Origin of the sequence: Pseudomonas sp. MIL9 (genome assembly GCF_016887925.1) — a bacterium.
GTDB lineage: Bacteria > Pseudomonadota > Gammaproteobacteria > Pseudomonadales > Pseudomonadaceae > Aquipseudomonas > Aquipseudomonas mohnii.
This window is the reverse complement of sequence record NZ_JAFEHE010000005.1, coordinates 112,911-170,111: the sequence shown is the minus strand read 5'-3', so window position 1 is coordinate 170,111 and position 57,201 is coordinate 112,911. Positions and strand designations below refer to the sequence as shown.

The 57,201-nt window shown below is 60.2% G+C and carries 53 protein-coding genes (2 of these 53 running past the window's edge); 32 read left to right on the top strand and 21 right to left on the bottom strand.

Annotated elements, in window-relative coordinates; all coding sequences use genetic code 11:
* The 3 genes in view from JQF37_RS07360 to JQF37_RS07350 are tightly spaced (each overlapping or abutting the next) and all read left to right on the top strand, a layout consistent with a single transcriptional unit that may run on beyond the window.
* Nucleotides 1-1,357: the 3' portion of a hypothetical protein gene (locus JQF37_RS07360; protein ID WP_076965236.1), read on the top strand. Its footprint begins 548 nt before the window's first position; the window shows 1,357 of its 1,905 coding nt (coding positions 549-1,905); the start codon falls outside the window, past its left edge; the stop codon is at nt 1,355-1,357.
* Nucleotides 1,354-3,411 carry an integrase gene (locus JQF37_RS07355; protein ID WP_081095727.1) on the top strand — a complete coding sequence of 686 codons (2,058 nt, stop codon included), beginning with the start codon at nt 1,354-1,356 and terminating at the stop codon, nt 3,409-3,411. Before JQF37_RS07360 ends, JQF37_RS07355 begins: the two co-directional genes overlap by 4 nt.
* Complete coding sequence (locus JQF37_RS07350) at nt 3,411-3,824, top strand: hypothetical protein (protein WP_307847834.1); 414 nt, start codon at nt 3,411-3,413, stop codon at nt 3,822-3,824. The genes JQF37_RS07355 and JQF37_RS07350 overlap by 1 nt, the downstream gene beginning before the upstream one ends.
* Nucleotides 3,825-4,301: 477 nt before the next feature.
* On the opposite strand, the gene ehuA is transcribed toward JQF37_RS07350, so the two are convergent.
* The 4 genes from ehuA to ehuB all read right to left on the bottom strand — a co-directional run bounded on the left by ehuA (nt 4,302) and on the right by ehuB (nt 7,416).
* Complete coding sequence (gene ehuA / locus JQF37_RS07345) at nt 4,302-5,096, bottom strand: ectoine/hydroxyectoine ABC transporter ATP-binding protein EhuA (RefSeq protein WP_060764057.1); 795 nt, start codon at nt 5,094-5,096, stop codon at nt 4,302-4,304.
* Nucleotides 5,097-5,176: 80 nt separating this feature from the next.
* A complete protein-coding gene (gene ehuD / locus JQF37_RS07340; protein WP_060764056.1) occupies nt 5,177-5,833 on the bottom strand; it encodes an ectoine/hydroxyectoine ABC transporter permease subunit EhuD in 657 nt (218 codons plus the stop codon).
* A complete protein-coding gene (gene ehuC, locus JQF37_RS07335; RefSeq protein ID WP_060764055.1) occupies nt 5,830-6,489 on the bottom strand; it encodes an ectoine/hydroxyectoine ABC transporter permease subunit EhuC in 660 nt (219 codons plus the stop codon). The genes ehuD and ehuC overlap by 4 nt, the downstream gene beginning before the upstream one ends.
* Before the next feature lie 69 nt (nt 6,490-6,558).
* The gene (ehuB, locus tag JQF37_RS07330; RefSeq protein ID WP_060764054.1) at nt 6,559-7,416 is read right to left on the bottom strand and encodes an ectoine/hydroxyectoine ABC transporter substrate-binding protein EhuB; all 858 of its coding nucleotides are present in this window, start codon (nt 7,414-7,416) and stop codon (nt 6,559-6,561) included.
* Nucleotides 7,417-7,696: 280 nt separating this feature from the next.
* Between ehuB and JQF37_RS07325 the strand changes: the two genes are divergently transcribed.
* The 8 genes from JQF37_RS07325 to JQF37_RS07290 all read left to right on the top strand — a co-directional run bounded on the left by JQF37_RS07325 (nt 7,697) and on the right by JQF37_RS07290 (nt 17,067).
* Nucleotides 7,697-9,091, top strand: coding sequence for a PLP-dependent aminotransferase family protein (locus JQF37_RS07325; RefSeq protein WP_060764053.1), 1,395 nt, complete (start codon nt 7,697-7,699; stop codon nt 9,089-9,091).
* A gap of 108 nt (nt 9,092-9,199) precedes the next feature.
* Nucleotides 9,200-10,171 carry a hydroxyectoine utilization dehydratase EutB gene (gene eutB, locus JQF37_RS07320; RefSeq protein ID WP_076964526.1) on the top strand — a complete coding sequence of 324 codons (972 nt, stop codon included), beginning with the start codon at nt 9,200-9,202 and terminating at the stop codon, nt 10,169-10,171.
* Between the two features lie 36 nt (nt 10,172-10,207).
* Nucleotides 10,208-11,200, top strand: a complete 993-nt coding sequence (gene eutC, locus JQF37_RS07315) for an ectoine utilization protein EutC (RefSeq protein ID WP_060764071.1) — start codon at nt 10,208-10,210, stop codon at nt 11,198-11,200.
* A gap of 43 nt (nt 11,201-11,243) precedes the next feature.
* Nucleotides 11,244-12,434, top strand: a complete 1,191-nt coding sequence (doeA, locus tag JQF37_RS07310) for an ectoine hydrolase DoeA (RefSeq protein ID WP_060764070.1) — start codon at nt 11,244-11,246, stop codon at nt 12,432-12,434.
* Between the two features lie 3 nt (nt 12,435-12,437).
* Nucleotides 12,438-13,439 carry a N(2)-acetyl-L-2,4-diaminobutanoate deacetylase DoeB gene (gene doeB, locus JQF37_RS07305; protein WP_060764069.1) on the top strand — a complete coding sequence of 334 codons (1,002 nt, stop codon included), beginning with the start codon at nt 12,438-12,440 and terminating at the stop codon, nt 13,437-13,439.
* 133 nt (nt 13,440-13,572) lie between these two features.
* Nucleotides 13,573-14,052 (top strand): Lrp/AsnC family transcriptional regulator, encoded by a 480-nt coding sequence (locus JQF37_RS07300; RefSeq protein WP_060764068.1) that lies wholly within the window; start codon nt 13,573-13,575, stop codon nt 14,050-14,052.
* Between the two features lie 145 nt (nt 14,053-14,197).
* Nucleotides 14,198-15,670 (top strand): NAD-dependent succinate-semialdehyde dehydrogenase, encoded by a 1,473-nt coding sequence (locus tag JQF37_RS07295; protein ID WP_060764067.1) that lies wholly within the window; start codon nt 14,198-14,200, stop codon nt 15,668-15,670.
* Between the two features lie 11 nt (nt 15,671-15,681).
* Nucleotides 15,682-17,067 carry an aspartate aminotransferase family protein gene (locus JQF37_RS07290; protein WP_060764066.1) on the top strand — a complete coding sequence of 462 codons (1,386 nt, stop codon included), beginning with the start codon at nt 15,682-15,684 and terminating at the stop codon, nt 17,065-17,067.
* A gap of 641 nt (nt 17,068-17,708) precedes the next feature.
* Here the strand turns inward: JQF37_RS07290 and JQF37_RS07285 are convergent.
* Nucleotides 17,709-18,638, bottom strand: coding sequence for a LysR substrate-binding domain-containing protein (locus JQF37_RS07285; protein WP_130204679.1), 930 nt, complete (start codon nt 18,636-18,638; stop codon nt 17,709-17,711).
* A gap of 225 nt (nt 18,639-18,863) precedes the next feature.
* Between JQF37_RS07285 and JQF37_RS07280 the strand changes: the two genes are divergently transcribed.
* The 5 genes from JQF37_RS07280 (at nt 18,864) to JQF37_RS07260 (ending at nt 24,767) form a co-directional block, all read left to right on the top strand.
* Nucleotides 18,864-20,354 carry an aldehyde dehydrogenase gene (locus JQF37_RS07280; protein ID WP_130204681.1) on the top strand — a complete coding sequence of 497 codons (1,491 nt, stop codon included), beginning with the start codon at nt 18,864-18,866 and terminating at the stop codon, nt 20,352-20,354.
* 21 nt (nt 20,355-20,375) lie between these two features.
* On the top strand, nt 20,376-21,746 hold the full coding sequence (locus JQF37_RS07275) for an aspartate aminotransferase family protein (RefSeq protein WP_090325426.1): 1,371 nt from the start codon (nt 20,376-20,378) through the stop codon (nt 21,744-21,746).
* Between the two features lie 397 nt (nt 21,747-22,143).
* On the top strand, nt 22,144-23,130 hold the full coding sequence (locus tag JQF37_RS07270; RefSeq protein ID WP_047533642.1) for an ABC transporter substrate-binding protein: 987 nt from the start codon (nt 22,144-22,146) through the stop codon (nt 23,128-23,130).
* Between the two features lie 9 nt (nt 23,131-23,139).
* Entirely contained in the window at nt 23,140-23,943 is an 804-nt protein-coding gene (locus JQF37_RS07265) for an ABC transporter permease (RefSeq protein WP_047533639.1), read from the top strand.
* Nucleotides 23,931-24,767 carry an ABC transporter ATP-binding protein gene (locus JQF37_RS07260; protein ID WP_047533636.1) on the top strand — a complete coding sequence of 279 codons (837 nt, stop codon included), beginning with the start codon at nt 23,931-23,933 and terminating at the stop codon, nt 24,765-24,767. Before JQF37_RS07265 ends, JQF37_RS07260 begins: the two co-directional genes overlap by 13 nt.
* Nucleotides 24,768-24,830: 63 nt before the next feature.
* Here JQF37_RS07260 and JQF37_RS07255 read toward each other — a convergent pair whose 3' ends face one another.
* Both JQF37_RS07255 and JQF37_RS07250 read right to left on the bottom strand, forming a co-directional pair.
* Complete coding sequence (locus JQF37_RS07255; RefSeq protein WP_130204685.1) at nt 24,831-25,910, bottom strand: endonuclease/exonuclease/phosphatase family protein; 1,080 nt, start codon at nt 25,908-25,910, stop codon at nt 24,831-24,833.
* A 69-nt stretch (nt 25,911-25,979) separates the two neighbouring features.
* Nucleotides 25,980-26,654 (bottom strand): YciC family protein, encoded by a 675-nt coding sequence (locus tag JQF37_RS07250; protein ID WP_130204687.1) that lies wholly within the window; start codon nt 26,652-26,654, stop codon nt 25,980-25,982.
* 178 nt (nt 26,655-26,832) lie between these two features.
* Between JQF37_RS07250 and JQF37_RS07245 the strand changes: the two genes are divergently transcribed.
* From JQF37_RS07245 to JQF37_RS07230, 4 genes are all read left to right on the top strand, one after another.
* Complete coding sequence (locus JQF37_RS07245; protein ID WP_130204689.1) at nt 26,833-27,618, top strand: DUF2076 domain-containing protein; 786 nt, start codon at nt 26,833-26,835, stop codon at nt 27,616-27,618.
* Nucleotides 27,619-27,802: 184 nt separating this feature from the next.
* Complete coding sequence (locus tag JQF37_RS07240; RefSeq protein ID WP_047533625.1) at nt 27,803-28,282, top strand: NYN domain-containing protein; 480 nt, start codon at nt 27,803-27,805, stop codon at nt 28,280-28,282.
* Nucleotides 28,283-28,304: 22 nt separating this feature from the next.
* Nucleotides 28,305-28,916: a 3'-5' exonuclease gene (locus JQF37_RS07235; protein WP_130204691.1), complete on the top strand. Its 612-nt coding sequence runs from the start codon at nt 28,305-28,307 to the stop codon at nt 28,914-28,916.
* 450 nt (nt 28,917-29,366) lie between these two features.
* Complete coding sequence (locus JQF37_RS07230; RefSeq protein WP_130204693.1) at nt 29,367-29,861, top strand: Bro-N domain-containing protein; 495 nt, start codon at nt 29,367-29,369, stop codon at nt 29,859-29,861.
* Nucleotides 29,862-29,976: 115 nt separating this feature from the next.
* Here the strand turns inward: JQF37_RS07230 and JQF37_RS07225 are convergent, their stop codons facing one another.
* Nucleotides 29,977-30,429 (bottom strand): Lrp/AsnC family transcriptional regulator, encoded by a 453-nt coding sequence (locus tag JQF37_RS07225; protein WP_007990688.1) that lies wholly within the window; start codon nt 30,427-30,429, stop codon nt 29,977-29,979.
* A gap of 163 nt (nt 30,430-30,592) precedes the next feature.
* Here JQF37_RS07225 and yedA point away from each other — a divergent pair, with 163 nt between their 5' ends.
* Entirely contained in the window at nt 30,593-31,522 is a 930-nt protein-coding gene (yedA, locus tag JQF37_RS07220; protein ID WP_130204695.1) for a drug/metabolite exporter YedA, read from the top strand.
* Between the two features lie 79 nt (nt 31,523-31,601).
* Complete coding sequence (locus tag JQF37_RS07215; protein ID WP_130204697.1) at nt 31,602-32,939, top strand: DEAD/DEAH box helicase; 1,338 nt, start codon at nt 31,602-31,604, stop codon at nt 32,937-32,939.
* Nucleotides 32,940-33,054: 115 nt separating this feature from the next.
* Here JQF37_RS07215 and JQF37_RS07210 read toward each other — a convergent pair whose 3' ends face one another.
* Both JQF37_RS07210 and JQF37_RS07205 read right to left on the bottom strand, forming a co-directional pair.
* A complete protein-coding gene (locus tag JQF37_RS07210) occupies nt 33,055-34,296 on the bottom strand; it encodes a TIGR03862 family flavoprotein (RefSeq protein WP_130204882.1) in 1,242 nt (413 codons plus the stop codon).
* A 290-nt stretch (nt 34,297-34,586) separates the two neighbouring features.
* Nucleotides 34,587-35,507 (bottom strand): histone deacetylase, encoded by a 921-nt coding sequence (locus JQF37_RS07205; protein ID WP_130204698.1) that lies wholly within the window; start codon nt 35,505-35,507, stop codon nt 34,587-34,589.
* Nucleotides 35,508-35,582: 75 nt separating this feature from the next.
* Between JQF37_RS07205 and JQF37_RS07200 the strand changes: the two genes are divergently transcribed.
* From JQF37_RS07200 to JQF37_RS07190, 3 genes are all read left to right on the top strand, one after another.
* Nucleotides 35,583-36,152, top strand: coding sequence for a GNAT family N-acetyltransferase (locus tag JQF37_RS07200; RefSeq protein ID WP_130204699.1), 570 nt, complete (start codon nt 35,583-35,585; stop codon nt 36,150-36,152).
* A 104-nt stretch (nt 36,153-36,256) separates the two neighbouring features.
* The gene (gene tesB / locus JQF37_RS07195; RefSeq protein ID WP_130204701.1) at nt 36,257-37,126 is read left to right on the top strand and encodes an acyl-CoA thioesterase II; all 870 of its coding nucleotides are present in this window, start codon (nt 36,257-36,259) and stop codon (nt 37,124-37,126) included.
* Complete coding sequence (locus tag JQF37_RS07190) at nt 37,123-37,716, top strand: HAD family hydrolase (protein ID WP_198131626.1); 594 nt, start codon at nt 37,123-37,125, stop codon at nt 37,714-37,716. Before tesB ends, JQF37_RS07190 begins: the two co-directional genes overlap by 4 nt.
* A gap of 128 nt (nt 37,717-37,844) precedes the next feature.
* Here JQF37_RS07190 and JQF37_RS07185 read toward each other — a convergent pair whose 3' ends face one another.
* From JQF37_RS07185 to JQF37_RS07170, 4 genes are all read right to left on the bottom strand, one after another.
* Nucleotides 37,845-38,804, bottom strand: a complete 960-nt coding sequence (locus JQF37_RS07185) for an alpha/beta hydrolase (protein WP_130204705.1) — start codon at nt 38,802-38,804, stop codon at nt 37,845-37,847.
* Nucleotides 38,805-39,692 (bottom strand): neutral zinc metallopeptidase, encoded by an 888-nt coding sequence (locus JQF37_RS07180; protein WP_130204707.1) that lies wholly within the window; start codon nt 39,690-39,692, stop codon nt 38,805-38,807.
* Between the two features lie 244 nt (nt 39,693-39,936).
* Nucleotides 39,937-40,770 carry an aldo/keto reductase gene (locus tag JQF37_RS07175; protein ID WP_130204709.1) on the bottom strand — a complete coding sequence of 278 codons (834 nt, stop codon included), beginning with the start codon at nt 40,768-40,770 and terminating at the stop codon, nt 39,937-39,939.
* Nucleotides 40,754-42,502 (bottom strand): FAD-dependent oxidoreductase, encoded by a 1,749-nt coding sequence (locus JQF37_RS07170; RefSeq protein ID WP_130204711.1) that lies wholly within the window; start codon nt 42,500-42,502, stop codon nt 40,754-40,756. Before JQF37_RS07170 ends, JQF37_RS07175 begins: the two co-directional genes overlap by 17 nt.
* 175 nt (nt 42,503-42,677) lie before the next feature.
* Between JQF37_RS07170 and JQF37_RS07165 the strand changes: the two genes are divergently transcribed.
* From JQF37_RS07165 to JQF37_RS07150, 4 genes are all read left to right on the top strand, one after another.
* A complete protein-coding gene (locus tag JQF37_RS07165) occupies nt 42,678-43,454 on the top strand; it encodes an IclR family transcriptional regulator (RefSeq protein WP_130204713.1) in 777 nt (258 codons plus the stop codon).
* A gap of 237 nt (nt 43,455-43,691) precedes the next feature.
* Nucleotides 43,692-44,747, top strand: coding sequence for a Gfo/Idh/MocA family oxidoreductase (locus JQF37_RS07160; RefSeq protein WP_130204715.1), 1,056 nt, complete (start codon nt 43,692-43,694; stop codon nt 44,745-44,747).
* A gap of 2 nt (nt 44,748-44,749) precedes the next feature.
* Nucleotides 44,750-45,565, top strand: coding sequence for a sugar phosphate isomerase/epimerase (locus JQF37_RS07155; protein ID WP_130204717.1), 816 nt, complete (start codon nt 44,750-44,752; stop codon nt 45,563-45,565).
* A 116-nt stretch (nt 45,566-45,681) separates the two neighbouring features.
* Nucleotides 45,682-46,563, top strand: coding sequence for a DMT family transporter (locus JQF37_RS07150; RefSeq protein ID WP_130204719.1), 882 nt, complete (start codon nt 45,682-45,684; stop codon nt 46,561-46,563).
* A 6-nt stretch (nt 46,564-46,569) separates the two neighbouring features.
* Here JQF37_RS07150 and JQF37_RS07145 read toward each other — a convergent pair whose 3' ends face one another.
* A complete protein-coding gene (locus tag JQF37_RS07145; protein WP_130204721.1) occupies nt 46,570-48,192 on the bottom strand; it encodes a methyl-accepting chemotaxis protein in 1,623 nt (540 codons plus the stop codon).
* Nucleotides 48,193-48,290: 98 nt separating this feature from the next.
* Complete coding sequence (locus JQF37_RS07140) at nt 48,291-49,604, bottom strand: MFS transporter (RefSeq protein ID WP_223272640.1); 1,314 nt, start codon at nt 49,602-49,604, stop codon at nt 48,291-48,293.
* 541 nt (nt 49,605-50,145) lie between these two features.
* On the opposite strand from JQF37_RS07140, the gene quiC reads away from it, so the two are divergent.
* Nucleotides 50,146-52,047 carry a 3-dehydroshikimate dehydratase QuiC gene (gene quiC, locus JQF37_RS07135; RefSeq protein WP_047533568.1) on the top strand — a complete coding sequence of 634 codons (1,902 nt, stop codon included), beginning with the start codon at nt 50,146-50,148 and terminating at the stop codon, nt 52,045-52,047.
* Nucleotides 52,048-52,149: 102 nt separating this feature from the next.
* Complete coding sequence (locus JQF37_RS07130) at nt 52,150-52,827, top strand: TetR family transcriptional regulator (RefSeq protein WP_130204725.1); 678 nt, start codon at nt 52,150-52,152, stop codon at nt 52,825-52,827.
* A 37-nt stretch (nt 52,828-52,864) separates the two neighbouring features.
* Here JQF37_RS07130 and JQF37_RS07125 read toward each other — a convergent pair whose 3' ends face one another.
* The 3 genes from JQF37_RS07125 to JQF37_RS07115 form a co-directional block, all read right to left on the bottom strand.
* On the bottom strand, nt 52,865-53,719 hold the full coding sequence (locus JQF37_RS07125) for a shikimate dehydrogenase (protein WP_130204727.1): 855 nt from the start codon (nt 53,717-53,719) through the stop codon (nt 52,865-52,867).
* 5 nt (nt 53,720-53,724) lie between these two features.
* Complete coding sequence (aroQ, locus tag JQF37_RS07120) at nt 53,725-54,165, bottom strand: type II 3-dehydroquinate dehydratase (RefSeq protein ID WP_090466945.1); 441 nt, start codon at nt 54,163-54,165, stop codon at nt 53,725-53,727.
* Nucleotides 54,166-54,304: 139 nt separating this feature from the next.
* Nucleotides 54,305-55,216, bottom strand: coding sequence for a LysR family transcriptional regulator (locus JQF37_RS07115; protein WP_130204729.1), 912 nt, complete (start codon nt 55,214-55,216; stop codon nt 54,305-54,307).
* 119 nt (nt 55,217-55,335) lie between these two features.
* Here JQF37_RS07115 and JQF37_RS07110 point away from each other — a divergent pair, with 119 nt between their 5' ends.
* Nucleotides 55,336-55,542, top strand: a complete 207-nt coding sequence (locus JQF37_RS07110; protein ID WP_047533558.1) for a 4-oxalocrotonate tautomerase family protein — start codon at nt 55,336-55,338, stop codon at nt 55,540-55,542.
* Between the two features lie 55 nt (nt 55,543-55,597).
* On the opposite strand, the gene trmA is transcribed toward JQF37_RS07110, so the two are convergent.
* Entirely contained in the window at nt 55,598-56,677 is a 1,080-nt protein-coding gene (gene trmA / locus JQF37_RS07105; RefSeq protein ID WP_130204731.1) for a tRNA (uridine(54)-C5)-methyltransferase TrmA, read from the bottom strand.
* Nucleotides 56,674-57,201: the final stretch of an NCS2 family permease gene (locus JQF37_RS07100; protein ID WP_130204733.1), read on the bottom strand. It continues 768 nt past the right edge of the window; only the last 528 of its 1,296 coding nucleotides appear in the window; its start codon lies beyond the right edge, outside the window — the gene reads right to left on this strand; the stop codon is at nt 56,674-56,676. Before JQF37_RS07100 ends, trmA begins: the two co-directional genes overlap by 4 nt.

The window sequence follows — 57,201 nt, the reverse complement described above, 5'->3', positions numbered from 1 at the left end:
CCGGAAAAGCCCTGAGCCTCCGAGAGAAGATAATGTAAAAAGCTACATAAATGTCTGCATTGATGTTGCGTCTCGATTTAGTTCTTTTGTCATGAGCGGGGAGCCATTCCCCTGTCGGGTTAAATTTTCAGGTCTAGAGGCTGTAGTTTTCCCTATTTATGGCGCGACGCTAACCCCGTATTCGAATGGTAAGAGGCTTCACTGCCTTAATCTCGTGGAAGCACGGGTGGCTACGCCAGAAGAATATATGGCTAGTGGAGCACGAGTTAGTAAGCTGGATATAATTCGCCGGTCGCTTGGCGATACGCAAAAAACCATAGATGAAGCGAATACGGATCTTCGGCATGAGCAAAGGATGCGTTTGGCATCCATGTCTGCCAGTGCATATGCATGTCTTTTTATTTTGATTACAGGGGCAAATCCTAGCGAGTTTGTGCAGTTTGAATATGCAGAAGCTCTTGAAATTGAGCGGTCGGCGATAAAGAAAGAGTTGACGGCGGTGAAGTTTCGGGCGAAGGGAAGGACGACGCGCTATCCAATCGGTAGAAAGGGGCTTCAGTTGCTAAGAGCCTATTTGAAGCTAAGACAATGGATGCTTAACGGACAGAGCTGCGAGTATCTTTTCTTCAGAATGCGTAAGGATGGGGTCTATTCTGGAGAATATAGTCAGTTGAACGAGAATTTTTCTAGTGCATTTTTTAGGCGGCTTAGAGGAGTGTATTTGCCACCTGATGCGAAGAATATCCCAGCATCTGCGGTAAGAAAGTTCAAGAGTTTGGTTTTACATGAATTGAGAGTTTCGCCATCATTAGTAGCCGAGTCGCTGAATCATTCACAGCGTACGAATGCATCAAATTACTCAGAAACCACGGTGGAACGGCAAGAGCAGGAGTTCGGTATCTACTGGGAAGCTGTGCGCAAGGCTGCGGAGGTGGTTCGAGAGCGTGGTGCCAAGGAGGAGGCTGCCACTGTTGTAGGGCACTGCGAAGACTTCAATCATCCAGTGCAAACACGCGAGGAAGTGCCGATTCAACCGAATTGCGAGACGCAGTACGGGTGCCTCTATTGTGAGAACTATATGTGTCATGCGGATGAAGAGGATGTTCACAAACTCCTAAGTCTTCAGTACGTTGCTAACGCAGTGAGGAAAACTACCGCAGATTTACAGCATGCCGAAAGGCTATTCAAGGACCTTTCTATTCGCATTGAGTTTATCCTTGAAGCTGTCTCCGAGCGCTCAAAGGAGAGTTCGACCCTAGTCGCTGAAGTTAAGTACAGAGTGCAAAAATTGGGCGATCTGACGCCTTTTTGGGAGAGGCGCTTGCAACGTTATGAGAAGGTGGGGGTGGTATTTTGAGTTCTACGTTTTTTAGTGATTTGTTCTCTGGCGTGGCGGGAGTCGGCTCTGTTCCACCGGATCCTTATGATGAAGAGGACGGCGTCCCTCCTGATAGCTTTGTGATGTGTCGCGATAGAGATGGGAATGCTACAGCGGTCTATGGGGATGATGTGTGGGATTTCAATCCTTATCGCCTTAGCGCGAACAGAGTTAATTTGTTTCGGTTTGACGGCATGTTGGATGGTGAGGGCGTTGAACGGCGGCGCTTGATAAATGAAGTAAAATATATTTTTTTCTGCCTTATTTTTTATGTAAGTGCGGGGCATATTGGTCGGCTTAGCCCGTCTTCTTTGTTACAGTATTATACTGTTCTTCGCTCTGCCGTTCGGTATTGTTATGCGCAGAGGGATAGAGAAATGGTCGGGGTGTTGTCACTCCAGCAACTTTTTACTATTCCGGTATATCTTGCTGCCTTCCTCAGGGAATGTAAGATGTGTCAGAGTAAGGTCAAGAAGCTTCGTGCGCTGCTGCGGCACTTAGTTTCGGTAGGGGAGAAACGCCTTGGGTATCGAATTCAGGGTGTTTTTGATGTGGATTTCGGATTGGAAGGGTATAGGGAAGGATTGCAGCACCCTGTTATACCAACTCGTATCTATCTTGAGATAATAAATATTCTCGGTGATAGGGTTGATCAGATTTTTTCTGGTATTGATTCTCTTGAGGAGTTTATTGCCTCCTTTGAGGATAGAGTTTACGGCACAAGTATCAATTTTCAACGCTGCACTATGAAGGTTTCGAAGCGGGATGTCCGGCCTATATTTGAGGAAGCTATTGCGCAGCACCAGTTGAATAGCGTTTTTGCTGGGGATTTTATCTGTAAAGAGCGAATGGGGTTGTCGTTAGCGTTAGCTAAGGTCCAGTATATTATTAAAACTATTATCCACACCTATACAGGGATGCGCGATCAAGAGGTCGCGAGACTTCCGTATAATTGTCTTTCACAGTCTGTCGTTGTTCCTGATACGACGGATAGTCGGGGTGTTGTCCGAGATCGAGCAAGGATGGTTGATCTTATATCCACCACGACAAAATTTGAAGGGTACAGGCAAGTCGAGGCTTGGCTTGCCACTGAAGACGTAATTAAGGCGGTCAAGGTGGGGCAGGCAATCTGCCGAGGTCTTTCAAAAATTTATAAGACTGATGTCAATGATATGCCGCTTTTCCTTAATCCATCAATCATTGTGAGAAAAGGCGATATAGAGGTTGGCGTTACGATTTGGAGGGTCGAAGCAAAGCCTGAATCACTGGCAACATCAATTCTGATTGAACAGTCGGATTTGGCTGAGCTTGCGGCCACCGACCCAGGAAGAGATTTTTCTGCTGAAAACTCTTTTGCCGTTGGCATGCCTTGGAATTTAACTAGTCATCAGTTTCGACGCTCACTGGCATTTTATGGTAGCAGTAGCGGCTTTATATCACTGCCTAGCTTGAAGAAACAGTACAAACACATGACGTTACAGATGGCGCGCTACTATGCCAACAATTTTGAAAATCTCAAAACTATCTTTGGCTATTACGATTCGGAGAAGAAAGAGTTCGTTCTACCCCAGAATCACATGGCGTATGAGTTTCAGATGGGAATGCCGATGAGTGTCGCCTATGACATTCTGACGGAGGTTCTGGGAGAAAACATACCTCTCTTTGGAGGCGTTGGAAGTTACATCAATAAGCAGCGTCAGCGCCTTGAAAGCGGGGAGGCTCAAATTGCTGATGTGCGCGCTGAAACGATGAAGCGGGTCGCTAATGGTCACCTCCGATATCGCCCAACGCTGCTCGGTGGTTGCACTAAAGTTGGGGAGTGCGATTCCTATCTTCTTGGTGACTTTACGACCTGCTTGAGCTGTGAGGGCTCAATCATCAAACCTCAGAAACTAGATGAAGCTATTAAAGACGCTGAAAGAGAACTTGCGGTGTACGAGGAAGGTTCTGGCGAGTATCAGATTACAAAGGGTGATTGGGATAGACTGGTTCGATACAGACATCGTCTGATTAATGTTATGGAGGTTGAATGATGTCTGGTGGGATCACATCTGACGGCGTTAAAATATGCGAGGCGGCGTTTGAGCGCCTTAAAGCGGGGTGCCCAGTCATTTCCGCACATGTAGGTATCGACGGATCAAAGATCACGGCAGGTATTGTTAGTGTTGAGGCTGGATTCGATCGTGGTTATTTGAAAAGGTCTCGCGGCTCGCACATGCCTTTAATTGCCAGAATAGAGGCCTATCGAACAGAGTGCAGCACGACAAGCAACTCTAAGGCTTTACAGATTAAGCGCGCCCAGAATAAGGCCGGGAGGGCTGTGGTTGAGCTTGAACAAGCCCGAGAGCAACTTTACCAAGTGCTTACGCAGAATCTGCAGCTAGTTGAACGTGTAAAGGAATTGGAGAATAAATTGAAGCGCTATCAAAGTAGCTTGGATTTTTAATTTGAGGGAGTGGCGTATTCGTAAATTCATGCCTGTGCAATGGCCAAAAAATTAGTAACCAGAGGTAGCCATATCCAGTTCTTTCATCAGATATCTTGTCTCACTTTGAAGGGCCACAAGCGTCCTAAGTTGATCTTCAATTACCAAAGCGAACACACCGAAATTTGGGAGAGCAAGGTGCTTCAAATGGCCCGGGGGGATTCCGTGGAGTACGGTGATGAAGCGGGAGCCCTTGTGAAGCTCAGTCAGTGATCGACTGCACCCTAAAAGCCCTCTCAACCATGCTTTTTGCTCTAAAGGATCCTTGATTACCGCGGCGTTATACTGAATAAAATAATTCAGACCCTGGCACTTCCCCACAATGTGCGAAGAATCATGGTTGATTGAAAACCAGGTATTTGCACAGTTGTGCCAACCCTTTGCATTCGACCTGAAGGGCACTGTGCATAGCACAGCCCCTTCCAGCTGAGTTTTCGGTTAGTTGGCTTCTTTCACTGCGCTAAGGAACGCGCAAGTTCGTTCCTGTTGCGGGTGTTCAAAGATCTGCGCGGGAGTGCCCTGTTCGTGAATCTGCCCCTTATAAAAGAAGCATACGCGATCGGCGAATTCCCGGGCGAAGCCCATCTGGTGCGTGACCATCAGCATCGTCAGGTTGTGCTCGGCGCCGAGTTTGCGGATCACGTTAAGTACTTCGCCGCACAGTTCCGGGTCGAGTGCCGAGGTCACTTCGTCGAACAGCATGACTTTGGGCCGCATGGCAAGTGCCCGGGCGATCGCCACCCGCTGTTGCTGGCCGCCGGACAGCTGCGAAGGGTAATGGCCAAGCTTGCTGCCCAGCCCCACCAGTTCCAGCAAGTCTGCTGCCCGTTCGCGCGCTTCAGCGGGTTTCATGCCAAGGACTTGCACCGGCGCTTCGATGACATTTTGCAACGCAGTCATGTGCGGGAACAGGTTGAAGCTCTGGAACACCATGCCGATCTTGCCGCGCACCCGGCGGATATGCCGATCATTGGCCGGCACTAGCACACCGTTGCGATTGGGCATGTGGGTCAGCAAGTCATCCTCGATGCGGATCAACCCGTCATCGATGCCCTCGAGCGTCATCAGCACCCGTAATAATGTGGATTTACCCGAGCCGCTGGGACCGATAATCGCGACTTTCTCACCCGGCGTGACGTCTAGGTTCAAGTGGTCGAGCACGGTGAAGTTGCCGTAGCTCTTGGTGACGTCCTGAAAGCTGACGATCGGCTTGACCGATCTGGTTTCCTGCATGGCCGTGGCCTCCTGCGAATGCAGCGGGGTCGGGTTGCTGCGCCGGGAAAGGTCGCTGGGTGTCGAGAGTGGAGAAGTCATTAGCGTAGCTCCAGGCGCAGTTCGAGGCGCCGTACCAAATAAGCCAAGGCGATGCTCAGGGCGAGGAAAAACAGACCGACCATGGTGATCGGTTCCAGGTAGCGGAAGTTCTCTGAGCCGATGTTCTTGGCCTGTTGCATGATCTCCACCACAGTAATCGCCGACAGTACCGGCGTGTCCTTGAGCATCGCCACTAGGTAGTTGCCCAATGGCGGCAGGATCGGCCGCAGGGCTTGGGGCAGGATGATGTTGCGGTAGGCGCTGTACGGGGCGATGTTCAGCGCCGTGACCGCCTCCCATTGCGCACGCGGCACGGCGTCGAGGCCGCCGCGATACACCTCGGCGATGTAGCAGGCGTAATGCAGGCCTATGCCGAGAATCCCCACTTGCATCGCGGTCATGCTGACGCCGTAATTAGGCAGCACGTAGTAAAGAAAATACACCTGGATCAGCAGCGGTGTGCTGCGAATGAACTCGATCACCCCGGTGGCTGGCCACGATAGCCAGACTCTGCGGCTGCGTCGACCAATTGCCAGGAACAGACCTAGCACAATGGCGATCAGGAAACCGATCAGGGTAATCCCTACGGTGTTAAGCGAAGCGCGCAGTAAATCGGGGAGGATTTGCCAGGCATAGGTCCAATCAAACAGTGTCATGACAGACCTCCCCGCATCCGCCCGCGAGCCAGATGGAGCTCAATGCGACGCATGCCGATATTGATGGCTTGCGCCAGGATGAAGTACATCACCAGCGCAAGGCTGAAAATTTCCAGGGTCTGGAAAGTCGCCTGATCCAGTTGACGCGCCCGGAAGCTCAGATCGGATAAAGTGATCAATGACACCAGCGAAGTATTTTTCAGCAATTCAATCAGCAGATTGGTGCCCGGCGGAATAGCGGCCAGCAACGCCTGCGGAAGAATAATGCGGCGAAAGCGCTTGTAGCCGCTGAAGTTCAGTGCTGTGGACGCTTCATACTGACCCTTCGCGACAGAGCTGATCGCGCCGCGCATCACCTCTGCGCCGTAAGCACCAATGTGCAAGCCAAGGCCGACGATGGCCACGCTATAGGGGCTCAGTTCAAGGTTGAACGGTGGCAGCGGTAGCACGAAAAACAGCCAGAACAATTGCACCAGCAACGACGTGCCGCGAAACACTTCAATGTAAGCAACGGAAAACCAACGCAATGGCCGCCATGGCGACATACGCCCCAGGGCCGCGAGAATCGCCGCGACAATCGCCAGCAGCGAACCGAAGATCGTCACCTGGAGCGTCACCCAGGCGCCTTGTATCAATAGCGGAAGTAATTCACCCATGGTTTAAACCTGGCCATCCGGATTAAGCAGGGAAATAGGCATCGCACCGTGACGCCATGCCTGTTTCGACTATTGAGCGCAGAGCTCGGCAGCCGTTTTTCTTGTCACGTTGGATTTGTCAAATCCGAAAGGAGCGACCGCCTTGAGGTGCTCTTCGGAGCCCAGCCACTTTTTCAACTCCGCGTTGACCGCATCGCGTAGGTCTTTGTCTTCCGGACGGAAGGCGAGAGCACCGTATCCTATGTGCGACGGGTCGTCCTTGAACTCGGTGACTGCTTCGACTTTTTCTCCACCCTTGGCGGCCAAACCTTTCATGGTCAGTTGAGTACCCACGGCGGCATCGGCACGACCGGCGCGCACGGCTTGCAACTGAGCTGTGGTGTCCGGCACCTGGAGGATCTGCGCGTCTTTCACGCCCGAATCCCGCGCATACGCCAGGTTCACCGTACCGGCCATGATCGCCAGTTTCACCTCGGGATTCTTGGCGATGTCTTCATAGCTGTGTAGAGCCTTCGGGTTGCCTTTGGCTGTAAGCAGTGCGTCCGGCAGTTGATACTGCGGATCGGTAAACAGCACCTGCTTGCAGCGGGCCGGCGTGATGTACATGCCGGCGGCAATCACGTCGAAGCGCCCGGCGCGCAGGCCCGGGATCAACGAACCCCATTCGGTCAACACGCCGTCGACCTGTTTGATGCCCATTTTGGCAAAGATGGCTTTGGCGATTTCCGGTGATTCACCGGTGACCCTGCCGTCTGTTTCGGTAAAGGCGAACGGGGTTTCGTTGGCATAACCGATACGGATGCTGCTGTTCTGTTTGACGGTTTCCAGTGTTGTAGCGGCTTGGGCGCTGGCGGCCAGGCCGAGCATCGCGCAAGCCACGAACAGGCGACGCAAAGCATGGGTGCTGCGGGAAGGGAAATTGCTCATCGATAAAATCTCCTGTTTCTTGTTGACCCGTCGGTGACGGCTCTGTGGTAGGAGGCAGTGTTACAAGAGCAAAGCGTACAAGAACTGATCCCATGGATCGGGACACAGTCCGGTACAGGTCGACTGATTTTGTTGTGGGGGCTTGAAGTGTGCCCGGCTATCGACCTTGAGCCGAGCATACAAAAGCTCTGAGCATCATTGTATTGCACTAGGACAATTGCTTTGCATGGATTCTAGCGAGATGCTGTCCCGACGAGTACAGACCCGGGTTTTAGCGCTGATGGACAAGTGGAAAGCAGCACTGGAAAACGCCCGTAGCGGCGAGTCCAAATACAAGATTCTAGTGCAGGCAATTGCCGACGATATCGAGCAGGGTGTCCTGGTCAATGATCACCGCCTGCCACCGCAGCGGCACGTTGCCGATGCCATGGGCATCAGTGTGCAGACGGTCACCAACGCCTATAAAGAGCTGGAGCGCCAGGGGCTGGTGCGTTGCGAAGTCGGGCGCGGCAGCTTTGTGTCGCGGCGCATGAGCGATCGAGTGGCTACCTATATTCTCGATAGCCCCGAACGGGCCCTCGTGGATTTTTCCATCACGCGGATCCTGCACACCCGCGAGCACGACCAGTGCTGGCGTGACACCTGCCGCGAGCTCAGCACGGAAGAGGATCAGCCGTGGATTCACGCGTTTCGTCCGATTGCCGGTTTCGAGTCGCACCGTGAAGAGGCCATGCACTGGATCGGACGGCAAGGACTGCGGGTCGAGCGCGATGGCATCCTGATTACCAATGGCGCGGCCCACGGCATCTTCCTTGCGCTGGCATCTCTGGCGGGCCCCGATGATGTAGTACTTTGCGAAGGGGTCACCGATCACGGAGTGATTGGCAACTCCCAAGTATTGGGGTTCACCCTCAAAGGCCTGGAGATGGACCGTTATGGCATTGACCCGGAACATTTCGAAGACATGTGCAGCAACGAGCGCATCACCGCGCTGGTGTGCACGCCGAACCTGAACAACCCGACCACCAGCCTGATGCCGGACAGTCGTCGGCGGGAGATTGCCGACATCGCCCGGCGTTTCGGCGTGCACATTATTGAGGACGATGTATACGGCCCGTTGCTGGACGAGCATCGCGCGCCGCCGATTAGCCATTACCTGCCAGAACTGTCGTTCTATTGCACCAGCATGACCAAGTCGGTGCTGACCGGTTTGCGCATCGGCTATCTGGTGGTGCCCAAGCGTCTGGCGTTGCGCACCGAGAGCATCTTGCGGGTCAACAGCTGGATGGCCACGCCCATGGTCTCCGAAATCGCCGCGCGCTGGATTCGTGACGGTCGCGCCGACACGCTCGTGCGTTTGCAGCGCAAACTGTTGGCCGGCCGTCAGGCGATGGTCAGCGAATACCTGGGCGAGCACCTGCTCGGCCAGCATCCTCATGCATTGAATGCGTGGGTCGGTATTCCCCCGCATTGGGAGGTCGACAGCCTGGTGCGGGCCCTGCGTCACCGGCACATTGCAGTCACGTCGCCTGACCCGTTCACCGTGCGTGGAACGCCTCGGGCTCGAGCGGTGAGGATCTGTGTCGGCGCCGAATGCAGCGACGAAGAAATGCGCGATGCGCTGATTGGCATGCGCGAGATATTCGGGCAGTACCCGCAAATCCACGATTTTTGACCGGGAAAAAGTCCCCCAAAAAGTTTGTCGGCTAAATTGCCCTAGTACATTCATTGCGACAATCCAGTCCTCTTAGACTGCGCCTAACACCACAGTCGGGACGCGATCATGTCATCGTTGCAGCTACATGATGTTTACCTCGCTCGCCAGCGCATCGAATTGCTTGTCCGGCGTACCCCCATGGAATATTCGCCCAGCCTCTCGCAGCGATTGGGCGTGGCGGTGTACCTCAAACTCGAATCCCAGCAAATCACCGGCAGTTTCAAATTGCGCGGCGCGAGCAATGCCGTGGCGCAGCTGAGCGCCGAGGAGAAAACGCGTGGCGTGGTGGCGGCGTCGACCGGCAATCACGGTCGTGCTCTGGCGTATGCCGCTTCCCGACAAGGCGTGAAGGCGACGATTTGCCTGTCGCATCTGGTGCCGGCGAACAAGGTTCAAGCCATTCGCGATCTGGGCGCCGAGGTATGCATCGTCGGCCAGTCCCAGGACGACGCCCAGCGTGAAGCCGAACGGATCGCCAACGAGCAAGGCGCGACATTGCTGCCGCCGTTTGATCACCCGGCCATCATCGCCGGGCAGGGCACGCTGGGGCTGGAAATCCTCGAACAGCAACCGGACGTGGCGCAAATCCTCGTGCCATTGTCCGGCGGCGGTTTGTTTGCCGGTGTGGCGCTGGCGATCAAAAGCGTCAGCGCGAACATCATCACCCACGGCATCAGCATGCAACGCGGTGCGGCCATGCACGGCAGCCTCGCAGCTGGGCATCCGGTGGAAGTCGAAGAGCTGCCGACCCTGGCCGACTCGCTCGGCGGTGGTATCGGCCTGAACAACCGTTACACCTTCAACATGACGCGCGATCTGTGTGACCACCTGCATTTGCTCAGCGAGACTTCCATCGCCAATGCCCTACGCCATGCCTATCGCGAAGAGCGTCTGGTGCTGGAAGGCGCGGCCGTGGTCGGGATTGCCGCGTTGCTTGATGGATTGATTGAGCCGCGCGGGCCGATCGTGGTGGTGGTCAGTGGCCGTAACGTCGACGTCGATCAGCACCTGCGCGTCCTCGCAGGCGCGGATGCGTGAACCCCAACAATAAAAACTGAATGGAGTGCCGCATTGATGAGTGATATCACCTTATTGAGCGAAGCTGATCTGCGTGCCTGCGTGGCACTAGACCTGCCGAGCATCGAAGCCATCGAACAAGCCTTTGTCCTGCTGGCCACGGCAGCAGTGGCAATGCCGCCGATCCTGCGTCTGGACATCCCCGAGCACAACGGTGAAGTGGACGTGAAGACTGCGTACCTGCCAGGCCTGGAACGCTTTGCGATCAAGGTCAGTCCGGGTTTTTTCGACAATCCGACACTTGGGCTACCGAGCCTCAACGGCATGATGATGCTGTTGTCGGCACGCACCGGTTTGCTCGATGCCTTGTTGCTGGATAACGGTTATCTGACCGCCGTACGCACAGCAGCGGCGGGCGCGGTCGCTGCTCGTGCGCTGTCGCGGGTTGACAGTCGCAGCGTGGCGCTGATCGGTGCCGGCGAACAGGCGGCGTTGCAGCTTCAGGCGTTGCGCCTGGTCCGGCCGATTGAATCCGTTCGAGTCTGGGCACGTGACCGCGCCAAGGCTGAAGCCTTCAGCACCGAATTGGCGCGTGACAGCGGTCTGGTGGTCACGCCTTGCGCGAGCATCGACGAGGCCATGGCCGGCGCGGACATCGCGATCACCTGCACCCCGAGCCGCGAACCTTTGATCGAAGCGCGCCATCTGCACCCCGGCCTGCACATCACTGCCATGGGCTCCGACGCCGAACACAAAAACGAAATTTCCCCCCAGGCGCTGGCGCAGGTCGACCGCTACGTGGCAGATCGCTTGAGCCAGACGCGAATCCTCGGCGAGTTGCATCACGCTCTGGCGGCCGGCGTTATTGCCAACGAATCGGGCTTGGCCGAATTGGGACAAGTGCTCGCGGGCCAGCGCCCGGGTCGGACCAGCGATGCGCAAGTCACCTTGTGCGACCTCACAGGCACCGGCGCCCAAGACACCGCCATGGCCAATCTGGCCTTCGAGCGCGCGCGCTCGGCCGGCAAGGGCTTTCAGTTCGGCAGCTAATCCATTTTTTTCATCCGTGCGTCATTTATCAGAGGGCATGTGCATGTCTCAGATAGTCGTCAATCTCCCGTTCGAACGGGAGGAATACGCCCAGCGTCTGGCCAAGGTTCGAGCGGCCATGCAGGTTCAGGGCATCGAGCTGTTGCTGGTCACCGATCCGTCGAACATGGCCTGGCTGACCGGCTATGACGGTTGGTCGTTTTACGTTCACCAATGCGTGTTGTTGGCGCTCGACGGCGAGCCGGTCTGGTTCGGTCGCGGACAAGACGCCAACGGCGCCAAGCGCACGGTGTTCATGCAGCACGAGAACATCGTCGGTTACCCGGACATCTATGTGCAGTCCCGGGAACGCCATCCGATGGATTACCTGTCGCAGGAAGTCATCAGTGCCCGGGGTTGGGACGCGCTGACCATCGGCGTGGAAATGGATAACTATTACTTCAGCGCCGCCGCGTATTTGTCGCTGCAGAAAAACCTGCCGCAGGCCAAGCTGATCGACGCGGTCGGGTTGGTGAACTGGCAGCGAGCGATCAAGTCGCCCCAGGAAATCGCTTACATGCGCATCGCTGCGCGCATCGTCGAAAACATGCACGGGCGGATCCTCGAACGGATCGAGCCGGGCATGCGCAAAAATGAACTGGTGGCTGACATCTACAGCAGCGGGATCCTCGGCGCTGATGGCCATGGCGGCGATTACCCGGCCATCGTGCCGCTATTGCCGACCGGTGCCGATGCCAGCGCGCCGCACCTGACCTGGGACGATTCGCCGTTCGAAAAGGGGGCCGGGACGTTTTTCGAGATTGCCGGTTGCTACAAGCGTTATCACTGCCCGTTGTCGCGCACGATCTACCTGGGCAAACCTCCACAGCATTTCCTCGACGGCGAAAAAGCCGTGGTCGAAGGCATCGCCGCTGGACTGGAAGCGGCGAAACCGGGCAACACCACCGGCGACATCGCTGTGGCGTTTTTCAAAGTGTTGCAGAAGTTCGGCATCCACAAGGACAGCCGTTGCGGCTACCCGATCGGGATCAGTTATCCGCCAGACTGGGGCGAACGCACCATGAGCCTGCGTCCCGGCGACACCAGCGTGTTGCAGCCAGGCATGACTTTCCACTTCATGCCGGGACTGTGGATGGACGATTGGGGACTGGAAATCACCGAAAGCATTCTGATCACCGAGACCGGCGTCGAGACGCTGTGCAACGTGCCACGCCAACTGTTCGTGAAGGATTGAGCCATGAGCGAATTGCCCGATAATCCGATCAGCGCCACGGTGGATTTTGCCCGCGAAGGCGTGCAACACGGGTTCCTCAAATTGCCGTACTCCCGGGACGACTCGGCCTGGGGCGCGGTGATGATTCCGGTCACTGTGATTCAGCGCGGTGAGGGTCCGACCGCGCTGCTTACCGGCGGTAACCACGGTGATGAATACGAAGGCCCGGTGGCGCTGAGCAAACTAGCCCAGGGTCTGACGGCTGCCGAAGTCACGGGGCGGGTGATTATCGTCCCGTTCATGAACACCCCGGCGTTCCATGCTGGTCGGCGCACGTCGCCGATCGACAAGGGTAATCTCAATCGCAGTTTCCCCGGTAAGCCGGACGGCACCGTGACCGAGAAAATCGCCGACTACTTCAACCGGACCTTATTGCCCTTGGCGGACTTCGTGCTGGACATCCATTCCGGTGGCCGCACCTTGGATTTCCTGCCTTTCGCAGCTTGTCATGTGCTGCCCGACAAAAATCAGCAGGCGCAATGCGAAGCCGGAATGCGCGCTTTCAATGCACCTTACAGCATGCGCATGCTGGAACTCGATGCCGGGGCGATGTACGACACCGCCGCCGAGCGTCAGGGCAAAGTCTTTGTCACGACCGAACTGGGTGGCGGTGGTTCGTCCACAGCGCGCAGTGTGGCGATTGCCGAGCGCGGGGTGCGTAATCTGCTGGTGCATGCGGGGATTCTCGAAGGTGAGATCCAGACCACGGGGTCAATCATGCTCGACATGCCCGATGCCAATTGCTTCATCGCCAGCGAACACGACGGCTTGCTGGAAATGTGCCGCGATCTGGGCGACAAAGTGAGCAAGGGCGAAGTGATCGCCCGCGTTTACGACGCTACCCGCAGCGGCGTCGCCCCGGTGGAATATCGCGCGGCCCGCAGCGGCCTGCTGGCGGCGCGCCACTTTCCCGGCCTGGTGCAGTGCGGCGATACCATTGCAGTCATCGCCGATGTATTGACCTGACCCCAAACCCTGTGGAAGCGAGCCTGCTCGCGATTGCGGCGTTACATACATTAATGATGTGACTGAAATACCGCCATCGCAAGCAGGCTCGCTCCCACAGGTTTCTCCCACACATTTAGGAGATTTTCGGACCATGCACAAGCTCGATCGCTATGACCTGAAAATCCTGCGAATCCTCGCCGAAGACGGTCGGATCACCAAGTCGAGCCTGGCCGAGGCGATCAATCTTTCGGTGACCCCGGCGTGGGAGCGGGTTCGCAAGCTGGAGGCGCTTGGGCTGATCAAAGGGTACCGAGCGCAGATCGACTGGTACGCGGTGTTCAAAAGCCAGCAGGTGCTGGTGGAAATCACCCTGGCCCGGCACACCGCCCAGGACATGCGGCGTTTCGAGCAACGCATGAACGAGGCCGCCGAAGTGGCGTTCTGTTACGCCACCGGTGGCGGCGTTGATTACATGGCAATGATCCAGGCGCCGGACATCGACCATTACCAGCGGTTTATCGACCAGTTATTGCTCGATGACCTGGGCATCGAGCGCTACTTCACTTACATCGTCACCAAAACCATCAAGACCGGGGGGGGCTTGCCAGCCGAGCTGGCGCAGGAGCCATAAACCGGCGCAAAACCTTCACCGCAAAAAGCCCTTGTTTGCCGGTGTTCAATCAGAAAAAACCTGTGATGACGCCCCGCCAAACGCCAAATCACCTGGGCTGCACTGCCCTAGCATGGACTCACGCACACAGTTTGGAGTGAACGCCATGACATACAAACATCCGCTGTTGTTCAAAGCACTTTGCTACGTAGACGGGCATTGGGTCCACAGTGAGAGCGGCCACAGCGTCGCCGTGCACAATCCGGCCGATCAGAAGTTGATCGGTCATGTGCCGATGCTCGATCAGTCTCAGATCATCTCCGCCGTTGATGCTGCACACCGGGCGTTTGCGGCCTGGCGTGAACAAAGCCTCGATGCCCGCGGGACGATTCTGCGGCGCTGGGCGGCGTTGATCCTTGAGCATCAGGAAGACCTGGCGCGCATCCTCAGTCAGGAACAAGGTAAACCCCTGGCCGAGTCACGCGGCGAAATCGCCTACGCCGCCAGCTTCATTCCCTGGTTTGCCGAAGAGGCGCGGCGTCTTTACGGGCAGAACATTCCCAGCCATATCCCTGGCGCGCACTTAGGCACCGTCAAGGAACCGGTCGGCGTCTGTGCGCTGCTGACCCCGTGGAATTTTCCTTCGGCGATGATCACCCGCAAAGCCGCCGCGGCACTGGCTGCCGGTTGCACTGTGGTGATCAAGCCGGCCCATGAAACACCGTTTTCCGCATTGGCTCTGGCGCAACTGGCAGAGGAAGCGGGCTTCCCGGCAGGCGTGTTCAACGTGGTGCTGGGCGAACCGCAAATGGCCATGCAAACCCTGGTGCAGGACACTCGCGTGCGTTCGGTCAGCTTCACCGGCTCAACCCGCGTCGGTAAATTGGTCCTGCAAGCGGCTGCCCAGGATGTGAAGAAGGTGTCGCTGGAGCTGGGCGGTAACGCGCCGTTCATTGTCTGCGCCGATGCTGATCTGGAACTGGCGGTGAAAGTCGCAGTGGAGGCCAAGTTCCAGACCTCCGGCCAGGATTGCTGTGCGGCCAACCGGATCATGGTGCATCGTTCGATTTACCCGGCGTTTCTCAACCGCTTTGCCTCTGCGGTGCGCGAACTGCGGGTAGGCCCGGCGCTGGTGGGTGATCAGGAGCAAAGCGTCGACATCGGCCCGTTGATGCATCAGGCGGCGTTCGATGTTACGGCCGAGCGCGTCGAAGACGCCCTGCTACTTGGTGCACAACGGCTGGTCGGCGGTGAAGCGCACGCCCTCGGCGGGTTGTTCTACCAGCCGACGGTGCTGGCCGACGTTACGCCGCAGATGCGTATCTACCGCGAAGAGAATTTCGCGCCGATCGCCGGCGTCATGCCTTTCGACACCCTCGAGCAAGCCATCGAAATGGCCAACGACACCGAATACGGTCTGGCGGCCTACATTTGTTCCAACCGCCTGGACCTGATCTACCCCCTGATTCGCCGCCTCGACCACGCCATGATCGCGGTCAATGGCGTCAAGTTTACCGGCCATCCGATCCCGTTCGGTGGCATGAAAGCCTCGGGGCTGGGCCGCGAGGGCGGCACCGAGGGCTTCGAAGCCTTTGTCGAAACCAAATACTTTTGCCTGCACCATCAAGGCCAGTTCTAAGGAGATCCGCCATGAGCCAAGAACTCGATACGCTGTTCGAACAAGATCGCGCGCACTTCATGCACCCGTCGACCCACGCCCATGACCACGCCAGCGGCGCGCTCAAGGGGCGCATCATCAAGAGTGCGTCGGGTATTCGTATTCGCGATCATGAGGGCCGCGAATTCATCGACGCCTTTGCCGGCCTGTACTGCGTGAACATCGGCTACGGTCGCACCGAAGTCGCCGATGCGATCTACAAGCAAGCCAAGGAGCTGGCTTACTACCACACCTACGTCGGCCATTCGACCGAAGCGATCATCGAGCTGTCGAGCCGCATCATCGACTGGGCGCCCGAGGGCATGAAAAAGGTCTACTACGGCCTGTCCGGTTCCGACGCCAACGAAACCCAGATCAAATTGGTGCGCTACTACAACAACGTACTGGGCCGCCCGCAGAAGAAAAAAATTATCTCCCGTGATCGCGGTTACCACGGTTCGGGCATCATGACCGGAAGCCTGACCGGCCTGCCGAGCTTCCATCAGCATTTCGACCTGCCGGCCGAAGGCATCAAGCACACCGTGTGCCCGCACTGGTACCGCAAGGCGCCGACCGGCATGGATGAAGCGGCGTTCGTGCGCTATTGCGCCGAGGAGCTGGAAAAAATGATCCTGGCCGAAGGGCCGGACACCGTGGCCGCGTTTATCGGCGAACCGTTGATGGGTACCGGCGGCATCATTGTTCCGCCAGCCGGCTACTGGGCCGCGATTCAAGCGGTGCTGAACAAATACGACGTGTTGCTGATCGCCGACGAAGTGGTCTGCGCTTTCGGTCGGCTGGGTTCGAAGATGGGCAGCCAGCGTTACGGTATGCGCCCGGATCTGATCACCACTGCCAAAGGTCTGACCAGCGCCTATGCGCCGTTGTCGGCGGTGATCGTCGGTGAAAAAGTGTGGAGCGTGATCGAAAAGGCGTCCGAATCCCAAGGTGCCATGGGCCATGGCTGGACGTACTCGGGGCATCCGATTTGTGCCGCCGCCGCCTTGGCCAACCTCGATATTCTCGAGCGGGAAAACCTGACGGCCAACGCCGAGAAGGTCGGCAGCTACCTGAACCGTCGGTTGCGTGAAACCCTGGAAGGTCATCCGCTGGTGGGTGAAGTGCGCGGCGACGGTATGCTGGCTGCCGTTGAGTTCATGGCGGATCGTGAGCAGCGTACCCCGTTCGATGCGGCCTTGAAGGTCGGCCCGAAAGTGTCGGCGGCCTGTCTTGAGCGCGGCATGATTGCCCGGGCGATGCCCCATGGCGACATTCTTGGCTTCGCACCACCGTTGATCCTGTCCGAGGAAGAGGCCGACCTGATCGTCGACATCACCAAAAGCGCGGTCGACCAAGTAGCCAATGAGGTGCTGGGCTGACGCCATCGGGTCTGAGCATTCGTCCCCCCCCAAAAAAAAAGGCCGTCCGATCAGTGATCGGGCGGCCTTTTTTCACTGTAAGTCGCAATAGTTAACAAGTACAAAAAATGGTTTACAAGATGCGGCGATCTCGATACTTCAAGATTTGTGAAAACTCGCCCCTCCTCGATTCTTCCACTCCGCGGTCATCCACCGCCAGGGACTGAGTCTTAATTCCAATGGAGTTGAGCCACATGCTTGTGCTCATGCGACACCCTAAGGTGTCAATCTTCATTGCGTCTCCTCGAAAACCGACGGTGATGCCTGTCAATCCGTCCCTCATATGTCCTATTATTTTGTCAATCCTACCTAACCTCATTGACAGTCAACCTTCTTTGGGCGAATTCCTGCCCAACCGAGTGATTTCAATATCCGGAACAGTGTCAATGTGGGGGATCGATAGGTAATACAGTCTACTACTGGCCGGATGATCCGCTGGTGGCCGAGGCGACCGCGCGGATCAAGCCGCGCAAGTAGGCGCTGGCCCGGCTGCTACAGATGGCGTCCGCCGAACCACCACGGAACTTGTGGGAGCTGGCTTGCCAGCGAAGGCGTCCTGCAAAACACCACAGGTTCCAAACCCTTCGCCGGCAAGCCGGCGCCTACAGGGTCGGATGTGTTTTTTCGGATTTTTCGGTGAGCTGCTCGCGACAATAATCGGCAAACAGCTGTGCCGGTTTGGTCAATTGGCCGCGTTTCAACCACGCCGCCACCAGTCCTGACCCCGTGACGTCTTCGATAATGTCCACGCACACCACTTTCTGCCCGTCATAGGTGCACTCCGAATGCGGTCGCGTGACCAGGATCGAGAAGCCAAACCCTTGTCCGACCATTCCGCGCACCATCTCGATCGACGGTGAGCTGAAGGCAATGTGCGGCGTCAGGCCCAGTTCCTCGAACAGGCTGACGAAGTAGGTCCGGCTCGGCTGTACATCCAGCAGAATCATCGGCTCCAGGCACAGGTCGCGCAGCGACACTTGCTTCAACTGGGCAAAGCGATGATCCGCCGGCAGCAAGGCATAAGGGCGCTGCGCCGGCATCAGCGGTTCGGTCTGGATGGTGGCGTCCAGGTCGTGTTCATAGAGGATCGCCAGGTCGAAGGTGCCCGAGGTCAGGCCTTGCACCAACTCCTGCTGCTCACCGTCGCGGATCCGGATTTTCACCCCCGGGTACAGTGCCGAAAACCCCGCAATCAGCTTTGGCAGATACAGCGGTGCGACGGTTTCGAAACAGCCGATATCGATTTGCCCGGCCACCACGTCGTTGTCGGCCAGAGCGTTCTGTTCGAACTCCTTGGCCATGCGCAGCAGCTCCTGGGCCTTGCGGTAGAAGCGCCCGCCGCTGGGCGTCAGGGAGACGCCCTGGGCGTGATGGCGGATCAGCAGTTGCACGCCGAAGCTGTCCTCCAGGCCTTTGATCGCCGTGGAGATCGCCGGTTGGGCGATGTACAACTTGCGCGAAGCCTCGGCGACGCTGCCGCAATCGACGGTGGTAATGAAGTACTTCAATTGACGCAGGTTGTAGGCGGCCACGACAAACCTCGGGACGGACGGGTAAGGCATCCAAGCAATTTACGCACCGCCCGTATCCCTTCAGGCGAAGTTTTTGTCGCGTTTGAACAATAACCACAAGCGGCGCAACCAGGGAGATTGGCTACCCAGTTTTTTCATCGTCTGCGAAGACATTTTTACTATTTTTCCTCGACACGGGCCTGGGCCACCATCCATGCACAAGAAAAGCCCTTGGAGCATCTGAACGTGTTCGAGCTTGCATATTGGCAAAACAAGGCCGCTGCGCTGCGGCTACCCGACCAGGCCGTGATCGACGGTAAATCCCGTGCGGCGCAGTCGGGACAGACATTCGCCGCCATCAACCCCGCCACTGGCCAGTGCCTGGCCAACGTGGCAGCTTGCGGTGAGGAGGACGTCGATGCTGCGGTGCGCAACGCGCGGCAGGTGTTCGAAGCCGGCACCTGGGCGGCGCGTTCGCCGAGCGAGCGCAAGCAGGTGCTGTTGCGCCTGGCGGATCTGATTCTGGCCCATCGCGAAGAACTGGCGCTGCTCGACTCGCTGAACATGGGCAAACCCGTCATGGACGCCTACAACATTGACGTGCCGGGCGCCGCCGGGGTGTTCCGCTGGTACGCCGAGAGCCTCGACAAACTCTACGATCAGGTCGCCCCCAGCGCACAGAACGTGCTGGCGACCATCACCCGCGAAGCGTTGGGCGTGGTCGCGGCCGTGGTGCCCTGGAACTTTCCGCTGGACATGGCCGCGTGGAAACTTGCGCCAGCCCTGGCGGCGGGCAACTCGGTGATCCTCAAGCCGGCCGAGCAATCGCCGTTTTCCGCGCTGCGCCTGGCCGAGCTGGCGCTCGAAGCCGGACTGCCGGCCGGTGTCCTCAATGTGCTTCCGGGGCTTGGCGAGCAGACCGGTAAAGCCCTCGGTCTGCACCCGGATGTCGATTGCCTGGTGTTCACCGGCTCCACCGAGGTCGGTAAATACTTCATGCAGTACTCGGCGCAATCGAACCTGAAACAGGTGTGGCTGGAGTGCGGCGGCAAGAGTGCGAACCTGGTGTTCGCCGACTGTCAGGACCTGGATCTGGCGGCGCAGAAGGCGGCGTTCGGCATCTTCTTCAATCAGGGTGAAGTCTGTTCCGCCAACTCGCGGTTGCTGGTGCAGCGCTCGATTCACGATGAATTCGTCGAGCGCCTCAAGGCCCAGGCCGAGTGCTGGCAGCCGGGCAATCCCCTGGACCCGTCGAGCGCTGCCGGTGCCATCGTCGACAGCCGCCAGACGGCACGCATCATGACGTTTATCCAGCAGGCCGAGCGGCAGGGCGCGACCCGCGTCTGTGGCGGCCGGCAGTCGATCTTCAATGGCTCCGATAACTTCATCCAGCCGACCATTTTTACCGGCGTGAGCCGGGACATGCCGCTGTTTCGCGATGAGGTGTTCGGCCCGGTGCTGGCGGTCACGGCGTTCGATGACGAGGCCCACGCCTTGCAACTGGCCAACGACAGCGTCTACGGTCTGGCGTCGTCGCTGTGGACCGATGACCTCAATCGCGCCCACCGCGTGGCGCGACAATTGCGAGCCGGTACCGTGTCGGTCAACAGCGTCGATGCGCTGGACGTGACCGTGCCTTTCGGCGGTGGCAAACAGTCCGGTTTTGGCCGTGACCTGTCGCTGCACTCATTCGATAAATACACCCAGTTGAAGACCACCTGGTTTCAATTGCGCTGATAACAAAACGGAGAACTGGCGATGACCACCCCACGTGAAACCCGCGACTACCAGGCCGCCGACGCCGCGCACCACATCCACGCATTCGTCGATCAAAAGGCACTCAACGATGAAGGGCCTCGGGTGATGGTCCGTGGCGAACGCCTGCACCTGTGGGACAACGACGGTCGGCGTTACCTCGACGGCATGTCCGGGCTGTGGTGCACCAACCTCGGTTACGGGCGCAAGGACCTGGCGTTGGCGGCGAGCCAGCAGCTGGAGCAGCTGCCGTACTACAACATGTTTTTCCACACCACTCACCCGCAGGTGATCGAGCTTTCCGAGCTGTTGTTCAGCCTGTTGCCGGGTCACTACAGCCACGCGATCTACACCAACTCCGGCTCCGAAGCCAACGAAGTGTTGATCCGCACGGTGCGGCGTTATTGGCAGGTGCTCGGCAAGCCCGAGAAGAAAATCATGATCGGCCGCTGGAACGGCTACCACGGTTCGACCCTGGCCGCGACGGCGCTCGGTGGCATGAAGTTCATGCACGAAATGGGCGGCATGATCCCCGACATCGAGCACATCGACGAGCCGTATTTCTTCGCCCACGAAGGCAACCTGACGCCGGCCGAATTCGGTCTGCGCGCGGCGCAGCAACTGGAGGCGAAGATTCTCGAACTCGGCGCGGACAAGGTCGCCGGCTTCATCGCCGAGCCGTTCCAGGGCGCGGGCGGCATGATCTTCCCGCCGGAAAGCTACTGGCCGGAAATCCAGCGCATCTGCCGCAAGTACGACGTGCTGCTGTGCGCCGACGAAGTGATTGGCGGCTTCGGTCGTACCGGCGAATGGTTCGCCCACGAGTACTTCGGTTTCGAGCCGGACACCCTGTCCATCGCCAAGGGCCTGACCTCGGGCTACATCCCGATGGGTGGGTTGGTCCTGTCGAAGAAAATGGCCCAGGTGCTGGTGGAGCAGGGCGGTGTGTTCGCCCACGGCCTGACCTATTCCGGGCACCCGGTGGCGGCGGCGGTGGCGATCGCCAACCTCAAGGCATTGCGCGATGAAGGGGTGGTGACGCGAGTCAAGGATGACATCGGCCCGTACCTGCAACAGTGCCTGCGCGAGGTGTTCGGCAATCACCCGCTGGTGGGCGATATCCAGGGCACGGGCATGGTGGCGGCACTGCAACTGGCCGAAGACAAGACCAGCCGTAAACGCTTTGCCAATGAGAACGACATCGCCTGGCGCTGCCGCACGATTGGTTTTGAAGAAGGGGTGATCATTCGTTCGACGCTGGGGCGGATGATCATGGCGCCGGCGTTGATTGCCAGTCGTGAAGAGATTGACGAGCTGGTGGGCAAGACCCTGAAAGCAGTCGATCGTACGGCGCAGGAATACGGCCGGCTCTAACACCGCCTGAAGGTCCTGCGGACCTTATCGCGAGCAGGCTCGCTCCCACATCGGGATTGTGTCGACCCCGGTAATGGTGTCGACAACTAATCCCTGTGGGAGCGAGCCTGCTCGCGATTGCATTGGCCCATTCAATACACTTTTCATTTCTTGCACCCACCCTGTGCACCCTCGCTGACCCCGCCCTTTTTCCGCGCACGCTACCCAGTTTTTTCATCGTTCCCATCGACATATTTCCTCATTTTCCTGAGCCCTGCCTTGGGCCAACATCGACTTCGCCAGTCAGCCCCATGCTGCCCAACCAAAGGTCCGTCAGAGATCGCCGGTGGCAGCTGATGTTCAGGGCCGCTGGCCGTACTGCCCATCAAAACTAAATCAACAGCTTTGGGAGTGCCCTATGATCAAGTCCTTGCTTACCCGCGTTACTTATCCACTGGCGGTCACCGCCATCGCCGCGACGGTCGCCACCAGCGCCCAGGCCGGCACCCTGTCCATCGGTCACACCACCTGGGTCGGTTACGGCACCCTCTACCTGGCCCAGGACCTGGGCTACTTCAAGGAAAACGGTTTGACCGTGGAACTGCCCGTCGTCGAAGAGGCTTCGATGTACATGGCGGCGCAAGCGTCGGGCGAGTTGTCGGGCTCGGCTTCGACCATCGACGAAGTGCTGAAATACCGTCCGCAATTCTGCTTCAAGGCGGTGGCCGCGCTGGATGACAGCCATGGTGGCGACGGCGTGCTGGTGGGCAAGGACGTCAAGAGCCTGCAGGAGCTCAAGGGCAAGTCCGTGGCGGTCAACGAAGGCTCGACCTCGCAGTTCTGGTTGTCTTACCTGCTGAAAAAACATGGCATGACCATGAGCGACATCACCGTGCAGAACATGACTGCTGACGACGCCGCCACCGCCTTCATCGCCGGTCGCGTGCCCGCCGCCGTGACCTGGGAACCGCACCTGTCGATGGTCCGCGACAAGCAACAGGGCAAGGTGCTGATCGACAGCAGCAGCACGCCGGGCGTGATCGTCGACGTGGTGGCACTCAACTGCACCGTCATCGAAAAACAACCGGAAGACGTCAAGGCCCTGGTGGCCGGTCTGTACAAAGCGGTGCAGTACACCAAGGACCACCCGGAGCAGGCCTACACCATCATGGCCAAGGGCGTCGGCGGCTACCTTGCCGATCCGAAGGAGCTGGCGGCGGCCGCAAAAGGCGTGCGTTTCTACGATCAGGCCATGAGCGAAAAACTGCTCGGCTCGCCGGGCAAGCCGGGTGACAGCGAGCCGCTGATCAAACTGGCCAACGAGACCGCCAGCGAGTTGCAGGGCAAGCCTTACAACGTCAGCAATGACGACCTGATCGACAACCGTTTCGTCAGTCCGCTCTAGGAGGTTTGCATGTTCAAGCGCAATTCATGGCTGAGCCGCTGCATCACGCCCAAGACCGGCCTGCCGGTGTCGGTGATCTGGAGTGCGAGCGGCCTGGCCTGGGTCTTGTTGGTCGGCCTCTGGGCCGGCTTGTCCTACGGCGGCGTGGTGCCGGGCATGTTCCTGCCGACACCGGGCGCCGTGGTCGAGGCCGCCGTGCGCCTGGGTCGCGACGGCACGCTCGGCCAGCATGTCTGGGCCAGCGTCGAAGTGGTGATGGTCGGTTTTATTGTGTCGTCCCTGGTCGCCGTGCCGCTGGGGTTGCTGATGGGCAGTTTCCGCATCGTCCAGGCGTTCCTCGAGCCGATGGTCAACTTCATCCGCTACCTGCCGGTCACGTCCTTCGTGCCGCTGTTCATCCTGTGGATCGGCATCGGTCTGGAGCAGCGGGTGTCGGTGATTATCTTCGGCGTGTTCTTCCAGCAACTGGTGATGATCGCGGATGTGTCCAAGGGCATCTCCAAGGACCTGATCAACGCCTCCTACACCCTGGGCTCGAACCGTCGTGACGCGGTGCTGCACGTGATTGCCCCGGCGTCGTTGCCGGGCGTGCTCGACACCCTGCGCGTGACCATGGGCTGGGCCTGGACTTACCTGGTCGTCGCCGAACTGGTCGCGGCCTCCAGTGGCCTGGGTTACCTGAGCCTCAAAGCCATGCGCGGCTTTCAAGTGGATGTGATTTTCCTGGCCATCGCGATCATCGGCCTGCTGGGCCTCGCGACCGATCAACTGTTCCGCTTCCTACGTCTGAGGATCACCGCATGGGCTCAGTAACCGCTGCCAATCATCGATTCGCCACCCCCCAGGCCACTGCGGTCCAGGCCGCGCCACGACTGCAAGTGGACAAGGTCAGCCTGCGTTACAAGAAACCCGATGGCGGCACGTTTACCGCGCTGGAAGAGGTGTCGTTCGACGTGCCGGACCAGCAATTCGCCGTGCTGGTCGGCCCTTCGGGGTGCGGCAAGTCGAGCCTGCTGTACCTCACCGCCGGCCTCAACGAACCCACTTCGGGCGAGATTTATGTCGGGGGCCAGCAAGTGCAGGGGCCCGGTGCGGATCGCGGCATGGTGTTCCAGAGCTACACGCTGTTCCCGTGGCTGACCGTGCGCCAGAACGTCGAGTTCGGACTCAAGCGGCGTGGCATGCCGGCGGCGCAACGCAAGGACATTGTCGACTACTACGTCAACGAAGTCGGCTTGAGCAACTTCGCCGACAACTACGCCAAGCAGCTGTCCGGCGGCATGATGCAGCGTGTGGCGATCGCTCGCGCGCTGGCCAACGACCCGCAGATCCTGCTGATGGACGAACCCTTCGGTGCCCTCGACAGCCAGACGCGCCTGCAAATGCAGCAGTTGTTGTTGCGGGTCTGGGGCCACAGCAAGAAAACCGTGTTGTTCGTCACCCATGACATCGACGAAGCGATTCTGCTCGGTGACCGGGTCTATGTGATGGGCGCGCGGCCGGGGCGGATCAAGCAGATTCTCGACGTGCCGATCGAGCGCCCACGCACGCTGGACATGGTCATGGAACACTCGTTCATTGACATGAAACGCAAGATTTTCGGCTTGCTGCATGACGACCTGGAAGAGGTGCATTGATGCACATTCCTTTGTGGGAGCAAGCTCGCTCCCACAAGGTCGGTGTTGGCCTGGAGTCTGGCGTTACGGCGCCGCCGGCAGCAGGAACCGGGCGATCACCGGCAAGTGATCGGAGATGCGCAGCGTATCGTCCTGTCGCACCCTCGCTTCGACCCGTTTGATGCGCGGGCTGTAAAACAGGTAGTCGACAGTCCGGTCCGGGCCGCTCACGTTCGTATCGTTCGGGTAGTGCGTCAGCCAGCGCGCGCGGTCGATGCCACTGGCCTCGTTGTTGGTGGGGATCATCGGGTATTTGTCCCACAGCACATGCAAGGCGCTGTCGGCGGAATAGGGCGTGCGTTGCTCGCTGGGCAGGCGCTGGTATTGGCCCAGCGGCAGGAGATTGAAGTCGCCGCCGATCAGCCACGGCGTGCCATGGCTTTCGAATTTGTCGAGGACCTTGGCCACGGCCGAGATCTGCGCTTGCAGGGTTTCGTCGGGTTGGGTCGCACGGTCCAGATGGGTGTTGAGGACCGCCATCTGGCCGCCGTCGCTCAACGGCAGGTAGGTGACCAGCAAGGCGTTTTTCGGCTTGAACTGACGGCTGATCAGGTTGCCCTGTGACACCGGCAGTTGCAGGCGCTCGGCGTGTTCGATCTCGTAGCGGCTCAAGGTCGCCAGTTGCCGGCCAACGCTGCCGAAAATGTGCGGATCAGGGATGAAGTCGGCTTTCCAGTCGAACGCGTGGGCACTGCATGGGTAGAGGTCGGCGACCCGCTCCTGCAAGAGCTTGAGCTGATTCTGGTAGCCGCTGGCCTTGGCGCCGTCATCGAGTTCCTGCAACAGCACGATGTCCGGTTGTTCGTCACGAATCACCCGCGCCACTTCATCGAGGCTGAAGGCCATGTCATCGGCGGTGGGGGCTTCATCGGTGCCGGCCGCCTGGTCATCCCAGAACACGTAGCGCTTGCCCGCCAGGTACTGGACGTTCCAGGTCATCACCTTCAACGCCTGGCCAGGTGCCAGGGTGGGGGGCTGAGTACTGCAACTGACCGCCAGCACCTCCCTGACGTCGGGGCGCCAGGTCAGGCTGTAGACCATCGCGCCTGCCAGGCCGATCACAATCAACAGTCCCAGCAGGGCGTAGCGCAATGGTTGGGTCATGGCTCGGCTTATTATCGCGTTACGAAAATTGACCTCGAGCATACGCCAGTGACGAGCCATCGCCCACGGTCAGCGTGGTCCCTCGATTTTTTCCGGCGTATCGCCGATCAGCATGAACAGGCGGAACAGCACCACGCTGGTGAACAGTTGAAGGAAGCTGTGGGCGCTGTCGATCAACAGCGAGATCACCGGGTTCTGCGGGTCGGGATACACCGCCAGCGTCGCGCCCTTGAGCACCCACAACGGCCCCATCACGCACAGAATGCACACCAGGATGCGCATGAAATGCCCGCGGGTCAGGCGCAGGCTTTCCTTCATCGCCGCCAGCGGGCTCAGGCCTCGCAGCACCAGCAGGTACTCGCCGAAGGCCAGGGTCACCATCAGCCAGATGCCCGGCAGGAAATACAGCGACAGGCCGAGCAGTATCAGCAAGGTATTGAGGGCGGTCAGCAAGGCAAAGCGTGGCCACAGGTAGGCGGACCTTGTCAGCAGATCGCGGTTACGGGGCGATTCCCCACGGCTGCGGGCATCGAGAAACAGAATCAGCGCGGCGGTGTACAGCGGATAGACCAGCAAGCCGACGATCACGCTGATGCCGGGAAAGCTGTCGGGTTCGGTCGAGTGGTCGACCACTTGTTGCAGCAGGGCCTCGAGGATCACCAGTGGCAGGCACAGCTGCACAATCTGGCCCAGATTGCGTTTGAAGAAATACAGGGAGTCACGCAGTACGTCGAACGGATTCATCAGTCGGTATCGCAGGTTGAAAGCAGTGGTCCACTTTAACCGATGATGTGCACAAGGGCACAAACGTAAACGTTCGGTAAAGGTCATTGAAACAACTTGTTTCAGCCTCCATTAAGGTCAGGCACCTTATCCTCGGTGGATACAGGCAACGATTTTCCCGGCAATCTAAGAGGTCGCCATGAACAGCGAAGAACAAACCCTGATCGATGGACTGTTTTCCCGGCTGCAACAGGCCGAAACGAACTCAGCCCCGCGCGACGCCCAGGCCGAGGCGCGGATCAAGGAACACCTGACTCGCCAACCCGCGGCGGGTTATTTCATGACCCAGGCGATTCTGGTGCAAGAGGCGGCGATCAAGAGCCTCGACGAGCAGAACAAGCAACTGACGGCACAAGTCCAGCAATTGCAGGCCGAACTGCAACAGGCCAAGGCGCAGACAGCGGCGCCGGCGCCGAGCAGTGGCGGCTTTCTGTCGAGCATCTTTGGCGGCAGCGCCCGTGATCCGCAGCCGGCGCCGAGCCAAAGTGCACCGGTATCGAGCGGTGGCGGCTGGCGTGAGCCAGGGCGTTCGTCGTTCGGTGGCCAGCCGCCACAGCAAAACTACGGTGCCCCGCAACAGAGCTATCCACAGCAGGGCTATGCGCCGCAGCAGCAGGCTCCGGCAGCGGCCGGCAGCAGTTTCCTCGGTGGCGCGCTGAAAACCGCCGCGGGCGTCGCAGGTGGTGTAATGCTGGCGCAAGGCATCAGCAGCCTGTTCCATAACAATCAGCAACCGCAGGAAATCGTTGAAGTCATCAAGGAAGAGCCGGCCCAGGTCAGCGACCAGGGCAACAATGGCTGGGGCGATGATCAGCGCATGGCCGGTAACGATTCCTACGGTAACGACCGGGGCGGCTTTGCCGACGCCGACTACAGCGATGACAGCTCATCGTTCTTTGGCGGCGACGACGACTCCTTCGTCTGACCCTTCTGTAGCACCTGACCTGTGGCGAGCTCGCTCGCCACAGGTGGTCATTCCACAGGTGCCATTCGTCCGGGGCGCCCGGATGCCTCGGGCCGATTATTCGCGGAATACTCCTTCAGGCTGGCATACTGGGCGACTTTTCGGGCCTGGTGCCTGATCCTGCCTGCACCCAAGGGGATGTGCGGTGAAAAAAATCGCAGTGTTCGCCGATGTCCAGAACCTCTACTACACCGTGCGTCAGGCTTACGGTTGTCACTTCAATTACGCCGCGCTGTGGGCTGAAATCAGCAAGCAGGGGCAGATTGTCGAGGCTTATGCCTACGCCATCGATCGTGGCGACAGCAAACAGCAGCAGTTCCAGCAGATCCTGCGCAATCTCGGGTTCACCGTGAAGCTCAAGCCTTTCATCCAGCGCAGCGACGGTTCGGCCAAGGGCGACTGGGACGTGGGCATCACCCTCGACATCATGGACGCCGCCGACCATGTCGACGAAGTGGTGCTGGCCTCCGGCGACGGTGATTTCGACATGCTGCTCGAGCGCATCATCAGCAAGCACGGCGTGCAGGCGGTGGCCTACGGCGTGCCGGGCCTGACCGCCAATTCGCTGATCCGCGCGGCCAGCCGCTACGTGCCGATCGAAGGCGCCTTGCTGCTCAAGAATTGATTTTTACGGAGTTGAAACAGGTTTGGAACGCATCGCAGTCATCGACTTTGAAACCACCGGGATCTCCCCGAGCAGCAGCTGCCGGGCCACGGAAATTGCCGTGGTGATCCTTGAACAGGGGCGCATCGTCGAGCGTTACCAGAGCCTGATGAATGCCGGCGTGCGTGTCCCGGCCTTCATCGAACAACTCACCGGCATCAGCAACGCCATGCTGCGCACCGCACCATCGGCCGAGCAGGTGATGAACGAGGTCAACGAATTCGTCGGCACCACGCCGTTACTGGCGCATAACGCCGCGTTCGACCAGAAGTTCTGGGACTTCGAGCTCGGGCGCATCAAACGCACGCGCTTGCAGAATTTTGCCTGTTCGCTGCTGTTGGCCCGCCGCCTGATGCCCGCCGCGCCCAACCACAAACTCGGCACCCTCACCACCTTCGCCAACCTGCCCCACACCGGCAAGGCCCACCGGGCCATGGCCGACGCGGAAATGGCCGCCAACCTCACGGCACACCTGGCCGAAGAGCTGCGCCAGACACACGGCGTGCGCGAGTTGTCCCACGACCTGCTGTGCAAGTTGCAGAAAGTGCCGGCGGCAAAGGTGGGCGAACACCTCAAGCGCTATCGCGGCTTCTGACCACACCGCAGATCCCCTGTAGGAGCGAGCCTGCTCGCGATGGTCGCCAACGATATAGAGGGAAACCTGACACCCCGCGTTGTTCTCGGGTTCATCGCGAGCAGGCTCGCTCCTACAGGGATTGTGTTTAACGATGTCTCCGATTCGGCGATTGATCCTACCGAAACTTAGGGAATGTCTGTCTTGCTCCCCCAACCCCGCGTCTCTAACCTTTCGGTGTCGCTGCAAACTCAGCGACCGGGACTGCAAGCCCGTTGTTTGTGAGGAAACAACATACGCACCTATAATCGCGTCGCTGTAAATTAGCGTCCGTCGATTTATGGTAGCTGTGTGCGGGAGACCTTCGGGTCTGCCGGGGTTGCCTCCTACTCGGTCTTGCAGACCCGCGCATAGCTGCCACCCATCAACTGCAAGTGATGCTGGCAGCTCCGACTTTCAAGGAGACTCGCCATGTTCAAAGTGACCCCCAACCCCCCTGAATCCTCCGATCACTTCACCCCCCAAACCTTCATCCGTCATCACATCCAGTTGCGAGCGCTGTTGCTGCATGCCGAGCCGTGGTTCTCTGCCCGGGACATCGGCCGGTTGATGGGGGTGGACATCAATGGCAGACAAACGCTCAAGCTCGACGCGGATCAGCGGCGGATGATGGTTTTGTCTGGCCGCGACGGGTTGCAAGAAACCCTGATGCTCAGCGAGTCCGGCGTGTACGCGATGCTGGTCTATCACTACTGCCCGGAAAATCGGCATTTGCGGCGTTGGTTGACCCACCACGTAATCCCGATGTTGCGCGAAGAGGCTGGAGCGGTTTCCTATCAAGCTCCCCGTCTGCGTTTGATGGAGTGGACGGGTGGGACGCTGAGGCTGCTGCAATGGCGTAAAGAACCGTGGATTCGCCTGCGGGATATGCCGGGATTGTTGTCAGCCGGTTACAGCGGCATGTGATGTATTCCTCGTAGGAGCGAGCCGGCTCCGGGCGGCGTTCCGACGATGAGCCCGAGAACAACGCGGGGTGTCAGGTTCCCCGCGACATCGTTGGCGACCATCGCGAGCAGGTTGTTCATTTTCCATTGCCCTCGATGTGCCCCAACGGCACGCGCTTTTCGATGGCGCTCGACAACACAATCGACGTCTTGCTGAAGCCGAACGTGGCGATCCGGTTGATCAGCTCTTCCAGCTCCGGCATCGAACCCACCGCCGCTTGCATGATCACGCAGGGATCGCCCGTCACCCGGTGGCATTCAGTCAACTGTGGGATTTTGATCAGGTCGTCGTAGGCTTTCTGGTTGCCGTGCTGGTTCAGGCGCAGTTCGATCACGCACTGGATCGGCAGGCCCAGCTTGGCCATGTCGACTTTCGCCTGGTAACCGGTGATGACACCACTGGCTTCGAGCTTGGCCACGCGTTCGGCCACGGCCGGGGCGGACAGGTTGACCTTGCGCGCCAGGTCGGCGTAGGACGCGCGTCCGTTTTCCAGCAGGGCGCTGAGCAGCATTCGGTCATATTTATCCACGGGCGACTCCTGAAAAGGGCTGACTTTCGAAACAGCGGTATATAGCGCTGAACTCCGTGTTTTGAAAAGTGTACCGGCGCTTTAAAAAGGTTTTGTAGCTTATTTTTCGCTGTCAGCCTTTTTAGAATAGCGGCTCACTTGTCTTGCCTGTGAGCTGCCCCTCATGCCTGGCCTACGTCGTTTTCCCTTACCGCTGATCGCCGCCTTCTTCGCCTTGTATGTGATTTGGGGCTCGACCTACCTGGTGATCCGCATCGGCGTGGAGTATTGGCCGCCGCTGTTGCTGGCCGGGATTCGCTTCGTCATTGCCGGGAGCTTGATGTATGCCTTCCTGCGCTGGCGCGGGGCGCCGGCACCGACCTGGGCGCAATGGAAAGCCGCCGGCATCATCGGTGTGTTGTTGCTGGCGTGCGGCAACGGCGCGGTCAGCGTGGCTGAGCACACGGGCGTGGCCTCAGGTGTCGCTGCATTGGCGGTGGCGACGGTGCCGTTGTTCACCTTGCTTTGTGGCTACTTGTGGGGCGCGCGTAATACCCGTCTCGAATGGGCCGGGATTGTCCTCGGGCCGATCGGTATTGCCATGCTCAACCTGGGTTCCAACCTGCAATCGAGCCCCTTGGGCGCCGCGTTGTTGATCTTTGCCGCGGCGACCTGGGCCTTCGGTTCGGTGTGGAGCAAACACTTGCCATTGCCTCAGGGCGCCATGGCCAGTGCCGTGGAAATGCTGGTCGGCGGGGTGGTGTTGCTGATCGGCAGTGCCGTGAGCGGTGAACACCTGGAACAGATGCCACCGATCGAGGGCTGGGCCGCGCTGGCGTACCTGACCGTGTTCGGTTCGATCATTGCCTTCAATGCCTACATGTATCTGTTGAAACACGTGCGCCCGGCGGCGGCCACCAGTTATGCCTACGTCAACCCGGCGGTGGCGGTGTTGCTGGGGATCGTGTTCGTCGGCGAGACCATCGGTATCGAAGAAGGGCTGGCAATGCTGGTGATCATCAGTGCCGTGCTGTTGATCAGTCTGCCGCAGTGGCGCCGTTCGCCACCGCAGCCGGTGGTGAAGGCAGTGCCGACAGAATCCCGTGTGAATTAGGGTAAACTGCGCGCCATTGCACATTTGTTTTGCACACTTGTTTTGCACAACCCGCGCTGAATTTTCCTACGGTACTCCCATGACTTTCGCCTCCCTTGGCCTGATCGAACCCTTGCTGCGCTCCCTCGAGACGCTTGGCTACCAGACTCCGACGCCGGTTCAGGCGCAAGCCATCCCGGCGGTGCTGGCCGGTCGCGACCTGATGGCCGCCGCCCAGACCGGCACCGGCAAGACCGCCGGTTTCGCGCTGCCGCTCCTGCAATTGCTGGCCATGGAAGGGCCGAAAGTCACTGCCAACTCGGTACGCGCGTTGATCCTGGTGCCGACCCGCGAACTGGCCGAGCAAGTTCACGAAGCCGTGCGCCAGTACGCCGAGAACCTGCCGTTGCGCACCTACGCAGTGTACGGCGGGGTCAGCATCAACCCGCAAATGATGAAGCTGCGCAGCGGTGTCGATCTGCTGGTGGCGACCCCGGGCCGTTTGCTCGACCTGTTCCGCCAGAACGCGCTGAAGTTCAACCAGCTGCAAACCCTGGTGCTGGACGAAGCCGACCGTATGCTCGACCTGGGCTTCTCCGAAGAACTGGCGAACATTTACCGCGCATTGCCGAAGAAACGTCAGACGCTGCTGTTCTCCGCGACCTTCTCCGACGACATCCGCCTGCTGGCCGGGCAAATGCTCAACGACCCGCTGACCATCGAAGTCAGCCCGCGCAATGTGGCCGCCAACACCGTCAAGCAATGGGTGGTGACGGTGGACAAGAAGCGCAAGCCCGAGCTGTTCGTGCACTTGATGCGCAAGGGCAAGTGGAAGCAAGTGCTGGTGTTCGCCAAGACCCGTAATGGCGTGGATGCGTTGGTCGAGAAGCTGCAGGGCCTGGGCATCAATGCCGACGGCATCCACGGCGACAAACCCCAGGCGACCCGTCAGCGTGCGCTGGACCGTTTCAAGCTCAGTGAAGTGCAGATCCTGGTCGCCACCGACGTTGCGGCCCGTGGTCTGGATATCGAAGACTTGCCGCTGGTGGTCAATTTCGACTTGCCGATCGTCGCTGAGGACTACATCCACCGCATCGGCCGTACCGGCCGCGCGGGCTCGACCGGCGAGGCGATTTCCCTGGTGTGTGCCGATGAAGTGAACCTGCTCTCGGCCATCGAGATGCTCACCCGCCAGACCTTGAAGCGTCAGAACGAACCGGACTTCGAGCCTGAGCACCGGGTGCCGGACACCGATGCCAGCGGCCAGGTGATCAAGAAACCGAAAAAGCCTAAGAAGCCGAAAACGTCGGGTGGTGGCGGCAAGCGCAACCTGGGCAAGTGGGTTGATAGTGGGGAAGTCGCGCCAGCGGAACCTTCGGTCAAGCCTGTGCGCAAGGTGCCGGTGTTCAATACCGGGCCGCGCAAGCGTAAGCCTTAGTAGTTACGGCGCCGGCCAAATCGCTATCGCGAGCAGGCTCGCTCCCACAGGGCATTTGTGAACAACACAGATCCAATGTGGCAGCGAGCCTGCTCGCGATGGGCGCGCCTCGGTCTCAACGCCTGTGTTTCAACCAATCCACAATGCCCGCTCCCGCCGCCCGCCCACTGGCGAAACACGCGGTCAGCAGATAGCCGCCGGTCGGCGCTTCCCAGTCCAGCATTTCCCCTGCGCAGAAAACCCCGGGCAATTGCTTGAGCATCAAGCGTTCATCCATCGCTTCAAACAACACTCCGCCCGCACTGCTGATGGCTTCGTCCAATGGCCGGGTCTTCACGAGTGTCAGTGGCAATGCCTTGATCGCCTGGGCCAGCAACGCCATGTCCGTGAAGGTTTCGGCAGAGGTCAGCTCTCGCAGCAGCGCGGCTTTCACCCCATCGATGCCCAACTGACTGTGCAGGTGTTTGGCCATCGAGCGTGAGCCACGCGGCTTGCTCAGTGCCGACTGCACTTTATCCACAGGCCGGCCGGGCAGAAGGTCGATATGAATAGTCGCCGAGCCGTGCCGGTTGATCGCTTCGCGGATCGGTGCCGACAGGGCGTAGATCAGGCTGCCTTCGATGCCGGTGGCGGTTATCACGCATTCGCCGAGGCGCGGCACGTCGTCGTTGAGGCCGATGGCGATGTTTTTCAGCGGGCTGCCGGCGAATTTGCTGACCATCAATTCGCTCCAGGCCTGCACCTCGAAGCCACAATTACTCGGTTGCAGCGGTGCCAGTCCTACACCGCGTTGCTCCAGTGGCCGCATCCAGGCGCCGTCCGAGCCCAGGCGCGCCCAACTGCCGCCACCGAGCGCCAGCAGGGTGGCGTCGGCCTGAACGGTTTTTTCGCCTTCGGGGCTGTCGATGCGCAAACCGCCGTTTTCATTCCAGCCGACCCAGCGATGGCGGGTGTGGATAACGACGCCGCTGTCACGCAGGCGCTTGAGCCAGGCACGGAGCAGCGGCGCGGCTTTCATGTCGGTCGGAAAGACCCGGCCCGAGCTGCCGACGAAAGTGTCGATGCCCAGGTCCTGAATCCACTGGCACAGGGCTTCGGCGCCGAAGCCGCGCAGCAGCGGGGCGATCTGCGGTGCCCGTTCGGCATAGCGTGAAAGGAACGCCGGGTAGGCTTCGGAGTGGGTGATGTTCATGCCGCCGACGCCGGCCAGGAGGAATTTGCGCCCGACCGAAGGCATGCCGTCGTACAGATCGACCTTGATCCCGGCCTGGCTCAACACTTCAGCCGCCATCAGGCCGGCGGGACCGCCACCGATGATGGCGACGTGAGAGGTGGAGGGTGTCGAGGGTCGGGTCATGGGCTGCGCTGCGGTCTGGCGGGATAGGGCGGGCATTCTACCAGCCTCGCCTTCTGTAGGAGCGAGCTTGCTCGCGAAGGTCTTGAACGATAACGCGTGCAACCAGATGCCCAGCGGTGACGTTATGTTTCTCGCGAGCAGGCTCGCTCCTACAGGGGTTATCGGTGTTTTTTAGGGTGGTTAAAAAATGATCAGCTATCTGTAGCCCACAGTCCGCATGGGCTGCGGTCGCTTTCACTCAGGTTATCCACAGGCAGCTCCACAGGCATTGTGGGTAAAGCGTCCACAACTCAGTGACAACCTGATGACTGCCAGACCCGCTGCGCGCTGTGGTGGAGAATGCCGTGGCGGCGGGCCAGGGCTTTGCGGTCCTTGCTGTAACCGCCGCCAATCACCCCGACCACCGGGATGTCGCGGCCCAGGCAATGACGCATCACGGCTTCATCGCGGGCGGCGACGCCTTCGTCGGTCAGTTTCAGATAGCCGAGGGCATCGTCCTTGTGCACATCGACGCCGGCGTCATACAGCACCAGATCCGGCTGATAGAGCGGCAACAAATAGTTGAGCGCGTCATCCACCACCTTCAGGTAATCGGCATCGCCCATGCCATTGGGCAATGGAATGTCCCAGTCGCTTTCGGCCTTGCGTGCAGGAAAATTCTTCTCGCAATGCAGGGAAACGGTAATGGCCTCCGGAGTGTCGTGCAGGATGCGTGCAGTCCCGTCGCCCTGGTGCACATCGCAATCGAAGATCAGTACCCGGTTGACCCGGCCACTTTCCAGCATGAAATGGCTGATCACCGCCAGGTCATTGAAAATGCAGAAGCCGGCCGGGTGGTCGTAGTGAGCGTGGTGAGTGCCACCGGCCAGGTGACAGGCCAGGCCATGCTCGAGCGCCTGCTCGGCCGCCAGCAACGAGCCGCCGACTGCCCGCACTGTGCGCCGGGCCAGGGCTTCGCTCCAGGGCAGGCCGAGGCGACGTTGATCCTCGCGGGACAACTCGCCACCCATGTAGCGTTCGATATACGAAGGGTCATGGGCGAGGGCGAGAATCTCCGGCGGGCAGAGTTGCGGACGCAGCAGGTCGGCGTCGCGGGTCAGGCCGCTGTCCACCAGGTGATCGCGCAGCAGGCGGAACTTGTCCATGGGGAAGCGGTGATCCGCCGGGAATTCGGGACTGTAGTCTTCGTGATAAATCAGCGGCAGCGGCATGATGCTTTCGTACAGGAATGAGTGAAGGATCCTACCAGCGTTGTAGACTCGCGGCATGAAAATGGGGGGAGCACGATGGAGCCGATACTGGAACTCGCGAGCGCGCGGCTGCTGTTGCGGCAGTGGCAGGATGAGGATTTGCCGGAGTTTGCGGCGATGTGTGCCGATCCACAGGTCATGCGTTATTTCCCGGCACCCTTGAGCCGACTGGAAAGTGCTTCATTGATCGGGCGAATCCGTGGTCATTTCGCTGAGCATGGTTTCGGTCTGTGGGCGCTGGAGCGCAAGGACACGGGGCAGTTCATCGGATTTACCGGGCTCGGGGTGGTGGGTTTCGACGCGCCGTTCACCCCCGCCATCGAAATCGGCTGGCGCCTGGCGCGGGAGCATTGGGGGCTGGGTTATGCCAGCGAGGCGGCGTGGACCGCTCTGCGCTGCGGGTTTGACCGTTTGGCGCTGAACGAAATCGTCTCCTTTACGGCTGACAGCAACCTGCCGTCGCAGAAAGTCATGCAGGCCATCGGCATGCACCATGACTGCGCCGATGACTTTGAACACCCCAACCTTGCCGTCGATCATCCCTTGCGCCATCACGTGCTGTATCGCATCAGCCGTGAACAATGGCTGCAAACCTTGCATGGATAAGCCGCTGCGGATGTTTACAATGGCCCCCATCGGCCCTGGCCAGAAACTGAATCGACCGTCGCAGCCAAGACTGCGCGGCATTGCGTTGTGTGAGGAGAGTCTGAATGAGCCAAGTGTTGGATGATCTGGTCGACCTGCTGACCCTGGAGCCGATTGAGGAAAACCTGTTCCGTGGCCGTAGCCAGGACCTGGGTTTTCGCCAGTTGTTCGGCGGCCAGGTACTCGGCCAGTCGCTGTCGGCGGCCAGCCAGACCGTCGAAGAGGCGCGCCACGTGCATTCGATGCATGGCTACTTCCTGCGTCCGGGCGACGCCGGGTTGCCGGTGGTCTATCAGGTTGACCGGGTGCGCGACGGTGGCAGTTTCAGCACGCGCCGGGTGACGGCGATCCAGAAGGGCCATCCGATCTTCACCTGCAGCGCCTCGTTCCAGTACGACGAAGAAGGTTTCCAGCACCAAAGCGAAATGCCGCAAGTGGTCGGTCCGGAAAACCTGCCATCGGAACTGGAGCTGACCCAGCAGCGCGCGCACCTGATCCCTGAGAAAATGCGCGAAAAACTGCTGTGCCCCAAGCCGATCGAGTTCCGGCCGATCACCGAAAAGGATCCCTACAACCCGCTGCCGTCCGACCCGATCAAGTACGTCTGGTTTCGCGCCGACGGTGCCTTGGCCGACTCCCCGGCGCTGCACAAGTACTTGCTGGCCTACGCCTCGGATTTCGGTCTGCTGACCACCTCGATGCAGCCCCATGGCAAATCGGTCTGGCACAAGGACATGCAGGTCGCCAGCCTCGATCATGCGCTGTGGTTCCACGCCGATCTGCGTGCCGATGACTGGTTGTTGTACGCGATGGACAGTCCCTGGGCCGGCAACTCCCGCGGTTTCTCCCGTGGCAGCGTGTTCAACCGCGCCGGGAAACTGGTGGCCTCGGTCACGCAGGAAGGCCTGATCCGTCATCGCAAGGATTGGTCATGAGCCTGGCCGACGTGCGTCACTGGGTGTTCGACATGGACGGCACCCTGACCGTGGCGGTGCATGATTTCGCGGCGATTCGCGTGGCGCTGGCGATCCCGGCCGAAGATGACATCCTGACCCACCTCGCCGCGCTACCGGCCGACGAAGCCGCGGCCAAGCATGCGTGGCTGCTCGAGCACGAGCGCGACCTGGCGCTCGGGTCGAAACCGGCACCGGGTGCCGTAGAGCTGGTGCGTGACCTGGCCGGGCGCGGTTATCGCCTGGGCATTCTCACGCGCAATGCCCGTGAATTGGCGCATGTCACGCTGGAGGCCATTGGCCTGGCTGACTGCTTCGCGGTGGAGGACGTGCTGGGTCGAGACGAAGCACCACCAAAACCGCACCCCGGTGGTTTGCTGAAATTGGCGCAAGCCTGGAACGTACCGGCGAGCGAACTGGTGATGGTCGGTGATTACCGCTTTGATCTGGATTGCGGGCGGGCGGCGGGGGCACGGACGGTGCTGGTGAACCTGCCGGATAATCCGTGGCCGGAATTGACCGATTGGCATGCGCCGGATTGTGTGGCGTTGCGGCAGATGCTCTCGGCTTGAGGGCATGGTTGCCTGATCTGACGCCATCGTCGGAACGCCGCCCGGAGCAGGCTCGCTCCCACAATTAATCGCATACCACTGTGGGAGCGAGCCTGCTCGCGATGGCGCCGGCTCCGCCAGCGCAAAACCTACAGCCCGAACAACGCCTTTTGCCCCTCCGGCGAAGTAAACATCCCATCCCCGTCATGCCCGACGCCGGGTACTTCGATCAGCTGCTGATTGAGCCCTTTCGGTTGCAGCCGCTTCAGATACTCAAAGTAATTGCGCCCGCGAGCCAATCGATAGGGGCCTTGCGCCTGGGCTTCACAACCCTTGTCCAGCGCCGGGTGATTGGGGTCGATGTCCTGTTGCCCCAGCAGATAAACGATGTTGCGCTTGACGTAGGTTGCCTGCAGTTGCGCAGGCGTTTTCCCTTCGGCGTAGGCGGGTAGATCCGTCAGCCCGTACTTCCAGCGATTGAAGTCCGGGCAGCGGGCATGGCTGAAAGCCACTGGCCGGCGTTCGTCGAAGTACGCATAGGAAGATGGATTGGCGATGACATAGCGCACCTGCACCCCGGCGGCGTCGAGGGCTGGCTGATCGTGTCCGAGCATGGCGTATCGCTGAACCACTTGAGCGCCACCGGAGTGGCCGGCGATGACGATCTGCTTCACTTCGGGAAACTGCTCGCGATCACCCAGGCGGGCGATGATTTCGTCCAGAGCCGCATAGGCGCTGAGACGGAACGGCGCGGTGGATTCGCCACCCGCCATCCACTCATTGCCCTGCCAGCGCAGAACCGTCTCGGCGACGGGATGCATCGCGACGTCGGTTTCATTGAGAAATTGTGGGGCGATGACCAGTGTTGTCGCACTTTGCCCGGCCAGTTCCGCCGCGTGTTCGCCGCTGTGCAGGTAGGTCTGTGCATTGCGCAAGCGACCATGGACGATGATCAATACACGTTCGATCTTTGCCGGGCCAGGGCTGATGCCCACCGCGATCTCGCCTGATTTCAACAACAGGCGTCCGGGGCTGACCTCCTTGACGGCATGCTCGGCAGCCCAAGTACTTGTGCAAGTGATCAACAACGCCAACAGCCACGTCTTCATTTACAGATTTTTCGCCGCAAAGGTATCGCACTGGCCAACCTGGCCTTGGGCGAATCCGGTTTTGAACCAGCGCACCCGTTGCGCCGACGTACCATGGGTAAACGAGTCGGGCACCACACGGCCCTGACCCTGTTGCTGCAAACGATCATCGCCGATGGCATTGGCCGCGTTGAGCGCTTCTTCGACATCGCCCGGTTCCAGCCAGTTCAGCCGTCGTTGTGCGTGGTTGGCCCAGACGCCGGCCAGGCAATCGGCTTGCAGTTCTTGACGCACCAGCAAGCCACCATTGCCTTCCATTTGCCGGCCTTGCTGGCGCGCGGCCTGAATTTTCGCGGAAACACCGAGCAAGGTCTGCACGTGGTGTCCGACTTCATGAGCGATCACGTAGGCCTGGGCAAAGTCCCCCGCCGCAGAAAAGCGTTGGGCCATTTCCTGGAAAAACGCCATGTCCAGATAGACCTTCTGGTCCGCCGGGCAATAGAACGGACCGGTCGCCGACGTCGCCAGGCCACAGGCCGAGTTCACGCGATTGCTGAACAACACCAGGGTCGGGTCTTTGTATTGCTTGCCGGCCTGCTGGAAAATCTGCTGCCAGGTGTCCTCGGTATCACCCAGAATCGAACGGACGAATTCGGCGCCTTCATCGTTGGCTGGTGGCGCCTTGCGCGTCTGAGTGGTCGCCGGTGCCGTTTGCTGGCCCATCTGCCCGGTCAGTTGGCCGAGGATCTGCAGCGGGTCCTGGCCGGTGATCCAGCCGATGCCGACGATCAGAAGGATCGCCGTCAGGCTCAGGCCCTTGCCACCGCCAAAGCGCATCCCGCCACCGCCGACATCATCGCCACGGGCATCGACCACGTTGTCACTGCGTCGGCCTTTTTTCCATAGCATGTGGGAATCCTCTTCTGTTCCGGGTAATGACCCGTGCGGTGAGTGTTGCTGCCAAGTGGGAGCGGCGCCAGTCCAGTCGTCCGGGTTTTTGTCGCACGCGCCCGCAGGCCCGGCAACCCCTGACGGATTGCCGAGTACATTTCAGGCTTGTATTGAACACGGACACCCCGACGAATTCCGCAGGGCGACGGTTTTTTTATCGGGGGAACATCGAGCGCTGCGTAAAGCGCCCAGATCGGCGGGGTTATTCGTCGAACGCGTCCCATACCGGGGCAAAGGGCGGGCTGACCTGACGCTCGCGTTTGGAAAGGCTGGCGATCAAGGCGCGGTCCGTGTCATCCAGTTGCACCTCCAGCGCCGCCAGGTTGGCGCATTGATTGGCCTCGCTACTGGCCTTGGGAATGGCGGCGACGTTCGCCTGATCCAGCAGCCATTTGAGTGCGACCTGGGTTGGCAGCACCCCGTGTTTGGCGGCGATCTGCCGGATCTGTGGGATGTCCGACACCTTGTTGCGAGCCAGTGGCGTGTAGGCCGTCAGCGCCAGATCGTGTTGACGGGCGTAGTTGAGCAGGGCGTTTTGGCCGAGCAGTACGTGATACTCGACCTGAATGGCGGACAGCGGAGCGCCCAGTTCCTCGACCACTGTGCGCAACAGCGGCAGCGGAAAATTCGCCACGCCGATGTTGCGCGCCAGGCCCTGTTCCTTGAACGACACCAGGGTCTCGATCGTACGCGGCAGGTCCCAGTCGGTGCTCGGCCAATGGATCATGAACAGGTCGACATAGTCGCTGCGCAGGGCCTTGAGGCTGCGGTCCATGGAGTGGCGCATGGCGTCGGGTTGCAGTTGGTCCCACCAGACCTTGGTGGTGACATGGATCTGCTCGCGGGGTGTCGGACTGTTCGCCAGCGCCTGACCGACAGCGTCTTCGTTGTTGTAGCCCGCCGCCGTATCGACGTGCCGATAACCCAGTGCCAAGGCCTGTTCCACGGCGCGGGTGCATTCCTCGCCCAGCATCGGCCAGGTGCCGAGGCCCAGTTTTGGCATGTTCAAGCCTTGGGCGTTAACGATGTGCTGCATGGTCGATCTCCTTTTCATAAGCGGTGATACCCGCGATATGCCGCGCAGCGATGTAGCCGAAGGTCAGCGCCGGCCCCAGATTGATGCCGCCGGCGGGGTAGTGCCCGCCCATGATGCTGGCCATGTCGCCGCCCGCCGCATACAGCCCGGCGATGGCCTGACCTGTGCTGTCGAGGACCTGGGCGTTTGCGTTGACCTTGAGTCCGGCGAAGGTGCCGAAGCAGCCGGGCTGGACCTTCACCGCGTAGAACGGCCCTTGTTCGATCGGCGCGACGCAGGGGTTGGGTTGCTGCCGCGCATCGCCCTGCTTGCGGTTATAGGGGGTAGAACCGCGTCCGAACTGCGGGTCTTCGCCGTTGCGCGCATGGCGGTTGTAGTCTTCCACGGTGCGGCGTAGACCGTCCGGATCGATGCCGCAGGCCGACGCCAACGCTTCAAGGGTGTTACCGGTTTTCAGATAGCCGCTGCGGATAAAGGCTGACAGCGGCACCGGAAACGGCCGAGAGATGCCCAGCCCGTAGCGACGCTGGAAACCATGGCTGCAAATCAGCCACGAAGCGACCTCTTCGCCCGGCGGGGCAGCGGCGACCATGGCCTTGACGTAGTCGTAGTAACCGTTCGCTTCGTTGACGAAGCGCTGGCCATTGCTCAGCACGCCGATGATCCCCGGCTTGCCGCGTTCAATGATGTGCGGGAAATGGCCAACGCTGCCGTCGCTGTGGGGCACCTGCGAGACCGGTGCCCAGGCGACCGGTGACGCCACATCGGTATTCACTCGAGCGCCGGCGCTTTCGCCCAGTCGCAGCCCGTCGCCGGACACTGCCAGCGGCGGCAACGCCAGGTGCTCGCGCCCGGTAGGCGTGCGCGGAAACAATGCCTTGCGCCGTTCGATGTCATTGGCAAAACCGCCCGCCGCGAGCACGACGGCCTTGCGCGCCTGGATGCGCACGGAACCCTTGGCGGTGCTGACCACCGCACCACGGACCTGATGGTTCTCGCGCAGCAACTCGGTGACGGGGGCCGACTCCCACAGCAATACACCGAGGTCCTCGGCGGATTTTGCCAGGCGTGCGACCAGCGCCACACCGTTGACCAGTTGCATCGCGCGGCCATGCACGGCGAGGTCGAGCAGGTGGCGGGTGAAGCGTCGGGTGACGTGCCAGGCGGCGGGCAGCGAGCGGGTCAGGTTGAGGAATGCCGTAAGGTCCGCGCCTGCCATGATCGGCATGCCCATGAACGATGTTTCACGCATGGTTTTGCGCAGCCGCTTGAGCAGCTTGCCGACTTTTCGTGCGTCATAAGGGGCGGCGATCACCGAGCGCCCGCCGGTGCCTGCGCCTGGCGTGTCGCCGTGAATGTCGGCAATGGCATTGCCGTCGGCGAATTGCAGCGAGGTGTGCTGTTCGAAAAACGCAACCATCTGTGGGCCGGCCTCGAGGAAGGCATCAATCATCGCCGGCTCGAAGTGCTCGCCCAACTCGTGCTTCAAGTAGGTGCGCGGCAGTGCCACGTCTTCGACGATGCCGGCGCGGCGGGCCAGGGGGTTGCAGGGCACCCAGGCCCAGCCGCCGGACCATGCGGTGGCGCCACCGAAAACCGCATCCTTTTCCACCACAATGACTTTCAGGCCATGCCATGCCGCCGTGACAGCGGCCGACAAACCGGCCGCACCGGAGCCGACGATCAGCACATCGCAGTCGATGTCGGGAAGAATGGGCGGTTCGGCAGGCATTGTGAGCACTCCAGCGGTTTATTATTTTGGAATTTGATTCCAGAAAATATAAGAGGTCGACGGAGTCGGGCAAGCCTGGGGCGCACAAAGCGGGCGGTAATCGGACGGCGAGTTCCAGATTTCGCATTCGGCCGGTTGTCTTCTAGAATCGAGCAAATTTTGCGTGGAAGCTCCCATGGCCGGCAGTCAGATCGAACGTGTTTTCAGTGTGCTTGAAAGCCTCACCAGCGACCCCCGTGGTCTGCCGATGCAGACCCTGGCAGAGCAGCTGGACATCCCCAAGAGCGCCACCCATCGCTTGCTCGCGGAGCTGATTCGCCTCGGTTATGTGCGACAGAATCCGGAGAACCTGCGCTATCACCTGTCGACCAAACTGGTGGCGATGGGGTTCCGTTATCTGTCGAGCAGTGGCGCCGATATCGTGCAGCCGGTGCTCGATCGCCTGGCTCAGGAAACCGGTGAACTGGTGCGCCTGGGCGTTATAGACGGCGAGCGGCAGACCTGGATCGCCAAGTCCCAGGGGGCCCGCTCCGGCTTGCGCTACGACCCGGACATGGGCCGCGATGCACCGCTGTTCTACACGGCCTCCGGGCACGCGTGGCTGGCGTGCATGAGCGATGCCGAAGCCCTGTCGCTGGTGGAACGCCAGGCCATGGACCGACCACTGGAACTGGGGCCGAATGCGCCGCGTTCGAACATTGAATTGCTCGAGCGCCTGCGCCTGGCGCGGGAGCAAGGCTACGCCTGTGTCGAGGAAAGCTCGGCGGTCGGCACCTCGGCGATTGCCGCAGTGGTGCGTCATCCCGGCGATGGCCGGGTGATCGGCGTACTCAGCATTGCCGGGCCGAGTGCGCGCATGCCGGGCGCGCGGCTGCACGAACTGGCGCCGTTGTTGTTGAGGTTTACCGAGGAATTGTCGGCGGCGAGCCTGGCGTCGGAGTTATTTAACTGAGGCCTGGATAAGCCCGGTGGGAGCGAGCCTGCTCGCGATTACGGTTTGTCAGTCAGCACGATGATTGGATGAACTGCCCTCATCGCGAGCAGGCTCGCTCCCACAGTTTGATTGGTGTCTTTCTTGAAACCGTGCGTTGTTCGAACACTTTCAGTGCTTGTGTGTGTAAGAATCTGGAACCGGGTTCTAAATTATTGGAAATCTTCCTTCCAACAATAAGCACAAGAGGACCGCGTCTTGAATTCGCCCCTTCGAATCGCCCTGATCGGCGCTGGCATCATGGGCCAGCAGCATTACCGGCACCTGAAAACCCTGACTGAAGCGACGCTGTGCGCGGTGGCCGATCCCGGTCCGCAAGCGGCAACCCTCGCCGCTGAATGGGGGGTGGCGTATTTCGCCGATCACACTCAGATGCTGGCGCAGACGAAGCCGGACGCGGTCATCGTCGCCAATCCGAATAACCTGCACGTCAGCACCGCCCTCGACTGCCTCGCCGTCGGTGTGGCGGTGTTGCTGGAGAAACCGGTCGGCGTGCATCTGGATGAGGTTCGCCGGTTGGTGGAGGCTTCGAAGGCTACGGGTGTACCGGTGCTGGTGGGCCATCATCGGCGGCACAACCCGTTGATCGTCCGTGCCCATGAACTGGTCAAGAGCGGCGCCCTGGGCCGGTTGACCACGGTCACGGCGCTCTGGCAGTTGCGCAAACCCGACAGTTACTTCGAGACGCCCTGGCGCCGCGAGGCGGGTGCCGGGATGTTGTTGACCAACCTGATCCACGACCTCGATTTGCTGCGGCACTTGTGCGGTGAAGTGCGTCAGGTGCAGGCCATCACCAGCAACGCCATCCGCGGTTTTGCCAACGAAGATTGCGCGGCGGTGTTGCTGCAGTTCGACAACGGTGCCCTGGGCAGCCTGACCGGGTCCGACGCGGTGGCGGCGCCCTGGAGTTGGGAGCTGGATTCCGGGGAGAACCCGGTGTATCCGCGTCAGGCCGACCAGCCGTGTTACTTGCTCGCCGGAACCGGCGGGGCACTGAGCATTCCGCAACTCAAGCGCTGGCATTACACCGAAGCCGATGGCGGGTGGCATCAGTCCCTGGTGCAGACGCAGGAAAGCTTCAGCGCCGATGAGGCGTTGCGCTTGCAGTTGCAGCATTTCGTGCACGTCGCGCGCCGGGAGGTCGAGCCGCTGGTGAGCGCCGCCGATGCCGCCCGCACCCTGGCGCTGATCGAAGCCATCCGCGAAGCCGCCGAAACCGGTCGCGCTTGCACACCTTCCCTGATTGAGGCTTGACCATGAGTGAACGAATCTTTTCCCTGGCCAGTCTGACCGTGCTGGAATTGTCACCGCCCGAGATGGTCGAAGTCGCGGCGCGGGCCGGGTACAGCCACGTCGGCTTGCGTCTGGTGCCGGCGACGCCGGAGGAGCACCATTTTGCCCTGGTGGCGGATGCGGGTTTGCGCCGTCAGACCCTGGCACGTCTGCGCGATACCGGCATACGTGTACTGGATGTCGAAATTCTGCGCTTGAAGCCGGATACCGTCGTCGCCGAATTCGAGAAGGTGCTGGCGGTCGGTGCCGAATTCGGTGCGACTGAATTGCTGGTGGCCGGTAATGATTTGGATGAGCAACGCATGACCGATAACTTCGCCCGGCTTTGTGATCTGGCGGCCCCTTATGGACTGCATCCGCACCTGGAGTTCATGCCCTGGACCGATGCGCGCAACCTTGAGCAAGCCGTGCGCATCGTCGAGGCGGCCGGGCGCGAAAGCGGTGCAGTGCTGGTGGACGCGTTCCATTTCGATCGCTCCGGGTCGCGGCTGGAAGATCTGGCCAGGGTTGCCCCTTCGCGGCTTCGGTATGCGCAGTTATGTGATGTGGCGGGGCCGCGTCCGGCGGACATGGCCAAGATTTTGCGTCAGGCCCGTAATGAGCGGCGGTTTCCCGGCGATGGCGATTGCGATCTGCCGGGGCTGTTGCGCTGTTTGCCGGCTAACATTCCATTGAGTCTGGAAATTCCCACCGTGCAACTGCTGGAGCAGGGCGTGAGCGGGTTGGACCGGGCGCAGATGGCGTTGGATAAAACCCGGGAATTGTTGGCGCGGCTGTAAGCGGTGCTGTGCATCTATCGCGGGCAAGCCACGCTCCCACACGTTTTATGCTGACCTGTGGGAGCGTGGCTTGCCCGCGAAGCTTTTGATTTTTGATGTAAACAAAAGGAAACCCAATGACAGTCAGCACCCCGCTTTCCGGCGTCAATCAGCCCTTCAAGGGCATCTTGCTGATCGTCGTTGCCACCTTCCTGTTTTCCAGTCATGACGCGATATCCAAATACCTCTCGGGGTTCTATCCGATTGTCATGGTGGTGTGGGCGCGTTATGTGGTGCACACCTTGTTGATGGCCGGAATATTCCTGCCGCAATCCGGGTTGCGGGTGTTGCGTACCAAGCGCCCGTTACTGCAGCTCGTCCGGGCGTTATGCCTGCTGGGCACCAGCCTGTTTTTCACCACGGGATTGATGTACATCCCGCTGGCGGAAGCGACCTCGGTCAACTTCCTGGCGCCCGTGCTGGTCACGGCGTTGTCGGTGCCGTTGCTCAAGGAGCGCGTGACGCGCGGGCAGTGGTTGGCGGTGATTTTCGGTTTCAGCGGCGTGCTGATCATTGTTCACCCAGGCGGCGAGTTGTTCACCCCGGCGGTGCTGCTGCCGTTCTGTTCGGCGCTGTTTTTCTGCTTCTATCAACTGCTGACCCGCAAGCTCAGCGAAATCGACAGTCCGACCACCAGCAACTTCTTCGCCGGGCTGTGCAACACCCTGGTGATGAGTGCGTTGGTGCCGTTCTTCTGGCAGGTGCCGAGCCTGCCGCATGGCGTGCTGATGCTGGCGCTGGGCGCCTGCGGCATGACGGCGCATCTGTTTCTGACCCAGGCTTTCCGCCATGCCGCGCCCGCCTTGCTGGCGCCCTTCAGTTACTGCCAGATCGTGTTTGCCGGCCTGCTGGGCTGGTTGCTCTTTTCCCACACGCCAACCCTGACCACGGTGCTCGGGATCGCGGTGATTTGCTGCAGTGGCCTGGCGGCGGCCTGGCAGCAAAAAAGTCGCCGTTGAGGCCGCTCAGAACCTGAAGCGCACCACCAGGTTTTGCAGGCCCGCCGCCAATTGCGACAGCTCCTGGCTGGTGGCACTGGTGCGGGTCGAGGCGTCGGCGCTTTGCAGTGACAGGTCGCGAATGTTCAGCAGATTCCTGTCCACCTCGCGGGCCACCGCCGCTTGCTCTTCCGATGCGCTGGCAATCACCAGGTTGCGCTCATGGATCTGTTCCATGGCCCGGGTAATCTCCGCCAGCGCGATGCCAGCCTGTTCAGCGAGCGACAGAGTTTGCGCAACGCGCTGGCTGCTGTCGTGCATCGACAGCACCACCCCTTCGGTATCGCCCTGAACCCGGCCGATCATCTGTTCGATTTCCCGTGTCGATTGTTGGGTGCGATGGGCCAGTGCGCGAACTTCATCGGCCACGACCGCAAACCCGCGCCCGGCTTCCCCGGCTCGGGCAGCCTCGATAGCCGCGTTGAGCGCCAGCAGGTTGGTCTGTTCGGCGATGGCGCGAATCACGTCCAGCACCTTGCCGATTTCCCGGGATTGCTCGGCCAGGGTTTGCACCTGTTGCAGGGCTGTGCCGGCATCGGCGCTCATGGCCTGGATCGAGTCGAGTGTTTCAATCACCCGCGCCTGACCCTCACTCGCCTGTTGTGTCGACTGGCGCGTACTGTCAGAAGTCGATACGGCATTGCGTGCGACTTCTTCCACGGCCACGGTCATCTCGTTCACCGCCGTGGCGGCTTGTTCGATTTCGTTGTGCTGCTGTTGCAGGCGGCCAGCGTCCTGGTGGGTGCTCTGTTTCATCTGGTTGGCGGCAGCGGCCAGTTGCGTGGAGGCGTCGCTGATCCGTTGCAGGGTCTCGCGCAGGCTGGTTTGCATGATCGACAACGCGGTCAGCAAACGCCCGGTTTCATCCGTGCCGTGGCTGCTGATCGGCGTACTGAGATCCCCGGCGGCGACCTGTTCGGCCACGTCTACTGCCTGACGGATGGGCGCCACGATGCTGCGAATCAGCATCCAGGCGAGGAGCACGGTCAGCAGCGAGACGGCGATCAAGGCCCCGATCACCGTGACTTTCACCTGGTTGTAGAGCGCGTCGGCCTGTTGCGCCGATTGGCTGACTTGCTGGGTGGTGAGGGCCACCAGCTCGGCGAACTGGTCACCGGTCAGGGTCGAGTAATCCTGGATCTTGCCGTTGAGCAGCGCGGTCATTTCTTCCTGGCGGTTTTCCCGCGACAGGGTTTCGTATTGCGCCAGCGCTTGACGGTATTGGGTGACGGTCGCGACGAATTTTTCGTACGGCTCTCTGTTGTAATCGCCTACGAGGGGGGTGAATTTGTTCAGGGCCTGTTCCAGCCAGCCCTGCACCTGATGCAGGCGGCTCACCGTGGCCTCGAGCACCTTGGGGTCGCGGTTGAGTGCCATGCGCAGGCTGAGTACGCGAATGCTCAATGCATAGTCGCGGATTTCCCCCAGGTAGCGGGTGCTGGGCAGGGAGATGTTCTCGGTGTATTGGCCGGTGGCACGCACTTCGGCGACTTGCTTGAGGGCGAACAAACCCTGCAACAGCACCAGCAGGGCGATGAGACCGAAGCTGATGACCGCGCGTTGGGCGATGCTCAGGCGACCTGGCGACATGATTAGACCTCCTTGGCGATGAACGAAAAATCGTGGATTCATGAAATGCGGGCACAAAAAAAGCGCAGGCCCGAAATCGGGCCTGCGCCGAGGCAGCATCAGTCTTCTACTTTCGGAATCTTGCGCGGGGCCATGAAGTACATCCAGGTCAGAGCGATGAAGTACATCGCCGGAATCAGGGTGAACAGCACGGTGTAGTTATTGTTGGTGACGGTCAGGATGTGGCCGACCAACTGGGTCATGAACATCCCGCCAATGGCGGCGCACATGCCACCGAAACCGAACACCGTACTCATCATGTGCTTGGGCGTGTAGTCCATCACCAGGCTCCAGATGTTGGCGGTCCAGGCCTGGTGCGCGCCGATGGCCAGGGAGATGGCGAACACCGCGACCCACAGGTTGCTGGAGCCGGCGGCCATGATCACGCCGATGATGCAGCAGGCGAACAGGAACATGGACATCAGTCGCGCCTTGATCGGGTTGACACCGCGGCCGATCAGGAACGAGGACAGAATCCCGCCACCCACGCTACCGAAGTCGGCCGTCAGGTAGATGATGATCAGCGGGATGCCCATCTGGGTGACGTTGATGCCCAGGTTGTATTGCTGATTGAGGAACGGTGGCAGCCAGTACAGGTAGAACCAGAACACCGGCGCGGTGATCGAGTAGGCGAGGGCGAAGGCCCAGGTGCCACGCATGCGCAGGATTTTCGAGAACGGTACGCGCGCTTGTTCGGGTTCGACTTCCTGCTGGATGTAGTCCAGTTCCGACTGTTTAACGCGAGGGTGATCTTCCGGGTTGAAGTATTTCAGGCCCCAGCACACCAGCCAGATGCCGCCCAGTGCCGCCATGCACAGGAACGCGGCTTGCCAGCCCCAGGCGTGCAGGATCAATGGCAGCAGCATCGGGGTGAACATCGCACCGACGTTGGTCCCGGCGTTGAAAATGCCGGTGGCCACGGCACGCTCACCGGCCGGGAACCACAGGCGCGTGGTCTTCACGCAGGCCGGGTAGTTGGCGGCTTCGGTCAGGCCGAGGATGAAGCGGCAAACCATGAAGCCAGCCGCCGATGTGGCCAGGCCATGAGCGCCGGTTGCGAGGCTCCAGAGCAGTACGGCGCAGAAGAATACGCGTTTCACACCGACCCGATCGATCAAGCGGCCTTGCAGCACGAAGCCGATGGCGTAGCCGACCTGGAACCAGAAGTTGATGTTGGCGTAGTCCATCGCCGTCCAGCTCATTTCCTTGGCCAGGATGGGCTGCATGACGCCGAGGGCGGCGCGGTCGATGTAGTTCAGGGTGGTCGCGAAGAACACCAGGGCCAGCATGCCCCAGCGGGTCTTGCCGACAGCCATGGCGCCGCGGATTTTGTCGCCGATGCCAGCAGTGGCAGCGCTCATGGCCGGGGCCATGCGTGAGCTTTGTGTAGGATTCATGTGTGCCATCCGTTCAATGACTGACGAGCGAAGCTCGTCGGGACTTCAAGGGCGCGTGATCAATCGATGGCGGCGAGCGCGTGAGGACTGATCGGCTGTTTCGTCGGCTGACGGTTATTCAGCGAGCGGCACGTGTGTGCCAGCGGTGCGCAGGGGTCGGATGGACGCCGGGCCAGGCGTAATGGCGTTGGTTCGAGCGAGCAGAGCGGTGAAGGAGCGCATGAGCGTATACCCGTTTTTTTGAAATTTTTATGTGGTGTTCTGGGTCGTTGTTAACTGGGACCGATGTGTGGTGACCGGGCCCAATGTGGTGTTGATGTTGCGCAGTGGACGAAAAATCGTCAATTCGCCAATTGCCATTTTGTTCGATAATCGCACGCAAAACTAACTGGGTAGTACACTTTAAATTGCTGTGCGGGATCACGCAGCCAATAATTCACTCAAAGCTAAACGCAGTCCCCGCATCAGCTGGCGAATGCCCCTAACAAAATGGTCTCCAGTACCGGGAGTCGAAGATATGCAGCGTTCCATTGCCACCGTTTCCTTGAGCGGTACCCTGCCGGAAAAACTCGAAGCCATTGCCGCCGCCGGTTTTGACGGCGTCGAGATTTTCGAGAATGACCTTCTCTACTACGACGGCAGTCCCCGGGAAATCAAACAGATGTGCGCCGATCTCGGGATCGCCATCACCCTGTTTCAACCGTTCCGTGATTTCGAAGGCTGCCGCCGTGACCGCCTGTCGCGCAATCTGGAGCGGGCCGAGCGCAAGTTCGACCTGATGCAGGAACTGGGCACCGACCTGGTGCTGGTGTGCAGCAACGCCTCGGCCGATTCCATTGGCGACGAGCAGATTCTGGTCGACGACTTGCGCCTGCTGGCCGAACGCGCCGGCGCGCGGGGCTTGCGTATCGGTTACGAAGCACTGGCCTGGGGCCGGCATGTGAACACCTATCAACAGGTGTGGAACATCGTGCGTCAGGCCGATCATCCAAGCCTGGGCGTGTTGCTCGACAGCTTTCATACGCTGTCGCTCAAGGGCGATCCAAGCGCCATCGCTGATATCCCGGGCGACAAGATCTTCTTCGTGCAAATGGCCGACGCGCCCATCCTGGCCATGGATGTGCTGGAGTGGAGCCGGCATTTCCGCTGCTTCCCGGGCCAGGGCGAGTTCGATCTGCCGGGCTTCCTCGCACCGATCATCAAGAGCGGTTACACCGGGCCGCTGTCGCTGGAGATCTTCAACGACGGCTTCCGTGCTGCGCCGCCACGGGCCAATGCCGCCGACGGTTTGCGTTCGTTGCTGTACCTCGAAGAGAAAACCCGTCAGCGCCTGGAGCAGGAATCCCGACCTGCGGCCAACCTCGACATTCTGTTCGAGACGCCCAAGGCCAGCGAGTACAACGGCATCGAGTTTCTCGAGTTCGCCGTGGATGAAAGCCTCGGCGCCAAGCTCTCGAACTGGCTGGAGCGCCTGGGCTTCGTCAAGGCTGGCCAGCATCGCTCCAAGAGCGTCAGCCTGTTGCGCCAGGGCGATATCAACCTGATCCTCAACTCCGAGCCTTACTCGTTCGGCCACAGTTTTTTCGAGGCCCACGGTCCATCGCTGTGCGCCACCGCCGTGCGGGTCAAGGACAGCGCCAGTGCACTGGCCCGCGCCGTGGCTTACAAGGGCCAGCCCTATCGCGGGCTGGTCGGCCCCAATGAACTGGAGCTCGCCGCCGTGCGCGCGCCGGATGGCAGCCTGATTTACCTGGTGGATCAGGACGCCGACGTCTACGGTACCGACTTCAACCTGCAGCCGAACGCGCTGGCCAGCGGCGGCCTCAAACGCATCGATCACATGGCGATGGCCCTGCCGGCCGACAGCCTCGACAGTTGGGTGTTGTTCTATAAGAGCCTGCTGGATTTCGAGGCCGACGACGAAGTGGTGCTGCCTGACCCTTATGGTCTGGTGAAGAGCCGCGCGTTGCGCAGTCGGGACAGCTCGATTCGTCTGCCGCTGAACATTTCCGAGAACCGCAACACCGCCATCTCACACGCGCTGTCGAGTTATCGCGGCTCCGGTGTGCATCACATCGCGTTTGATTGCGACGATATCTTTGCCGAAGTCAGTCGCGCGAAAGCGGCGGGCGTTCCGTTGCTGGACATCCCGCTCAACTACTACGACGACCTGGCGGCGCGCTTCGACTTCGACGACGAGTTCCTCAGCGAACTGGCCTACTACAACGTGCTGTACGACCGCGATGCCCAGGGTGGCGAGCTGTTCCATGTGTACACCGAGCCGTTCGAAGGGCGGTTTTTCTTCGAGATCATCCAGCGCAAGAACGGCTATGCCGGTTACGGCGCGGCCAACGTCGCGGTGCGACTGGCGGCGATGGCCAAATCCCGAAGCGGTGCCGTCCGTCAGGCAAAGTTGTAGGAAATTCGTAATGACGGGAGTAATCCATTGCCGCACGGCTTCCCTCAGTGTGCGGCTCAGCCCATAATCGCCCGCTTGTGCAGTGATGGCCGTGAGCCCGCAATGACAATGACTTCAGAACTCTCCTTGGCGTCCGGCGAACCGATGGCCGAGCCGCGCAAGAGTCGCAAGAACAACCCGGAAAAAACCCGCGAGAACATTCTTCAAGAAGCCATTGTCGAGTTCGTTCAGCAGGGGCTTTCCGGGGCTCGTGTGGATGCGATCGCCGAGCGCATCCACACGTCCAAGCGCATGATCTATTACTACTTCGGCAGTAAGGAACAGCTCTACGTCGAAGTGCTGGAAAAGCTTTACGGCGATATCCGCAGCACCGAAAACCGTCTGCACCTGGCCGAACTGGCCCCGGTGGAGGCGATTCGGCGGCTGGTGGAATTCACCTTCGATCACCATGACCGCAACGTCGATTTCGTGCGCATCGTCAGCATTGAAAACATCCATAACGCCGAGTACGTGAAGCGTTCCGATGCGATCAAGGCGATGAACAACACCATCCTCGACTCATTGGGCGAGATTCTGCGTCGTGGTGCCGAGGAAGGGCTGTTTCGTAAGGGGCTGGTTCCGCTGGATGTGCATTTGCTGATCAGTTCGTTCTGCTTCTATCGCGTGTCGAACCGTCACACCTTTGGTGAGATTTTTCAGATCGACTTGCCGGACGAGGGCATCAAGCAGCGTCACCGGGAGATGATTTGCGAGTCTGTCCTGCGCTATTTGCAGGCCTGAAACCGTGGCGAGCAAGCTCGCTCGCCACAGAAAGCCTTCAGCCATTCATGCTTTGAAAGTGCGCCAGCATTCGCTGGGCATCGGGCACCACACCGCTGAACAGTTCGAACGCCTTGACCGCCTGAAACACCGCCATGTTGCCGCCATCCAGGGTCCGGCAGCCCAGGGCGCGGGCGTTGCGCAGCAGTTCGGTTTCCAGCGGGAAGTAAACAATCTCCGCGACCCACAGCTGCGCGCGCAGCAACTCGACCGGCACTGGCATGCCCGGCAGTTTTTTCATGCCCATGGGTGTGGTGTTCACCAGGCCGTCGGCCTCGGCCAGGCTCCCCGCCAGATCGAGACCCGCGACGGCGCGGCCGCTGCCGAAATGTTGATTGAGGTTGTCCGCCAGGCTCTGGGCGCGACTGATTTCCACATCGAAAATGCTCAGTTGCCGTACGCCTTCGCTCAATAGTGCGTGGGCGACGGCGGCACCGGCGCCTCCGGCACCCATCTGTACGACGCGGTCAACGGCAACGCCGGTCAAGCCACGGCGAAAGCCTTCGGCAAATCCCAGGCAATCGGTGTTGTGGCCGATGCGCTTGCCATCCTTGAGCACCACGGTGTTCACCGCGCCGATGCCGCGGGCTTCCGGCGACAATTCGTCGAGCAGCGGGATGATCGCCTGCTTGCACGGGAAGGTGATGTTCAGCCCGGTAAAGTTCATGCGCTCGGCGGCACTGAGCAGGTCGGGCAGGGCATTGCTGTCGAGTTTCAGCTGATCGAGGTCGATCAGGCGATAGAGGTAGCGCAAACCCTGGGCATCGCCTTCATGTTCGTGCAGCGCCGGGGTGCGGGATGCCTGGATGCCGGCGCCGATCAGTCCGGCCAATACCGTATGGTTCTGATTCACGATGTTCACCCCTTCAAACGCAGACTGAAATGCTCCAGCGCCAGGCGATAGCCGTGGCTGCCGAACCCGGCCATCACCGCAGTGGCAATCGCCGAGACGAAGGAGTGGTGGCGGAAAGGTTCACGGGCGTGGACATTGGACAGGTGCACTTCGATCACCGGCAGTTCACTGGCAACCAGCGCATCGCGGATCGCCACCGAGGTGTGGGTCCAGGCGGCCGGGTTGATCACGATGCCGGCGCAACGGTTGCGGGCGTTGTGAATCCAGTCGAGCAGTTCGCCTTCGTGGTTGGTCTGGCGAAACTCCACTGCCAGGCCGAATTCTTCGGCGGTACGACCGCACAGGGCGGAAATGTCAGCGAGGGTTTCGTGGCCGTAGGTTGCCGGCTCACGGGTGCCGAGCAGGTTCAGATTCGGGCCGTTGAGCACCAGAATAATGGGGGGCATCGATGTTTCTCCACTTATTATTTTTGGCATTGGCCGAGGATTCCAGCCTGTGGAGATAAATTGTACTAACTGGTTAATTCGGTCAATTGAAGAGCCGGTCACCGGGCTTTTTGTGTGCGGTGATCGGACGGTTTCGTGTTCACCGCGGCAGATGTTCAAGCAGGAAATCGATGAACGCCCGCAATCTGAGGGGGACATGGCGACTTTGCGGATAGAGCAGGGTAAACGGCCGAGAGCGTCCGCCGTAGGGCTTGAGCACTTCCAGCAACGAGCCATCAGCCAGTTCCTTTTCGACAATGAAGCGATAGGTCTGAAACAACCCCGCGCCGTGTTTCGCCAGGGTCACGCCACCCAATACGTCGTCGGAACAACTGAAGTTGCCCTCCGCCAGAATTTCCCGCTCCACGCTCTTGTCGTTGAACAACCAGGCGATGCGCCGGCCGCTGCTGGGCAGTTCGTACTGGATGCATTCGTGGTGTTGCAGGTCGTCGAGGGTTTGCGGCGTGCCGGCCTGCTGGAGGTAGTCGGGGCTGGCAACCATCACCAGTTCGGCGTCTTCGAGAGGCCTGGCGATCAGGCCGGAATCCGGAATCGCCCGCACACGAATGGCCATGTCATAGCCTTCGCCGACGAAATCGATGTTGCGATTGCTGATGTGCGACTCGACCTTCACCGCCGGAAAGCGCGCGCGAAAGGCCGGGAGCAACGGCAGGATGCGATGGTGGGCGTAGGTGGTGGGAATACTGATGCGCAAGGTCCCGGACGGCACTTGCTGCTGGCCCATGACTTCGCGCTGGGCTTCAACCAGTTGGGCCAGCGCCTGGCGGCATTCCTCGTAGTAGCGGCGACCGCTGTCGGTCAGCTTGACGCTGCGGGTGGTGCGTGCGAACAGCCGTACGCCCAGACGCTCTTCCATACGCGACACCGAGCGACTCACGGCCGCCGGAGTGACGCCCGCCACCAGCGCGGCAGAAGTGAAGCTACCGGCTTCGGCGGCCAGGCAAAACAGCTCGATACTGCCCAGCTGAAGATCGTCGAATTGTCGCTGCATGATTGATTACACCGGGGATCAAATGAAGTGTGTGAACCAGTATTTATCAGATGCCTGCACACCGATACAGTGAGTTCGATGCCCCAGGCCTTTCTTGATCAACGAGCAGGAGATACAGCATGCCTTTCGTCAGCGTACGCATTACCCGTGACGGCGTTACCCGGGAGCAGAAAGCCCAGGTCATCGCGGAAATCACCGAAACCTTGCAGCGCGTCCTCGGCAAGCCGCCTGAACTGACGCATATCGTGATCGAGGAAATTGATACCGATAACTGGGGGTATAAAGGCATCACCACCACTGAGTATCGAAAGAATCTGCCGGGGTGAGCCGGGTGAAAAAAAGCCGTCGCAGAGACGGCTTTTTCATGTCGGGCACTTGCACTCAGCGCCGGGTCAGCAATACGCCGGATTCCATGTGGTGAGTCCACGGGAACTGGTCGAACATCGCGCATTGGGTGATGCGATGGGTGTCGTGCAGTTGGGCGATGTTGGCCGCCAGGGTTTCCGGGTTGCAGGAAATGTAGAGGATGTTGTCGAAGCGTCGCGTCAGTTCGCAGGTGTCCGGGTCCATGCCGGCGCGCGGCGGGTCGACGAATACGCTGCCAAACTCGTAGCTCTTGAGGTCGATGCCGTGCAGTCGGCGGAACGGCCGCACTTCATTCAAGGCTTCAGTCAGCTCTTCGGCGGACAAGCGCACCAGCGTGACGTTATCCACAGCGTTTTCGCTGAGGTTGCTCAGTGCGGCGTTGACCGAAGTCTTGCTGATTTCGGTGGCCAGCACGTTGCGCACACGAGTGGCCAGCGGCAGGGTGAAGTTGCCGTTGCCGCAATACAGTTCCAGCAGGTCGTCCGGGCGATCGCCCAATGCCTCGTACGCCCAGTTGAGCATCTTCTGGTTCACGGTGCCGTTGGGCTGTGTGAAGGCACCTTCGGGCTGGCGATAGCTGAAGGTACGGCCGCCGACTTCCAGCTTCTCCACCACGTAATCGTGACCGATGACTTCGCGTTTGCCCTTGGAGCGGCCAATCACGCTGACATTCAATTCGGCCGCGAGCTTCGAGGCCGCCGCATGCCAGTGTTCGTCCAGCGGACGGTGGTAGCACAGGGTGATCATGGCGTCGCCGGCCAGGGTGGTCAGGAACTCCACCTGAAACAGCTTGTGGCTCAGGGCTGAACTGGCTTGCCAGGCGGCCTTGAGCTGCGGCATCAACTGGTTGATCCGCAGGCTGGCGATCGGGAATTCTTCGATCAGGATCGGCGTGCGTTTGTCTTCCTGGGAAAACATCGCGTAGTGGCGCTCGCCGGCTTCGCGCCACAGGCGGAATTCGGCGCGCAGGCGGAAATTCTGCAACGGCGAGTCGAAGACGGCCGGCTGCGGCGCATCGAAAGGCGCCAGGAGGTCACGCAAGCGCGTGACCTTTTCTTCGAGCTGAGTGGCGTAGGCCTGGGAATCAAAAGTCATGCGTTGAACCAACCCAGCTTGATCACGAACAGAATCGACAGAATCACCAGCGCCGGGTTCAGCTCACGGCCACGACCGGACAGCAGTTTGATCGCGGTCCACGAAATGAAACCGAAAGCGATGCCGTTGGCGATGGAATAAGTGAATGGCATCGCCAGGGCGGTGATCACGACCGGTGCGGCAACGGTGATGTCGTCCCAGTCTATTTCGGCCAGCCCGGATGTCATCAGTACGGCGACGAACAGCAGCGCCGGGGCAGTGGCGTAAGCCGGAATGCTGGAGGCCAGTGGCGAGAAGAACAGTGCCAGCAGGAACAGCACGGCCACCACGACGGCGGTCAGGCCTGTGCGGCCACCGGCACTCACGCCAGCGGCGGATTCGATGTAGCTGGTGGTGGTCGAAGTGCCCAGCAGGGAACCGGCCATGGCGGCGGTGCTGTCGGCGATCAGGGCGCGGCCCATTTTCGGCATGTGGCCATCCTTGCCCATCAGGCCGGCGCGCTTGGCGACGCCGATCAGGGTGCC

Coding starts and splice junctions, on each gene's coding strand:
- JQF37_RS07350 (WP_307847834.1), top strand. CDS start 3,411: ATGTCTGGTGGGATCACATCTGACGGCGTTAAAATATGCGAGGCGGCG.
- ehuA (WP_060764057.1), bottom strand. CDS start 5,096: ATGCAGGAAACCAGATCGGTCAAGCCGATCGTCAGCTTTCAGGACGTC.
- ehuD (WP_060764056.1), bottom strand. CDS start 5,833: ATGACACTGTTTGATTGGACCTATGCCTGGCAAATCCTCCCCGATTTA.
- ehuC (WP_060764055.1), bottom strand. CDS start 6,489: ATGGGTGAATTACTTCCGCTATTGATACAAGGCGCCTGGGTGACGCTC.
- ehuB (WP_060764054.1), bottom strand. CDS start 7,416: ATGAGCAATTTCCCTTCCCGCAGCACCCATGCTTTGCGTCGCCTGTTC.
- JQF37_RS07325 (WP_060764053.1), top strand. CDS start 7,697: ATGGACAAGTGGAAAGCAGCACTGGAAAACGCCCGTAGCGGCGAGTCC.
- eutB (WP_076964526.1), top strand. CDS start 9,200: ATGTCATCGTTGCAGCTACATGATGTTTACCTCGCTCGCCAGCGCATC.
- eutC (WP_060764071.1), top strand. CDS start 10,208: ATGAGTGATATCACCTTATTGAGCGAAGCTGATCTGCGTGCCTGCGTG.
- doeA (WP_060764070.1), top strand. CDS start 11,244: ATGTCTCAGATAGTCGTCAATCTCCCGTTCGAACGGGAGGAATACGCC.
- doeB (WP_060764069.1), top strand. CDS start 12,438: ATGAGCGAATTGCCCGATAATCCGATCAGCGCCACGGTGGATTTTGCC.
- JQF37_RS07300 (WP_060764068.1), top strand. CDS start 13,573: ATGCACAAGCTCGATCGCTATGACCTGAAAATCCTGCGAATCCTCGCC.
- JQF37_RS07295 (WP_060764067.1), top strand. CDS start 14,198: ATGACATACAAACATCCGCTGTTGTTCAAAGCACTTTGCTACGTAGAC.
- JQF37_RS07290 (WP_060764066.1), top strand. CDS start 15,682: ATGAGCCAAGAACTCGATACGCTGTTCGAACAAGATCGCGCGCACTTC.
- JQF37_RS07275 (WP_090325426.1), top strand. CDS start 20,376: ATGACCACCCCACGTGAAACCCGCGACTACCAGGCCGCCGACGCCGCG.
- JQF37_RS07270 (WP_047533642.1), top strand. CDS start 22,144: ATGATCAAGTCCTTGCTTACCCGCGTTACTTATCCACTGGCGGTCACC.
- JQF37_RS07265 (WP_047533639.1), top strand. CDS start 23,140: ATGTTCAAGCGCAATTCATGGCTGAGCCGCTGCATCACGCCCAAGACC.
- JQF37_RS07260 (WP_047533636.1), top strand. CDS start 23,931: ATGGGCTCAGTAACCGCTGCCAATCATCGATTCGCCACCCCCCAGGCC.
- JQF37_RS07255 (WP_130204685.1), bottom strand. CDS start 25,910: ATGACCCAACCATTGCGCTACGCCCTGCTGGGACTGTTGATTGTGATC.
- JQF37_RS07250 (WP_130204687.1), bottom strand. CDS start 26,654: ATGAATCCGTTCGACGTACTGCGTGACTCCCTGTATTTCTTCAAACGC.
- JQF37_RS07245 (WP_130204689.1), top strand. CDS start 26,833: ATGAACAGCGAAGAACAAACCCTGATCGATGGACTGTTTTCCCGGCTG.
- JQF37_RS07230 (WP_130204693.1), top strand. CDS start 29,367: ATGTTCAAAGTGACCCCCAACCCCCCTGAATCCTCCGATCACTTCACC.
- yedA (WP_130204695.1), top strand. CDS start 30,593: ATGCCTGGCCTACGTCGTTTTCCCTTACCGCTGATCGCCGCCTTCTTC.
- JQF37_RS07215 (WP_130204697.1), top strand. CDS start 31,602: ATGACTTTCGCCTCCCTTGGCCTGATCGAACCCTTGCTGCGCTCCCTC.
- JQF37_RS07210 (WP_130204882.1), bottom strand. CDS start 34,296: ATGACCCGACCCTCGACACCCTCCACCTCTCACGTCGCCATCATCGGT.
- JQF37_RS07205 (WP_130204698.1), bottom strand. CDS start 35,507: ATGCCGCTGCCGCTGATTTATCACGAAGACTACAGTCCCGAATTCCCG.
- JQF37_RS07200 (WP_130204699.1), top strand. CDS start 35,583: ATGGAGCCGATACTGGAACTCGCGAGCGCGCGGCTGCTGTTGCGGCAG.
- tesB (WP_130204701.1), top strand. CDS start 36,257: ATGAGCCAAGTGTTGGATGATCTGGTCGACCTGCTGACCCTGGAGCCG.
- JQF37_RS07190 (WP_198131626.1), top strand. CDS start 37,123: ATGAGCCTGGCCGACGTGCGTCACTGGGTGTTCGACATGGACGGCACC.
- JQF37_RS07185 (WP_130204705.1), bottom strand. CDS start 38,804: ATGAAGACGTGGCTGTTGGCGTTGTTGATCACTTGCACAAGTACTTGG.
- JQF37_RS07180 (WP_130204707.1), bottom strand. CDS start 39,692: ATGCTATGGAAAAAAGGCCGACGCAGTGACAACGTGGTCGATGCCCGT.
- JQF37_RS07175 (WP_130204709.1), bottom strand. CDS start 40,770: ATGCAGCACATCGTTAACGCCCAAGGCTTGAACATGCCAAAACTGGGC.
- JQF37_RS07170 (WP_130204711.1), bottom strand. CDS start 42,502: ATGCCTGCCGAACCGCCCATTCTTCCCGACATCGACTGCGATGTGCTG.
- JQF37_RS07165 (WP_130204713.1), top strand. CDS start 42,678: ATGGCCGGCAGTCAGATCGAACGTGTTTTCAGTGTGCTTGAAAGCCTC.
- JQF37_RS07155 (WP_130204717.1), top strand. CDS start 44,750: ATGAGTGAACGAATCTTTTCCCTGGCCAGTCTGACCGTGCTGGAATTG.
- JQF37_RS07150 (WP_130204719.1), top strand. CDS start 45,682: ATGACAGTCAGCACCCCGCTTTCCGGCGTCAATCAGCCCTTCAAGGGC.
- JQF37_RS07145 (WP_130204721.1), bottom strand. CDS start 48,192: ATGTCGCCAGGTCGCCTGAGCATCGCCCAACGCGCGGTCATCAGCTTC.
- JQF37_RS07140 (WP_223272640.1), bottom strand. CDS start 49,604: ATGGCCCCGGCCATGAGCGCTGCCACTGCTGGCATCGGCGACAAAATC.
- quiC (WP_047533568.1), top strand. CDS start 50,146: ATGCAGCGTTCCATTGCCACCGTTTCCTTGAGCGGTACCCTGCCGGAA.
- JQF37_RS07130 (WP_130204725.1), top strand. CDS start 52,150: ATGACAATGACTTCAGAACTCTCCTTGGCGTCCGGCGAACCGATGGCC.
- aroQ (WP_090466945.1), bottom strand. CDS start 54,165: ATGCCCCCCATTATTCTGGTGCTCAACGGCCCGAATCTGAACCTGCTC.
- JQF37_RS07115 (WP_130204729.1), bottom strand. CDS start 55,216: ATGCAGCGACAATTCGACGATCTTCAGCTGGGCAGTATCGAGCTGTTT.
- JQF37_RS07110 (WP_047533558.1), top strand. CDS start 55,336: ATGCCTTTCGTCAGCGTACGCATTACCCGTGACGGCGTTACCCGGGAG.
- trmA (WP_130204731.1), bottom strand. CDS start 56,677: ATGACTTTTGATTCCCAGGCCTACGCCACTCAGCTCGAAGAAAAGGTC.